Below are 56,208 nucleotides of genomic sequence, written 5' to 3' on the forward strand. Positions count from 1 at the left end.
GTCCCCGCACATGTGCCGGCTCGCGGTGACGAAGACCAGGTCGGCGTCGAGCAGTTCGGCCGCGTCCGCCACCGGCGCGGCGCCCTCGTCCGTAGCGGCCGGCGAGTCGATGGGCAGCCGGGCGGGCACGGGGACCCCGGACAGCACGTCACCCTCGCCCAGCACGCAGGCCCCGACCACCACATACCCGTGATCCGTACGCTCGGCGAGCTGCCCGACCACGGCGTCCACGGCCCCGGCCTCACCGAGGACGAGGACGCGTCGCAGCCCTTCGGCCCGCCGGCGTACGGCCAGGATGCGGCGATGGATCGCCTTGCGGCACAGCACGGTCACCGCCAACGACGGGCACAGCGCGGCAAGCTCCGTCGCGGGTGAGCCGCCGAGCCCGGAGACGGTGCGCAGTACGGCGAGCACGCCGAGCAGCACCAGCCAGTCCCGCACGACCGGTCCGGCGGGGGCACCCTCGTCCCAGGCGGAGGGCGCGTATCGCCGGGCGGCGAGGCCCACGAGCAGCCAGACGAGCGTGACGGCCAAGGCCTGGTACACGGGGCGGGCCGTACCGATCACCGAGAGAGCCACTGCGGTCGGCAGCGCCGTTCCCGCCGCGTCGGCGCCGACCGGTACGTACCACCCGTCCGCCGGGCTCGTACGCATGGCTGGCGGATGCGGCGTGAGGGGAACTGCCCGCCCTGACACCGTGCTGGTGGACTGCCGCATGGTTCTCCCTGTGACCCCGGCCCTCGGCGAAGACATGGGGCGCCGCCGCATCGGATGATCAGCGCACGCCCCGTGAGGGTTATATCAACCTTTTTTAAATGTATGTCCTATTTGCGTTACGCACCGTCAGGCGTGGCGGCACTCAGCCTTTCCGGTGCTCTACGCCCCGGACGGCCTAGGCCGAGCCAGCCCTGGGAGTGGCGTTCATCGGATTGTGCAATTGATCAGATGCCCGGCGGTGGATGCGTGTCAGTCCGGGCGAACTCCGGTACCTCCAGAGCAAGAAGGAGCAATCGTTGTGCGAGTAAGCACCCGAACAGCCACACGGTCGACCCGAGCGAGATGGACGGCCCGCGGCATCGGCCTCGGCCTGACCACGGCCCTGGCGGTCACCTTGGGCGCCGGCCCGGCGTCGGCCGCGGCGGTGAACCCCGTCTTCGTTCCGGGCAACCCGGCACTCTCGTGTCCCAACGGCGCGGAGGGGTTCAGGCTCCCTGAGAATGACGGCGACCCGGTTGTGGACACCACCGTGCCGGTCACCGTTGGCGCCGAGAGCGGCACGGTTATCGTCGACTTCAGCGACGACCTCAGGTTCGTCAGCTTCGACACGACTGGCAACCTCGCGATCCGCCAGGTCACCGTCAAGGGCGGGGACAACGCCAACCGGTACATCTACGACGCCAACTCCACGCCGAGCTTCCCTGACGGCATCGCTCAGGACAGCGACCTCGTCTCACCGCTCAACATGGGCGGCCAGATCCCCACGATCAGCCACGTCGACTTCTGCGTCATCGAGGGAGACGGCAGCTGACCTAGGCACCGGTGCTTCCGGCACCGAACGGCAAAGGGGCCCGTACGACCGAAGTCGTACGGGCCCCTTCAGGAGCTCAGCTCAGGCTGGAGCTACCAGGTCAGATCAACAAGCTCACTTGTTGATCTTGGTGACCTGGCCGGCGCCCACGGTCCGGCCACCCTCACGGATGGCGAACTTCAGGCCCTCTTCCATGGCGACGGGCTGGATGAGCTCCACCTTCATCTCGGTGTTGTCACCCGGCATGACCATCTCGGTGCCCTCGGGGAGGGTCACCACGCCGGTCACGTCCGTCGTACGGAAGTAGAACTGCGGACGGTAGTTGTTGAAGAACGGCGTGTGGCGGCCACCCTCGTCCTTGGACAGGATGTAGGCCTGCGCCTCGAACTCGGTGTGCGGGGTGACCGAGCCCGGCTTGATGATGACCTGGCCGCGCTCGACGTCCTCGCGCTTGATGCCACGGAGGAGCAGACCGACGTTCTCACCGGCCTGGCCCTCGTCGAGCAGCTTGCGGAACATCTCGATGCCGGTGACCGTGGTGGTGGTCTTCTCCTGCTTGATGCCCACGATGTCAACGGTCTCGTTGACCTTCAGGACACCACGCTCGATACGGCCGGTGACGACCGTACCGCGACCGGTGATCGTGAAGACGTCCTCGATCGGCATCAGGAACGGCTTGTCGACGTCACGCTCGGGCTGCGGGATGTTCTCGTCCACGGCCTTCATGAGCTCGAGGACGGTGTTGCCCCACTCCTTGTCGCCCTCAAGGGCCTTGAGCGCCGAGACCTTGACGACCGGCAGGTCGTCGCCCGGGAACTCGTACTCGGAGAGCAGCTCACGAACCTCGAGCTCGACGAGCTCCAGGATCTCCTCGTCGTCCACCATGTCGGCCTTGTTCAGGGCGACGACGATGTACGGAACGCCGACCTGGCGGGCCAGGAGCACGTGCTCCTTGGTCTGCGGCATCGGGCCGTCGGTGGCGGCGACCACGAGGATGGCGCCGTCCATCTGGGCAGCACCGGTGATCATGTTCTTGATGTAGTCCGCGTGACCGGGGCAGTCGACGTGGGCGTAGTGACGCGTCTCGGTCTGGTACTCGACGTGCGCGATGGAGATGGTGATACCGCGCTGACGCTCCTCAGGAGCCTTGTCGATCTGGTCGAAGGCCGAGGCCTCGTTCAGGTCCGGGTACGCGTCGTGCAGCACCTTGGTAATGGCGGCCGTGAGGGTCGTCTTACCGTGGTCGATGTGACCGATGGTGCCGATGTTGACGTGGGGCTTAGTCCGCTCGAACTTCGCCTTCGCCACGGGGTCCTCCTGTGGAGTGGTTCTGAACGCCTTGCTTCATCGGCGCCAGGTGATCTTTGCTGGAAAGCCCGGGCCCCGGGGCATTCCGACCGCTATTGCGGTGGAATGCCCCCTGAGGCTCCGGAGTCAAGCCTAAAGCGTGTGAACGCGGAGCGTTACTCGCCCTTGGCCTTCGCGATGATCTCCTCGGCGACGTTCCGCGGAACCTCGGCGTAGGAGTCGAACTGCATGGAGTAGCTGGCACGGCCGGACGTCTTGCTGCGCAGGTCGCCGACGTAACCGAACATCTCCGAGAGAGGCACGAGGCCCTTCACGACGCGGGCACCCGCCCGCTCCTCCATGGCCTGGATCTGGCCACGGCGGGAGTTGATGTCGCCGATGACCTCACCCATGTAGTCCTCGGGCGTGGTGACCTCGACGGCCATCATCGGCTCAAGGAGCACGGGGGACGCCTTGCGCGCGGCCTCCTTGAAGGCCTGCGAACCGGCGATCTTGAACGCGAGCTCGGAGGAGTCGACCTCGTGGTAGCCACCGTCGATGAGCGTGACGCGGACGCCCGTCATCTCGTAGCCCGCGAGGATGCCGAACTGCATGGCCTCCTGGGCACCGGCGTCGACCGAAGGGATGTACTCCTTCGGGATACGGCCACCGGTGACCTTGTTCACGAACTCGTACGAGGCGTCGCCGCCCTCGATCGGCTCGATCGCGATCTGCACCTTGGCGAACTGGCCGGTACCACCAGTCTGCTTCTTGTGCGTGTAGTCGACGCGCTCGACGGCCTTGCGGATCGTCTCGCGGTAGGCGACCTGCGGCTTGCCGACGTTGGCCTCGACCTTGAACTCACGGCGCATACGGTCGACCAGCACCTCGAGGTGCAGCTCGCCCATACCACCGATGATGGTCTGGCCGGTCTCCTCGTCCGAGTGAACCTGGAAGGAGGGGTCCTCCTCCGCGAGACGCTGGATGGCGACACCCAGCTTCTCCTGGTCACCCTTGGACTTGGGCTCGATGGCGACCTGAATGACCGGCGCCGGGAAGTCCATGGACTCCAGGATCACCGGGTTCTTGTCGTCGGACAGCGTCTCACCGGTGGTGGTCTGCTTCAGGCCCATGACGGCGATGATGTCGCCGGCGCCCACCGAGTCGATCTCCTCACGCTTGTTCGCGTGCATGCGGTAGATCTTGCCGATGCGCTCCTTCTTGCCCTTGACGGAGTTCAGCACGGCGGTGCCGGACTCCAGGCGGCCCGAGTAGACCCGGACGAAGGTGAGCTTGCCGAGGTGCGGGTCGCTCATGATCTTGAACGCCAGCGCGGACAGCGGCTCGTCGTCGGACGGCTTGCGCTTGACGACCAGCTCGGGGTCCTTCACGTCGTGGCCCTCGATGGCCTCGACGTCGAGCGGGGTCGGCAGGTAGCGCACGACCGCGTCGAGCAGGGGCTGGACGCCCTTGTTCTTGAACGCGGTGCCACAGAACACCGGGGTGACCGTGGTGTCGCTGGACTTGCCGGACGCGATGGTGATGCGACGGATCGCGGCGTACAGCTGCTCCTCGGTGGGCTCCTGGCCCTCCAGGTACAGCTCCATGATCTCTTCGTCGTTCTCGGCGACGCCCTCGATCAGCTTGCCGCGGTACTCCTCGGCAGCCTCGGTGTGCGTGGCCGGGATGTCGACGACGTCGTACATCTCGCCCTTGGCGGCCTCGGCGGACCACACGAGCGCCTTCATGCGGACCAGGTCCACGACGCCCTTGAAGTCGGCCTCGGCGCCGATCGGAAGCTGCATGACCAGCGGCTGGGCGCCCAGGCGGTCCGAGATCATGTCCACGCAGCGGTGGAACTCGGCGCCGGTACGGTCCAGCTTGTTGACGAAGCAGATACGCGGCACGCCGTAACGGTCGGCCTGACGCCACACCGTCTCGGACTGCGGCTCGACACCGGCGACACCGTCGAACACCGTCACGGCACCGTCGAGCACACGCAGGGAGCGCTCCACCTCGACGGTGAAGTCGACGTGCCCCGGGGTGTCGATGATGTTGATCGTGTAGTCGTTGTCCTCGAGCGGCCAGTGACAGGTGGTCGCAGCAGACGTGATCGTGATGCCACGCTCCTGCTCCTGCTCCATCCAGTCCATGGTGGCAGCGCCGTCGTGGACTTCACCGATCTTGTAGCTGACGCCGGTGTAGAAGAGGATCCGCTCGGTGGTGGTCGTCTTGCCCGCGTCGATGTGGGCCATGATCCCGATGTTGCGGACCTTGGCCAGGTCAAGTGAAGTGGTAGCCATAAGGCTTCAGTCTTCTCTCGGTCTCGATGTGGGTAGCGACTACCAGCGGTAGTGCGCGAAGGCCTTGTTGGACTCGGCCATCTTGTGCGTGTCCTCGCGCTTCTTCACAGCGGCACCGAGGCCGTTGGAGGCGTCGAGAAGCTCGTTGAGCAGACGCTCGGTCATGGTCTTCTCGCGACGGGCGCGGGAGTAACCGACCAGCCAGCGCAGCGCGAGCGTGTTGGCACGACCGGGCTTGACCTCGATCGGAACCTGGTACGTCGCACCACCGACACGGCGGGACTTGACCTCGAGGGTCGGCTTGATGTTCTCCAGCGCGCGCTTCAGCGTGATGATCGGGTCGTTGCCCGTCTTCTCACGCAGACCTTCCATGGCGCCGTAGACGATGCGCTCGGCGGTGGAGCGCTTGCCGTTCAGCAGCACCTTGTTGATGAGCGACGTCACCAGAGGAGAACCGTAGACCGGGTCGATGATGACCGGGCGCTTCGGGGCGGGGCCCTTACGAGGCATTCTTACTTCTCCTTCTTGGCGCCGTAGCGGGAACGGGCCTGCTTGCGGTTCTTGACACCCTGGGTGTCGAGGGAGCCACGGATGATCTTGTAGCGAACACCCGGCAGGTCCTTCACACGGCCGCCGCGCACGAGCACGATGGAGTGCTCCTGCAGGTTGTGTCCCTCACCCGGAATGTAAGCGGTGACCTCGATCCCGCTGGTCAGACGCACACGCGCGACCTTACGCAGGGCCGAGTTCGGCTTCTTCGGGGTGGTCGTGAACACACGCGTGCAGACGCCACGACGCTGAGGGGAACCCTCGAGTGCGGGCGTCTTGTTCTTCTCGACCTTGTCCTGCCGGCCCTTACGGACCAGCTGCTGGATCGTAGGCACTACTTCTCCGGTTTCTGTGTGCCGATGGGTACAGCTAACCTGGAACGTCGCCGACCCACGCGGTCGGGTGTGTCGAATCCGGCGGATTCCCGCCGCGAGGCGAAAAGAGCACAGATTACGGTGGCCGCTCACAGCTCGCTATGCGGTTGAAGGCACGCACGAGAGCCAGGGCACACCCCAGGCACAAGGTCTGAGCGTACCTACCTCAAACGCTACGGTCAAAACAAATGGGCTTCGCCCGCATCGCCATACGGCCGATGTCAAGACCACACGACGTGTTCGATCTTCGAATCGGCGATTCGAGCACATCGCAGCACCTCCCGGACCACCTCGCGCCGGCCTAGGCCGACACCGCGGCGGCCACGAGCATCAGCGTCAGCAACACCGCCCAGCCCGCGGTCGACAGCCACCCGAGCACCAGCCCGGTCAGGGCGAGCGCGTCACCGCCCTCCCCGCTGCGCCGTATCTCGGAACGGGCCGAGTGCCCCAGCACGACCGCCGGAATCCCGGTCAGCCCGAAACTCACCAGACACAGCACTCCGCAGACGGCGGACCCCACCGCCTTGCCGTTGACCTGCGGCCGGGCCACCGGCAGAAAGGCCCGCGGCACCGGCGTCACGGGCACCGGCAGCGGCATCGGCCCCTGGGGAAGGTCGGCGACCAGCAGAGCCAGCTCGCCCACCGTACGAGCCGCATAGGCCCGCTCGATCCGCTGATCGAACTCGCCCTTCTCCAGCCGCCCCTCACCGAACCCCGCCCTGAGCACATCCACGGCCCGCTCACGGTCGGCATGCGAGGCGAGCATCACCGATCCACCCCAGGCCGGCCACGCCTGCGGCCCAGGAGCGCCCTGCCACCTCAACGGCGCCTGACCCCCCTGCCACGGCTGCGGAGCACCGCTCCCCTGCCACGACGGATGTGTCATGGAGCACCTCCCCCGTACTGGTCGGAGTCCTTCCATGATGCGCCGGACGGGCGTTGTCGGCATCGGGGTGCTACCCGGAGATTCCCCGGAGGCGCCCCCGGGAGACGTCCGGGGACGCCGAAGGGCGGCCACCCCAAAGGTGACCGCCCTCGACCATGCCTGAGTCAGGCTGCTGCTCGCTTACTGGTTGTACGGACCGTAGTCGTAGTCCTCCAGCGGAACGGCCTGGCCGGAGCCCGTGCCGAACGGCGAGTAGTCGATGTCGTCGTAGCCGACGGCCGAGTACATCGCGGCCTTGGCCTCCTCGGTCGGCTCGACCCGGATGTTGCGGTAGCGGGACAGGCCCGTACCGGCCGGGATGAGCTTACCGATGATGACGTTCTCCTTGAGGCCGATCAGGGAGTCGGACTTGGCGTTGATCGCCGCGTCCGTGAGGACCCTGGTCGTCTCCTGGAAGGACGCCGCCGACAGCCAGGACTCCGTGGCCAGCGAGGCCTTGGTGATACCCATGAGCTGCGGACGACCGGAGGCCGGGTGACCGCCCTCCTGGACCACACGACGGTTCTCGGTCTCGAACTTCGAGCGCTCGACCAGCTCGCCGGGCAGCAGCTCGGCGTCGCCGGACTCGATGATCGTCACGCGGCGCAGCATCTGCCGGATGATGATCTCGATGTGCTTGTCGTGGATCGACACACCCTGCGAGTTGTAGACCTTCTGGACCTCGCCGACAAGGTGGACCTGGACGGCACGCTGGCCCAGGATGCGCAGCACGTCGTGCGGGTTGGTGGCACCCACGGTGAGCTTCTGACCCACCTCGACGTGCTCGCCCTCGCTGACCAGGAGTCGGGCACGCTTCGAGATCGGGTACGCCGTCTCGTCGCTGCCGTCGTCCGGGGTGACGACGATCTTCTTGGTCTTCTCGGTCTCCTCGATCCGCACGCGGCCGGTGGCCTCGGAGATCGGGGCGACACCCTTCGGGGTACGGGCCTCGAAGAGCTCGACGACACGCGGCAGACCCTGGGTGATGTCGTCACCGGCCACACCACCGGTGTGGAAGGTACGCATCGTCAGCTGGGTACCGGGCTCACCGATGGACTGGGCGGCGATGATGCCGACCGCCTCACCGATGTCGACCAGCTTGCCGGTGGCGAGCGAACGGCCGTAGCACATGGCGCAGGTGCCGACGGCGGACTCACAGGTCAGGACCGAGCGGGTCTTGACCTCCTCGACGCCCGCGCCGACGAGGACGTCGATGAGGACGTCACCGAGGTCGACGCCCGCCGGGGCGAGGACCTTGCCGTCCACGACGATGTCCTCGGCGAGGCAGCGCGCGTACACGGACGTCTCGGCGTTGTCCGCCTTGCGCAGGACGCCGTCGGCGCCACGCTCGGCGATGGCCAGCTTGAGGCCACGGTCGGTGCCGCAGTCCTCCTCGCGAATGATGACGTCCTGGGAGACGTCGACCAGACGACGGGTGAGGTAACCCGAGTCGGCGGTACGCAGAGCGGTGTCCGCCAGACCCTTACGGGCACCGTGCGTGGAGATGAAGTACTCCAGCACGGACAGACCCTCACGGAACGACGCCTTGATCGGACGCGGGATCGTCTCGTTCTTCGCGTTCGACACCAGACCACGCATACCGGCGATCTGACGCATCTGCATCATGTTGCCTCGTGCACCCGAGTTCACCATCATGAAGATCGGGTTGGTCTTCGGGAAGTTGTCGTTCATCGCCTCGGCGACCTCGTTGGTCGCCTTGGTCCAGATCGCGATGAGCTCCTGCGTGCGCTCGTCCTTGGTGATCAGACCGCGCTCGTACTGCTTCTGGACCTTCTCGTCCTGCGCCTCGTAGCCCTTGACGATCTCCTTCTTCGCCTCGGGAACGACGACGTCGGAGATGGCGACGGTGACACCGGAACGGGTGGCCCAGTAGAAGCCGGACGCCTTCAGGTTGTCGAGCGTCGCCGCCACGATGACCTTCGGGTAGCGCTCGGCGAGGTCGTTGACGATCTCGGAGAGCTGCTTCTTGCCGACCTCGTAGTCGACGAACGGGTAGTCCTCGGGCAGCAGCTCGTTGAAGAGCGCACGGCCGAGCGTGGTCTTCAGACGGAAGCTGTCACCCTGCTGCCACTCCGGCTCGCCCTCCTCCTGCGCCGGCGGGGTCCAGCCGCGCGGCGGGATGGTGCCGACCGGGAAGCGGATGTCGATCTTCGACTGGAGCGAGAGCTCGCCCGCGTCGAAGGCCATGATCGCCTCGGCCACGGACGAGAAGCCGCGGTCCTCACCCTTGATGTCCCGCATCTCACCGTCGGTGGTGAGGAAGAACAGACCGAGGACCATGTCCTGGGTCGGCATCGTCACCGGACGGCCGTCTGCGGGCTTGAGGATGTTGTTCGAGGACAGCATCAGGATGCGGGCCTCGGCCTGCGCCTCCGCGGACAGCGGCAGGTGCACGGCCATCTGGTCACCGTCGAAGTCCGCGTTGAACGCGGTGCAGACGAGCGGGTGGATCTGGATGGCCTTGCCCTCGACCAGCTGCGGCTCGAAGGCCTGGATGCCGAGGCGGTGCAGGGTGGGCGCACGGTTCAGCAGAACCGGGTGCTCGGCGATGACCTCTTCGAGGACGTCGTACACGACCGTGCGGCCGCGCTCCACCATGCGCTTGGCGCTCTTGATGTTCTGCGCGTGGTTCAGGTCGACCAGGCGCTTCATCACGAACGGCTTGAAGAGCTCCAGCGCCATCGCCTTGGGCAGACCGCACTGGTGCAGCTTCAGCTGCGGACCGACGACGATCACGGAACGCGCGGAGTAGTCCACACGCTTGCCGAGCAGGTTCTGACGGAATCGACCCTGCTTACCCTTCAGCATGTCGCTGAGGGACTTCAGCGGACGGTTACCGGGACCGGTGACCGGGCGACCACGACGGCCGTTGTCGAACAGCGCGTCGACGGCCTCCTGGAGCATGCGCTTCTCGTTGTTCACGATGATCTCGGGCGCACCGAGGTCGAGAAGGCGCTTCAGTCGGTTGTTGCGGTTGATCACACGGCGGTACAGGTCGTTCAGGTCGGAGGTCGCGAAGCGGCCACCGTCCAGCTGCACCATCGGGCGAAGGTCCGGCGGGATGACCGGCACGCAGTCGAGCACCATGCCCTTGGGGCTGTTGCTGGTCTGCAGGAAGGCGGAGACGACCTTGAGCCGCTTCAGGGCACGGGTCTTCTTCTGGCCCTTACCGGTGCGGATGATCTCGCGGAGCCTCTCGGCCTCCTCGTCGAGGTCGAAGGACTCCAGGCGCTTCTGCAGCGCCGCGGCACCCATCGAACCGTCGAAGTACGTGCCGAAGCGGTCACGCAGCTCGCGGTAGAGGAGCTCGTCGCCCTCCAGGTCCTGGACCTTGAGGTTCTTGAACCGGGTCCACACCTCGTCCAGGCGGTCGATCTCGCGCTGCGCACGGTCGCGCAGCTGCTTCATCTCACGCTCGGCACCCTCGCGCACCTTGCGGCGCACGTCGGCCTTGGCGCCCTCGGCCTCCAGCTCGGCCAGGTCGGTCTCGAGCTTCTTGGCGCGGGCCTCCAGGTCGGCGTCCCGGCGGTTCTCGATCTGCTGACGCTCGACGGAGACATGCGCCTCCAGCGAGGGCAGGTCACGCGTACGGCGCTCCTCGTCGACGTACGTGATCATGTACGCCGCGAAGTAGATGACCTTCTCCAGGTCCTTCGGGGCGAGGTCGAGCAGGTAGCCCAGCCGCGACGGAACGCCCTTGAAGTACCAGATGTGCGTGACGGGAGCGGCCAGCTCGATGTGGCCCATCCGCTCACGGCGCACCTTGGCGCGGGTCACCTCGACGCCGCAGCGCTCACAGATGATGCCCTTGAAGCGGACACGCTTGTACTTGCCGCAGTAGCACTCCCAGTCCCGGGTCGGACCGAAGATCTTCTCGCAGAAGAGTCCGTCCTTTTCGGGCTTGAGGGTGCGGTAGTTGATGGTCTCGGGCTTCTTGACCTCGCCGTGGCTCCACTGACGGATGTCGTCAGCGGTGGCCAGACCGATCCGGAGCTCATCGAAGAAGTTGACGTCGAGCACTATGCGTCAATCCCTCTCAGGGTTGTAAGTCTTGGGGTCTGAAACGGGGGCCTGGGGGTCGGCGGGGCCCTGTGGGTGAGGGCCCCGCCGGACTCCCGTCAGACCTCTTCGACGCTGCTCGGCTCGCGCCGGGACAGGTCGATGCCGAGCTCCTCCGCAGCGCGGAAGACGTCCTCGTCGGTGTCACGCATCTCGATGGACATACCGTCGCTGGACAGCACCTCCACGTTCAGGCAGAGCGACTGCATCTCCTTGATGAGTACCTTGAAGGACTCGGGGATGCCGGGCTCGGGGATGTTCTCGCCCTTGACGATGGCCTCGTAGACCTTCACGCGGCCGGTGACGTCGTCGGACTTGATGGTCAGCAGCTCCTGGAGGGCGTACGCGGCGCCGTATGCCTCCAGCGCCCACACCTCCATCTCACCGAATCGCTGGCCACCGAACTGGGCCTTACCACCCAGCGGCTGCTGGGTGATCATGCTGTACGGACCGGTCGAGCGGGCGTGCAGCTTGTCGTCGACCAGGTGGTGCAGCTTCAGGATGTACATGTAGCCGACCGAGATCGGCTCCGGGAACGGCTCACCGGAACGGCCGTCGAACAGCGGCGCCTTACCGGTCGGGAGCACCATGCGCTCGCCGTCGCGGTTCGGGATCGTGTGCTCCAGCAGACCGGCCAGCTCGTCCTCACGGGCACCGTCGAAGACCGGGGTCGCGACGTTGGTGCCCGGCTGGACCGCGTCGGCGCCGATCGCCTGGAGGCGCTGCGCCCACTCGTCCGCGAGGCCGGAGACGTCCCAGCCGCGGCTGGCGAGCCAGCCGAGGTGGATCTCCAGGACCTGTCCCGGGTTCATTCGGGACGGCACACCGAGCGGGTTGAGGATGATGTCGACCGGGGTGCCGTCCTCCAGGAACGGCATGTCCTCGATCGGCAGGATCTTCGAGATGACACCCTTGTTGCCGTGACGGCCGGCGAGCTTGTCACCGTCGGTGATCTTGCGCTTCTGCGCCACGTACACGCGCACCAGCTGGTTCACACCGGGGGGAAGCTCGTCGCCCTCCTCGCGGTCGAAGACACGGACGCCGATGACCTTGCCGGTCTCGCCGTGCGGCACCTTCAGCGAGGTGTCACGGACCTCACGGGCCTTCTCACCGAAGATGGCGCGCAGCAGGCGCTCCTCGGGCGTCAGCTCGGTCTCACCCTTGGGCGTGACCTTGCCGACGAGGATGTCACCGGCGATGACCTCGGCACCGATGCGGATGATGCCGCGCTCGTCGAGGTCGGCGAGGACCTCCTCGGAGACGTTCGGGATGTCCCGGGTGATCTCCTCGGGGCCGAGCTTGGTGTCACGGGCGTCGACCTCGTGCTCCTCGATGTGGATCGAGGAGAGGACGTCGTCCTGCACGAGGCGCTGCGACAGGATGATCGCGTCCTCGTAGTTGTGACCCTCCCACGGCATGAACGCCACGAGCAGGTTCTTGCCCAGCGCCATCTCGCCGTTCTGGGTGGCCGGACCGTCGGCCAGGACCTGGCCCTCGATGATCCGGTCGCCCTCGTTGACGATGACCTTCTGGTTGACCGAGGTGCCCTGGTTGGAGCGGGCGAACTTGGCCAGGCGGTACGTGATGTACGTGCCGTCGTCGTTGGCGGTGGTGATGTAGTCCGCGGAGACCTCCTGGACCACACCCGCCTTCTCGGCCTTGACCACGTCGCCGGCGTCGACGGCGGAGCGGTACTCCATGCCGGTGCCGACGAGCGGGGACTCGGACTTAATCAGCGGCACGGCCTGACGCATCATGTTCGCGCCCATGAGGGCACGGTTGGCGTCGTCGTGCTCGAGGAACGGGATCATGGCGGTCGCGACCGACACCATCTGGCGCGGCGAGACGTCCATGTAGTCGACGTCCTCGCCACCGACGTAGTCGACCTCGCCGCCACGGCGGCGGACCAGGACGCGGGCCTCGGCGAACCGCATGTCGTCGTTGAGCGTGGCGTTGGCCTGCGCGATGACGAAGCGGTCCTCCTCGTCGGCGGTCAGGTAGTCCACCTCGTCGGTGACCTGGCCGTCGACGACCTTGCGGTACGGCGTCTCGACGAAACCGAACGCGTTGACCCGGCCGTAGGAGGCGAGCGAACCGATCAGACCGATGTTCGGGCCTTCGGGCGTCTCGATCGGGCACATACGGCCGTAGTGGGACGGGTGCACGTCACGGACCTCGAAGCCGGCCCGCTCACGGGACAGACCACCGGGACCCAGCGCCGAGAGACGACGCTTGTGCGTCAGACCCGACAGCGGGTTGTTCTGGTCCATGAACTGCGACAGCTGGCTGGTGCCGAAGAACTCCTTGATGGAAGCGACGACCGGCCGGATGTTGATCAGGGTCTGCGGCGTGATCGCCTCGACGTCCTGGGTCGTCATGCGCTCACGGACGACGCGCTCCATACGAGCCAGACCGGTACGGACCTGGTTCTGGATGAGCTCGCCGACGCTGCGCAGACGACGGTTGCCGAAGTGGTCGATGTCGTCGGTCTCGACGACGATCGTCTGGCCGTTGTCCGCGGCCGTCTCGGTCTCGCCGGCGTGCAGCTTCACCAGGTACTTGATCGTCGAGATGACGTCCTCGACGGTCAGGACGCCCGCGTCGAGCGGAGCCTCCGCACCCAGCTTCTTGTTGACCTTGTAGCGGCCGACCTTGGCGAGGTCGTAGCGCTTCGGGTTGAAGTACAGGTTCTCAAGGAGCGTCTGCGCGGCCTCACGGGTGGGGGGCTCGCCCGGACGCAGCTTGCGGTAGATGTCGAGCAGCGCGTCGTCCTGGCCCTGGGTGTGGTCCTTCTCCAGGGTGGCGCGCATCGACTCGTACTCGCCGAACTCCTCCAGGATCTGCTCGGTCGTCCAACCGAGAGCCTTGAGCAGAACGGTCACGGACTGCTTGCGCTTACGGTCGATACGCACACCGACCATGTCGCGCTTGTCGATCTCCATCTCCAGCCAGGCACCCCGGGACGGGATGATCTTGGCGGAGAAGATGTCCTTGTCGGACGTCTTGTCGATCGAGCTGTCGAAGTAGACACCGGGCGAACGGACCAGCTGCGACACCACGACACGCTCGGTGCCGTTGATGACGAAGGTGCCCTTGTTCGTCATGAGCGGGAAGTCGCCCATGAAGACCGTCTGGGACTTGATCTCGCCGGTCTCGTTGTTGGTGAACTCAGCCGTCACGAAGAGCGGGGCGGCGTACGTGAAGTCGCGCTCCTTGCACTCGTCGATGCTGTTCTTCGGCGGCTCGAAACGGTGGTCGCGGAACGTCAGCGACATCGACCCGGAGAAGTCCTCGATCGGGGAGATCTCCTCGAAGATCTCCTCCAGACCGGACTTGGTGGGGACGTCCTGACCCGACTCCAGAGCCGCCTCGACCCGACTCTGCCAGGCGGTGTTGCCGAGCAGCCAGTCGAAGCTCTCGGTCTGCAGCGCGAGCAGGTTCGGAACCTCGAGGGGCTCCTTGATCTTTGCAAAAGAGATGCGCAGCGGGGCGGTGCTGGCGCCGTTGTTCGTATTCGCGGTCGAGGCAGTGCGCGAGGCGGCCAAGAGGGGGTCCTTCCGAGGGCTCGGACTCACTACGCGCGTACCGGCCCCTCACCGGGGCACAGAGACAGGCGTTTCCATCTCCGACCAAAGAATGGCCAGGTCAGGGACGGTCCGGTCATCGGTGCTTCAGCGAGGGCATGCCCCTGGTGACGGGCAGGGGACAGCTAACAGGCAGCGCAAAGGGTCAGTGTAGCCACTTGGCACACTGATGTCCAGTGCGGGTTTTTCGCGACCCTCGTTGTTCTCAACGCCCTCGGCATGCTCGCCCTCAATGCACGTTGATACTGCCCTCTTCGTCGCCGATCCATGCCTCGGATTCGGATCCTTGTGACGACGCGTCCTGAGAATTGCGCGCTGCGTGCGGTTCGTCAAGGCCCCCGCGCCCGAACCCAGGGGCTCCCGGAGACACGACGAAGATCACCATACCCCCCGCCGAAGCGGGCGCAAGGTAACCGTGGCCGCGCCCCCAGGAACGCCGAAGAGCGACCACCCGAATGGATGATCGCTCTTCGGTGCGACTGCGTTACAGCCTCAGGAGGCTGCTTTCAGCAAGCGCGGAGGTCGTACTCGACCCGCAAGACCGGGAAGGTCTTACTTGACCTCGACGGAGGCGCCGGCGCCCTTGAGGGACTCGGCGGCCTTCTCGGCGGCGTCCTTGGCGACCTTCTCGAGAACGGGCTTGGGGGCGCCGTCCACGAGGTCCTTGGCCTCCTTCAGACCCAGGGAGGTCAGCTCACGCACGACCTTGATGACCTGGATCTTCTTGTCGCCGGCGCCGGTGAGGATGACGTCGAACTCGTCCTTCTCCTCGACGGCCTCGGCGGCGGCGCCACCAGCGGCACCACCGGCGACGACGACCGGCGCGGCAGCGGCGGCGGTGACGTCGAACTTCTCCTCGAAGGCCTTCACGAACTCGGAGAGCTCGATGAGGGTCATCTCCTCGAACTGCGCGAGCAGGTCTTCCTGGCTGAGCTTCGCCATGATGGCGGTCCTTCCACTAAATCGGCAGGTGCCGGATGTACTGGGTGAGGCGGGCGTACGTCGGCCCGCTGTGGCCTCCGCGGTCAGGCCGCGACGGCCAGTGTGCGAGCCGAATTACTCGGCACCGCCCTGCTCGGCCTGCTTGGCGCGGAGCGCGTCCACGGTGCGGACGAGCTTCGACGGCAGCGCCTGGAAGACGGAGGCAGCCTGGGACTGCTTCGCCTTGAAGGCACCGGCCAGCTTGCTGAGCAGAACCTCGCGGGACTCGAGGTCCGCAAGCTTCTTGATCTCGTCGGCGGACAGCGCCTTGCCGTCAAGGACACCGCCCTTGATGACGAGATTCGGGTTCTCCTTGGCGAAGTCACGAAGACCCTTCGCCGACTCCACCGGGTCACCGGTGACGAAGGCGACGGCCGTCGGACCAGCGAAGAGCTGGTCGTCCAGCGTGATCCCGGCCTCGTTGGCCGCAATCTTGGTCAGCGTGTTCTTCACCACGGCGTACTGGGCGTTCTCACCGAGCGAACGACGCAGCGTCTTGAGCTGCGCCACGGTGAGACCGCGGTACTCGGTCAGCACGGCGGCGTTGGAGCTACGGAACTTGTCCGTCAGCTCGGCAACCGCGGCAGCCTTGTCGGGCCTCGCCATAGAGCCTCGGCCTCCTTCCGGGTGATTCGGACCGCGCGGACCCGAAGGAGGACTGGGGAAACGAAACGCCCCGGCGCAGGCGCACGGGGCGGACTCGACCGGCCGTACACGCGCTACGCGCGCACTCCGGGAGTTCTTCCACTGTCACCTGCGCGGGTCGTCCGCATTTACAGCGGATCCTTCGGCCACCGCACCCTCTTACGAGCGCACGGCAACGACCAGCGGTCTTTGGCTTCGATAGGAGAGTACGGGACTCGGTCACCGACAGGCAAATCGGCCCCTACGGACCTCAGCTCCCGCTCTTCTTCAGCGGCTTGCGCATGTCCGCCGTGTCGTCGGCGCGCGGGGCGCGGACGGTCACCGGCTTGTCCTGGTCGAGGAAGGTGAAGGTGAGGTCGAGCGCGCCGTGGCGGCCCAAGCCCTGGGTTCGGAGCTGCTTGACGTGGTCGTCGCGGTCGACCCACACGTCCAGGGTGAGTTCGTCCATGCCCGCCTTCTCGTACTGGTCGAGGCTGTTCGCCCGCCCCTCCCGGACGGCCTTGTCCTCGACCTTCTTGAGCGAGGCCCGGAGTTCGTCGACCGTGGCCGTGCCCACGTAGTGCGTCGTGTCGGCGCCCCCGACCTTCTCGGAGCCGACCCGCTCCACGTCCTCGGCGTCGGCGAGGAAGGCGGCCTCCCGCGCCGGGTTGCGGCCGACCTGGTCGCGCAGGCTGCCGACGTCCATGCGCAGGCCGCTGTCCGTGGTGAACTCCTCGTCCGGGCCGTAGCTGATCCAGTGCCGGCCGCCCAGCTCCTCGACCATGTCGTCGCTCGCGCTGCCGTACAGCACTCCGCCGACCAGGCGCAGCTCCGTCTCGCCCTTCTGATCGCCGCTCAGGTTGGCCGTCGTGAGCCGCGCCTCCAGGGGCTTTCGCCGGACGCTCCCCTCGTCCGCTATCCGTCCCCGCTCCGGAAACCGGCCGGTCACGCGATAGTGCAGGGCCGTGAGTCCTTCGGTCCGCGCCGCGGCCCGCGCGACGGCGTCGGCGGCCGCTGAACCCGCGGACTCCTCCGCACCGGCTCCCGCCCCGCAGCCGGCCAGCAGCAGCACGGCGGCCGGCAGAGCGACGGCAGGCAGTACGGCACGTACGGCGATGCTCACTGATTCCCCCCAAAGGAACACCTGGCTGATGCGAACAGATGGCTGATGCGTGGTCGGCGCACAGCAAGATCGGGAGCGTATCCCAGGCGGCCTGAAGGCTCCTGCGAATTCAGCGACCCTCCGAACCCTTCAGCAGCTCCTTGAGGTCCGCCGTGTCCCCCGCCGGAGGCGTCTCGACCCCGGCCTTGACTCCGTAGTCGCTGTAGTAGGCGGTCTGGGTCAGCCGCCCCGTGGCCGTCCGGCCCTTCTCGACCTTCTTGACCAGCAGGTTCCGGCCGTCGACCCATATGTCGACGGTCTGTTCGGTGGTGCCGCCGTCCGCCCGCACCGTCCCGGAGTAGTGCGTGGTGCGCTCGCCTTCGACCGTCTCCTCGCCCACCTTCCGTACGTCCGTGGAGGACAGCAGCCGCTTCACGGACGCGTGCGGGGCCGTACCGCGCATCTGTGCCGCGAGATCCGCCCCGGAACTGCCGGCGAGGTCGTCCAGGTCGTCATAGGCGTACTTGATCCAGTGCTTGCCGTCGGTCTTCGCGGAGAACGCCTCACCTATACGCGCGTAGTAGGCGTCGGGGAGGTACCGGGCCTCCATCGACGTGGTTCCGAGGCGGCGCATCGCCTCGGCCGTCGTGCCGCCGGTGTAGGTGATCGTCAGCGTGCCGGTGAGGTCGTCGGCCCAGGCGAGGGTGCCGGCGGCCTTCATGGACAGCGTCGAGCCGATGGTGGTGGTGGATCTGACGCGAGCGGATTCGGCCCGGTCGGTGGACCGCTCGACGGTACGCAGGGCGGCAGTCACGGCCCGGGCCGGCCCGGTGCGCTCCGCCTCGTCGGGGCGGTCGGAGGTGCAGGCGGCCAGGGCCGTCAGCGCGGTCAGCAGCGCGATCCAGAACGCCGACCGGCGCACCCTCGTGCTCGTCATTCGTCCCCCCTGTGCGAATCCCGTGAATGCACGTTAACCCAGAGCGCTGACAAAAGGCCTGGGAACGGGGACGGGCCCCACACCCGGGAAGGGTGTGGGGCCCGCTTTCGAGCCTGGTGAGCCGGTGGCTCAGACCGCGGCCGGGTCCTCCTCGACGAGGAGGTTGCGGGTGCGGTTCGGGTCGATCGGAACGCCGGGGCCGATCGTGGTGCTGATCGCGGCCTTCTTGATGTAGCGACCCTTGGCGGCCGACGGCTTCAGACGGAGGATCTCCTCCAGCGCGGCGCCGTAGTTCTCCACCAGCTTGGTGTCGTCGAAGGACACCTTGCCGATGATGAAGTGCAGGTTCGAGTGCTTGTCGACACGGAACTCGATCTTGCCGCCCTTGATGTCGGTGACGGCCTTGGCCACGTCGGGGGTGACGGTGCCGGTCTTCGGGTTCGGCATCAGACCACGCGGACCGAGCACGCGGCCGAGGCGGCCGACCTTGCCCATGAGGTCCGGGGTGGCGACGACGGCGTCGAAGTCCAGACGACCCTTCGAGACCTCGTCGATCAGTTCGTCGGAGCCGACGATGTCGGCGCCCGCAGCCTCCGCGGCCGCAGCACGGTCACCGGTCGCGAAGACCAGGACCCGGGCGGTCTTACCGGTGCCGTGCGGAAGGTTCACGGTGCCACGGACCATCTGGTCGGCCTTACGCGGGTCGACACCCAGACGGAAGGCGACCTCGACGGTGCCGTCGAACTTGGACGTGGACGTCTCCTTGGCGAGACGGACGGCCTCGAGCGGGGCGTACAGCTTCTCCCGGTCGATCTTGGCGTCCGCAGCGCGGAGAGTCTTGCTGCGCTTGCTCACTACTGCTCCTGTGATTTCTTAGGAGTTGTGGTCCGGGCCGAGCAGGCCCCGCCACTCACTTCTGCTTGGGGGGTTGGGGTCAGCCCTCGACCGTGATGCCCATGGAACGGGCGGTGCCGGCGATGATCTTCGCGGCGGCGTCCAGGTCGTTGGCGTTGAGGTCGGGCATCTTGGTGGTGGCGATCTCGCGGACCTGCGCCTCGGTGATCTTGGCGACCTTGGTCTTGTGCGGCTCGCCGGAGCCCTTCTCCACGCCCGCGGCCTTGAGGATCATCTTGGCGGCCGGCGGCGTCTTGGTGATGAAGGTGAAGGAACGGTCCTCGTAGACCGTGATCTCCACCGGGATGACCCAACCGCGCTGCGACTCGGTCGCGGCGTTGTAGGCCTTGCAGAACTCCATGATGTTCACGCCGTGCTGACCCAGCGCGGGGCCGACCGGCGGGGCCGGGTTGGCGGCACCGGCCTGGATCTGGAGCTTGATGAGCCCCGTGACCTTCTTCTTCTTGGGAGGCATTACTCTCCGGGTCCTTTCGATTGAAGTGTGCCCTCGCCCGGGTCGCGTCCCAGATGAAGGCATACCGCACAACGATAACGGGTATAGATGCGCGGTCAAAAACGAAGCAGGTCAGGGGGCTACTTTGCAGCCCACCTGACCTGACCGACCTAAGGGCGCGGGGACTGTGCGACCAGCCCCCCACTCACCCGCAGCCGAAGAACTACCGACTCAGTTCTTCTGAATCTGATCGAACGAGAGCTCGACCGGCGTCTCACGCCCGAAGATCTCCACCAGACCCTTGACCTTCTTCGAGTCGGCGTTGATCTCGTTGATCGTGGCCTGCAGCGTGGCGAACGGGCCGTCGGTGACGGTGACCGAGTCGCCGACCTCGAAGTCCAGCACCTGAACCTCGACCTTACGCTGCGGAGCGGGCTTGCCCTCGGCCTCGGCGGCCTCACGGGCGGCCTTCTCCTCGGCCTCCGGGGCGAGCATCTTGACGATCTCGTCCAGGGTCAGCGGGTACGGGTCGTAGGCGTTGCCCACGAAGCCGGTGACGCCGGGAGTGTTGCGGACGACACCCCAGGACTCGTTGGTCAGGTCCATGCGGACGAGGACGTAACCAGGCAGCTTGTTCTGCTTGATCGTCTTGCGGTCGCCGTTCTTGATCTGGACGACCTCTTCCTGCGGCACCTCGGCCTGGAAGATGTAGTCCTCGACGTTCAGCGAGACGGCGCGCTGCTCCAGGTTGGTCTTCACGCGGTTCTCGTAACCGGCGTAGGTGTGGATGACGTACCACTCACCGGGGAGCGTGCGGAGCTCATCGCGCAGTGCGGCGACGGGGTCGACGGGCTCGGCCTCCTCCTCGGCGGCCTCTTCCTCGTCCTCCACGTCCTCGACGTGGAGCGCGGCCTCCTCGGCGGGCTCGCCCGCCTCGGCGTCGGCAGCCTCGACCTCGTCCAGGCCCTCGTCCGCGCCTTCGACGATCTCGAGCTCGTCTTCCACGGACTCGACACCCTGCCCGTGTGGCTCGATGGCGTCGTTCACGTTCTGGTCAGACACGGTGGCTGCTTCTTCCTGGATACATAGGGGTGGAACATGCGAAAGGGGCGCCGGTAACCGCGGCGCCCTTCGCTCTTGGCTCAGCCGAAGACGTACTTGGCGGCGTTGTCGAGCCCATAGTCAATCACGGTCACCAGGCCGATCATGATGACGACGAAGATGATCACCACGGTGGTGTACGTCGTCAGCTGGTTGCGCGTCGGCCAGACGACCTTGCGGAGTTCCGCGATGATCTGGCGGTAGAAGAGCGCGAGTCGCTTCAGCGGGCCCTTCTTGGCGCGCTTGCCACCCTTACGGGTCTTCTTCGACTCCGGCGCCTCGTCCTGGGCATCAGGCATGTCGATGGAGCCCACGGCGTCCGTCACTCGTCCTCACCTGATTCCGGGTCGTGGCCGTGCCGCGCCCGGTCTGAGCCGCACGGCGGTGCATTGCTGTACGTACATGCGCACACATCCTGGCGAAGGTGTGTGTAGCAGGGCCGGAGGGACTTGAACCCCCAACCGCTGGTTTTGGAGACCAGTGCTCTACCAATTGAGCTACGACCCTTTGTGTGCCCCCAACGTACCGCATCCGGTCGGGTGCTCGGTGTGCACCTTGCGACTGCGGACCGCTGATGGCCAACGAGGTGAGAGTGTACGTGGTCCTGGGCGCGCCGTCGAACAGAAAGTGCCCGTGGGAGCGTTGGGCGGCGAAAGATCGGCCGAAGATCACCGGTCCTCGGGCACAAGATCCGCTGGCCGTGGCCCGGATCCGCACGGTTGTTCAGCTGATGTTCAGTCTGTGAAACCCCCGTGCCGGGCGCGTTTCCTGTCTGAAACGATGGGCCCCATGAGCGCTGCAACCCCTCCCACCGAGCGCCGGGTCTCCGCCCGAGTCGGCGCGATCTCCGAGTCCGCCACCCTCGCCGTGGACGCCAAGGCCAAGGCCCTCAAGGCCGCCGGGCGTCCGGTGATCGGCTTCGGCGCCGGTGAGCCCGACTTCCCGACCCCGGACTACATCGTCGAGGCCGCCATCGAGGCCTGCAAGAACCCGAAGTTCCACCGCTACACCCCGGCCGGCGGTCTGCCCGAGCTGAAGGCCGCCATCGCCGCGAAGACGCTGCGCGACTCCGGCTACGAGCCCGACGTCTCACAGATCCTGATCACCAACGGCGGCAAGCAGGCCATCTACGAGGCCTTCGCCGCGATCCTCGACCCGGGCGACGAGGTCATCGTGCCCGCCCCGTACTGGACTACCTACCCGGAGTCGATCCGCCTCGCGGGTGGTGTCCCGGTCGAGGTCGTCGCCGACGAGACGACCGGCTACCGCGTCTCCGTGGAGCAGCTGGAGGCGGCCCGTACGGAGAAGACGAAGGTCGTCCTCTTCGTGTCGCCGTCCAACCCGACCGGCGCCGTCTACAGCGAGGCCGAGACCGAGGCGATCGGCCGTTGGGCCGTCGAGCACGGCCTGTGGGTGATGACCGACGAGATCTACGAGCACCTGGTCTACGGCGACGCGGTGTCCGTGTCGCTGCCCGCCGTCCTGCCCGAGCTGCGCGACAAGTGCATCGTCGTCAACGGTGTCGCCAAGACGTACGCCATGACGGGCTGGCGGGTCGGCTGGATCATCGGCCCGAAGGACGTGGTGAAGGCCGCGACCAACCTCCAGTCCCACGCGACGTCGAACGTCTCGAACGTGGCGCAGGTGGCCGCCCTCGCCGCCGTCTCCGGCGACCTGGACGCCGTCGCGAAGATGCGCGAGGCCTTCGACCGCCGCCGCAAGACGATCGTGCGGATGCTCAACGAGATCGACGGCGTGGTCTGCCCGGAGCCCGAGGGCGCCTTCTACGCGTACCCGTCGGTGAAGGCCCTCATCGGCAAGGAGATCCGCGGCAAGCGCCCGCAGGACTCGGTCGAGCTGGCCGCGCTCATCCTGGAGGAGGCCGAGGTCGCGGTCGTTCCGGGTGAGGCCTTCGGCACGCCGGGCTATCTGCGGCTGTCGTACGCGCTCGGTGACGAGGACCTCGTCGAGGGCGTGAGCCGGATCCAGAAGCTGCTGGCCGAGGCCAGGGACTGACCATCTACTCACGCGAGTAGATGGTGAGCGGGCCGTTCCCTCGTGGAGCGGCCCGCTTTGTCGTGTGCGCGTGCGAGCAAGACCACGTTCGGGGAAAGCGCTACCGGGACGGGCTGGGCGTGCGGCAGGATCCTGGAATGGAGCGTGTACGTGATGTCTCTGAACTGCCGAAAGCCCATCTGCACCTGCACTTCACCGGCTCGATGCGGCCGACGACCCTGCTGGAACTGGCCGACAAGTACGCCGTGCGCCTGCCCGAGGCGCTGACGGACGCGCTGACCAGCGGGGAGCCGCCGAGGCTACGGGCGACGGACGAGCGGGGCTGGTTCCGCTTCCAGCGTCTGTACGACGCGGCGCGGTCGTGCCTACGGCAGCCGGAGGACATCCAGCGCCTGGTCAGGGAGGCCGCGGAGGAGGACCTGAAGGACGGCTCGGGGTGGCTGGAGATCCAGGTGGATCCCACCTCGTACGCACCCCGGCTGGGCGGTCTGATCCCGGCTCTGGAGATCATCCTGGACGCGGTGGAGAGGGCGTCGCGGGACACGGGGCTCGGGATGCGTGTCCTGGTCGCCGCGAACCGTATGAAGCACCCTCTGGACGCCCGCACGCTGGCGCGCTTGGCGGTGCGGTACGCCGACCGGGGTGTGGTCGGCTTCGGGTTGTCGAACGACGAACGCCGGGGCATGGCACGCGACTTCGACCGCGCCTTCCACATCGCCGGTGAGGGCGGCCTGCTGTCGGCCCCGCACGGTGGCGAGCTGACCGGTCCGTCCTCGGTCCGTGACTGTCTGGACGACCTGCACGCGAACCGGATCGGCCACGGGGTGCGGGCGGCCGAGGACCCGCGGCTGCTGAAGCGCCTCGCGGACAGGGGCGTGACGTGCGAGGTGTGCCCCGCCTCGAACGTCGCCCTCGGTGTCTACGAGAAGCCGGAGGACGTCCCGCTGCGGACTCTGTACGAGGCCGGCGTACCGATGGCTCTCGGCGCCGACGACCCCCTGCTCTTCGGCTCGCGGCTGGCCGCCCAGTACGACATCGCGCGCCGCCATCACGCCTTCACGGACGAGGAGCTGGCGGAGCTGGCCCGGCAGTCCGTGCGGGGGTCGGCGGCGCCGGAGGAGATGAAGGCGAAGCTGTTGGCGGGGGTGGACGACTGGCTCGCCCAGCCCCAGTGACGCGTTCCTAGAGGCTGACGCCGACCGTCACCGGCTCGTTGACCAGCGTGATGCCGAAGGTCTCGCGGACGCCCTCGACGACCTCGCGGGCGAGGCCGAGGAGGTCCTCGGTGGTCGCGCCGCCGCGGTTGGTGAGGGCGAGGGTGTGCTTGGTGGAGATGCGAGCGGGGCCACTGCCGTATCCCTTGGTGAAGCCGGCCTTGTCGATGAGCCAGGCCGCTGAGGTCTTGGTGTGCCCCTCCCCCGCCGGGTACGCGGGGGGCTCCACGCCGTCGCCGAGGTGCGCGCGCACGCGCGCGTGGAATGCGGCGAACTGCTCGTCGGTGAGGATCGGGTTGGTGAAGAAGGAGCCGGCCGACCAGGTGTCGTGGTCCTCGGGGTCCAGGACCATGCCCTTCCCGGTACGCAGTTTCAGCACGGTCTCGCGCGCGGCGGCCAGGGGGACGCGGTCGCCGGGTTCGACGCCGAGGGCGCGTGCGGTCTCGGCGTACTTGATCGGGGCGGAGAGGCCTTGGGCGTCCTCCAGCCGGAAGCGGACGCGCAGGACGACGTAGCGCTCGGGGTCGGACTTGAAGCGGCTGTGGCGGTAGGAGAAGGCGCAGTCGGCGTTCGGGATGACGACGGTCTCGCCCTCCTGTCGGTCGTACGCGATCACCTCGGTGATCGTCGAGGAGACCTCCTGGCCGTACGCGCCGACGTTCTGGATCGGCGTGGCGCCCGCGGAGCCGGGGATTCCGGCGAGGCACTCGATCCCGGCGAGACCGGCTTCCACGGTCCGGGCGACGGCGTCGGTCCACACCTCGCCGGCGGCCAGTTCAAGCGCGGTGCCGTCCAGTTCGAAGCCCTTGGTGGCGACGACGAGCGCGGTGCCGGCGAAGCCCTTGTCCCCGATGAGCAGGTTCGATCCCCCGCCGATGACCAACAGCGGCGTCCCGTCGGCGTCCGCCTCGCGCACGACGTCGATGACCTCGGCGTCGGTGGTGGCGGTGACCAGCCGGGTGGCCGGGCCGCCCAGACGGAAGGTGGTCAGGGGGGCGAGGGGGGCGTCGTGGAGTTCCTGCACGGGCTCAAGAGTACGAGACGGCACCGACAGCCCCGGCACCCATGGGGAGCGCCGGGGCCGACGCGCGCACCACGCGCGCGTGCCGTTCACGTCAGCCGCCGGAACGCCTCCGTCCAGTCGAGCGGGAGCTCGTCGCCCGGCACCTGCCAGGTGGCGAACTTCGCGTCCCGCATCTGGGCCGACAGGCCTTGCGAGGCCGGGGCATGGGTGCCCGAGCGGGCGAAGTCCTTCAGCGCCGTGGGCGACTCCCAGGCGGACAACGTCCAGAACGTCCGCTTGAACGGCTCGGCCTTCAGAGAGGCCCCGTACGCTCCGGGCGCCCGGCTCACCTGCCGCCACACACCCGGCGTACGGACGAGGAAACGGAGCGCTCCCCAAAGGGTGCGGGTCTCGAAGCGGGAGGCGAAGACGTGCACCTCGGCGCCCCGCGGTGCGGGGTTCGGCACGGTCCAGGGAAGGGTGGGCATGACTGCTCCTCGTGGTCCGGGGTGGTGCGGTCGGCAGGGCGCGTGCGAACGGTCGGGTCAGCGGGCTTCAGGGGCGGCCGTCTCCAGCACGCGCTCCGGTGGCTGCTCGGTCGGGGTCAGGGTCGTGTCGCCACGCCGCCGGCCAGGGATGAGCAGGGCGGCGACGCCGGCCAGAGCAACCACCCCCGCGCCCGTGACCAGCGCCGGACGCAGACCGTCCACGAAGGTCTGGCCGGTCTCGTAGCCACCCTGCGCCGAGAAGATCGACGCCATCACGGCGATACCGAGCGCACCGCCGACCTCGCGCAGCGCGTTGTTGGCGCCGGAGGCAATGCCCTGCTCAAAGGCTCGGACGCTGGACATGACCAGGTTGGCCGCCGGCGCGAAGAACAGGGCCATGCCGATGCCGCTGATGATCAGGCCCGGCAGCTGCGCGGCGTAGGAGGCGTCGACGGTGACCACGGAGGCCAGATAGGCGAGGCCGGCCGCCTGGAAGAACAGGCCGGTGGCGACGACAGGGCGCCCGCCGATGCGGTCGGAGAGGATGCCGGCGATCGGCGCGACGAGCATCGGCATACCGGTCCACGGCAGCATCCGCAGCCCCGCCTCGGTCGGCGAGTAGCCGAGCACGCCCTGCATGTACTGGCTGAGCAGGAAGATCGACCCGAACATGCCGAGGAACATCAGCATGCTCGCGGCGTTGATCCCGGAGAACGCCCGGGAGCGGAACAGTCGCATCGGGAGCATGGGGCTCTTGGCACGGGTGCTGTAGAGGACGAACCCGACGAGCAGCGCGCCTCCGGCGAACAGGCCGGTCAGGACCAGCCGGCCGGTCCAGCCGTCGGCGGGGCCGCGCACCAGGCCGTACACGATCCCGAACAGGCCACCGCTGGCGAGCAGGGTGCCGGGGATGTCGAGCCGGGAGCCGGTGCCGTACGACTCGGCCAGGCGCAGGCGGGCCAGCGGCAGCAGGGCGAGGCCCAGCGGAACGTTCAGCCAGAAGATCCACTGCCAGGAGATGTGCTCGGTGAGGCTGCCGCCGATGAGCGGCCCGGACGCGACCGCGAGCCCGTTGACGGCACCCCATATGCCGTATGCCATCCCGCGCTTGGCTGCGGGCACTGCCGCCGTCAGCAGGGTCAGCGTCAGCGGCATCATGATCGCCGCGCCGACGCCCTGTAGCGCACGGGCGGCGATGAGGGAGTCGAGTCCGGGCGCGAGGGCCGCGGCGGCGGAGGCGCCGGTGAAGATCGCGATGCCGGCGAGGAAGAGCCGACGGCGGCCGAACCGGTCACCGAGCGCCGCGCCGAACATCAGCAGGACGGCGAAGGTGAGGGTGTACGCGCTCACCGTCCACTCCAGGTCGGGCAAGGAGCCGCCCAGGTCCTCGCGGATGGACGGCAGCGCGGTGGTGACGACGAGGTTGTCGAGCGCCGCCATGAATCCGGCGACGCTGGTGATGACGAGGGCCCATACGGCCCCTGCGAGGCCTGCGGCCCGTGCGTTCTGTTCGGTCTGGTGTGACATCGCTCCCCCAGGGGTGATGCGTTCCGGTTCCTGTTGACGGACTCTTCACTCTTGGTAGTTATTGATCACTAACTTTCGCGATCATGGAGAGACGAGGCGATCCACGCCACCCCCACCCCCTAAGGCTGCCCGACAGTCCCCTCCGGCGGTTCCATCCCGGCCCAGACGCGGTGCTCGGGAGGGAATCCCATGGCCACCAGGCAGTTGATGAGCATTCCGTACGCCATGAAGGTCGTCGTCTCGCCGACGTCCGCCCCCAACGGCAGAAGGAGGGTGTCCCACAGCCGCTCCCAGCCGGCCCGCACGACCTCGCCGAACTCGTGGTCGCCCTCCTGCTCGGCGGCCGCCACGGCGAGGTACATCTGCATCTGCATCATCAGCCGCTCGGGCTGCTCCGAGACGACCTTCCGGTACGCGACCCCCATGGCATGCAGGGCCTCTTCGCCCTCCAGCCCCTCGGAAGCCTCCGCGAACATCCGGATGGTGTCCTCCACGCAACGCTCCGCCGCCGCCAGGAAGATCGCCTTCTTGCCCGGGAAGAGCCGGAAGAGATACGGCTGCGAGACGCCGACGCGCCGGGCGATCGCCTCGGTCGACGTGCCGTAATAGCCACCGCGGGCGAACTCGGTCGTCGCCGCGCGGATGACGCTCTCGCGCCTCTCTTCTGCGCTCATCCTGACCATGTGAAGAAAGTTAGTACTCAATCACTAACTGGGTCAAGGGGTGGCGCCGGAAATGTGCCGCGACCGAAACACGTAAGGGGCATCCCTCCGTGGAGGGCGCCCCTTACCGCACGGCACGCGCGTGCCGCTATGCCAGCTGTACGACCGCCCGCGACATGCCGAGCACCTTCTGCCCGGCACTCTTCACGAGCAGGTCCACCCGGACCTTGTTGTCGTCCAGCTTGGCCGCGACCTTGCCACTGACCTCGATCGTGGCGCCCTGGTCGTCGTTCGGCACGACGACGGGCTTGGTGAAGCGGACGCCGTACTCGACCACCGCGGCCGGGTCGCCGGTCCAGTCGGTGACCACCCGGATCGCCTCGGCCATGGTGAACATGCCGTGCGCGATGACGTCCGGCAGCCCGACCTCCTTGGCGAACTTCTCGTTCCAGTGAATCGGGTTGAAGTCACCGGAGGCGCCCGCGTACTGGACGAGGGTGGCACGAGTCACAGGAAAATTCTGGGCAGGCAGCTCGGTGCCGACCTCGACGTCACCGTAGGCAATCTTCGCCGTCATCGGCCTCAGACCTCCCCTTCTTCGGCGTCCAGGCCACGGGCCACGAGCTTCGTCCAGGCGGTCACCACATGGTCCCCCGCCTCGTCGTGCACCTCGCCGCGAACGTCCAGGATGTCGTTGCCCGCCATGGTCTTGACCGCCTCGATGGTCGAGGTGACGGTCAGCCGGTCGCCGGCGCGCACCGGGCGGGTGTAGGCGAACTTCTGGTCGCCGTGCACGACGCGGCTGTAGTCCAGGCCGAGCTGCGGGTCCTGGACGACCTGACCGGCGGCCTTGAAGGTGATCGAGAAGACAAAGGTCGGCGGGGCGATCACATCGGAGTGACCGAGCGCCTTGGCGGCCTCCGGGTCCGTGTACGCCGGGTTGGTGTCCCCCACCGCTTCCGCGAACTCACGGATCTTCTCCCGGCCCACCTCGTAGGGCTCGGTGGGCGGGTAGCTCCGCCCCACGAAGGACTGGTCGAGCGCCATGGCTCGGCACCTCCTGCTGTCTGCTGCCGTTGACCTGCTGGTTCACCTGGGTCGGCCTCAACCGGCCGGTAACCGGGGCGAAAACGACGCGAGGCCGCCCCCCGACTGAGGGGGCGGCCTCGCGTACGAGCCTGATTTATCGCGTTTCGCGGTGCGCGGTGTGCGCGTTGCAACGCGGGCAGTGCTTCTTCATCTCAAGACGGTCCGGGTTGTTGCGCCGGTTCTTCTTGGTGATGTAGTTCCGCTCCTTGCACTCCACGCAGGCCAGCGTGATCTTCGGGCGGACGTCGGTGGCAGCCACGTGAGTGCTCCTTGACGAACGGATAGGACTGAATTAACGCATAAAAGAGTAGCCGATCGAAGGACCGACCCCACAATCGGCTACTGTCAGTAGCGGTGACCGGACTTGAACCGGTGACACAGCGATTATGAGCCGCTTGCTCTACCGACTGAGCTACACCGCTGTGATGCGATCGGTCCCCGCCTCGCGACGGGAACCTCCCACACCAGAGCCCCAATACGGAATCGAACCGTAGACCTTCTCCTTACCATGGAGACGCTCTACCGACTGAGCTATTGGGGCGAGCGATGAAGACATTACACGCTCGGCAGCCGTTCACCCAAATCCGTTTCGCGGCCCCTGCCGAGGGCCGATCAGCGGAGCGCACAGACGCCTCGCAGGCCACTGCGGTACCGCGGGGCGCGGCTCCGTTCGGCGGACCACACCGGTACGACTATTGCGCTCCTGCACGCCAGGGCGGTATCGCCACCCTAGGCTCGACTCACTCTGCGTGATCTTGCGTGCCCGGCGTATCCCCCGGCACCGTCCCCGCAGCCCGATGCGCAGCCCCGAACCTCTGGAGCGCGATGCCCGACAGCCATCCCCAGCCGCCCCACTCGTCGTCCTCGTCGGGTTCGTCCGGGCCGGCCGACCCGGGCGCACTGCTGCTGTGCGGGGCGCGGCTCACCGACGGCCGGACCGTGGACGTACGGCTGGGCGGCGGACGCATCGAGGCGGTCGGCACCGCCGGGAGCCTGGCGGGGGACGGCACGCGTGCGTGCGCGCGCGTGGACCTCGGTGGCTATCTGCTCCTGCCGGCCCCGGCCGAACCGCACGCCCACGGCGACACCGCCCTCTCCGCCGACGAGGGCGGCCCTGTCTCGTACGAGCCCCAGGACGTCCAGCGCCGAGCCACCGAAGCCGCCCTGCTCCAGCTCGGGCACGGGGCGACCGCGTTGCGGGCACACGTACGCGTGGGCGACGTCCAAGGTCTGGGCGCGCTGACCGCCGTACTGCAGGCACGGCGGTCCCTGCGCGGACTCACGGAGTTGACGACAGTGGCGATGCCCAGGCTGCTGACCGGCGTGGCCGGCGCCGACGGGCTGGCGATGCTGCGGGACGCGCTGAAGATGGGTGCCTCCGTGGTCGGCGGCTGCCCGGATCTGGACCCGGATCCGACGGGCTATGTGGAGGCGGTCCTGGAGGTCGCCTCAGAGCACGGCTGCCCCGTCGACCTGCACACCGACGCCACGGACCCGGCGCGCCTGGCCCGGGTCGCCGCGATGGCCGGGGGGCTGCGCCCGGGCGTGACCCTCGGCCCGTGCGGCGGCCTGGGCCGTCTGCCCGCCCAGACGGCCTCCCGCACCGCGGATCAGCTGGCCGCTGCCGGGGTGACGGTGGCGTGCCTGCCTCAGGGTGGCTGCGGGGGCGCGGAACGGCGGAGTACGGCGCCCGTGCGACTGCTGCGCGCCGCCGGCGTACGCGTCGCCGCCGGAAGCGGCGCCCTCAGGGACGTGGCCAACCCGGTGGGACGCGGAGACCCGCTGGAGGCCGCCTATCTGCTGGCCTCCCGGCACGGACTGCGCCCCGAGGACGCGTACGACGCCGTGAGCGCGTCGGCGCGCGCGGTGCTGGGGCTGCCCGAGGTGCGGGTAGAGGCGGGCTTCCCTGCCGAGCTGCTGGCGGTGCGCGGCGACCGGCTCGCGGGGGCGCTGTCGCTGGCGTACAGCCGCATCGTGGTGCACCGGGGGCGCGTGGTGGCGCGGACCAGCGCGGTGCGGGAGTACTGCAACTCGGCCGTGGCGGCGGAGTTGGGGCTGCCACGGCAGGGGCGGGGAGAGCTGTCCTGAGGGGATGCGCGGCGGCGGCCCTGTGCTGGGCGGGCACTCCGAGGGTGTGACAGGGGGCGGATTGGGGCGCACAGGGGGTGCGAGGGCAGCTCGCGCGCTCGGCGTGTACCCATGCGACGCGACCCCTGTGAGCTGTGATGCCTGCGCCTCGGGAGACGTGAGGCGTGGCTGAAGTCGTGCGGCGGATGCGGCCGTCCGGGCGTACGGTCGAAGACATGCGCATTGTCATCGCTGGTGGTCATGGTCAGATCGCGCTGCGGCTGGAGACGCTGCTCGCGGCGCGTGGGGACGAGGTCGCGGGGGTCATCCGCAAGGCCGAACAGGCCGACGATCTGCGGGAAGCCGGTGCCGAACCGATCCTGCTGGACCTGGAGTCGGCTTCGGTCGAGGACGTCGCAGCCCAACTCCAGGGAGCGGACGCGGCCGTCTTCGCCGCCGGTGCGGGCCCTGGCAGCGGAACGGACCGCAAGGACTCGGTGGACAAGGGCGCGGCGGTCCTGTTCGCGGACGCGGCCGTCCAGGCGGGCGTACGGCGCTTCCTGGTCGTGTCCTCCATGGGCGCGGACCCGAAGCACGAGGGCAGCGAGGTCTTCGACGTCTACCTGCGGGCCAAGGGTGGAGCCGACGAGTACGTCCGCGGCCTGGCTGCGCTGGACTGGACGATCCTGCGCCCCGGCATGCTGACGAACGACGCCGGAACCGGCCTGGTGCGCCTGGAGGCACACACCGGCCGTGGCCCGATCCCGCGCGACGATGTGGCCGCCGTCCTCGCCGAGTTGCTCGACACGCCGGCCACGGCCGGCCTGACGCTCGAACTCATCAGCGGCTCGGCCCCGGTGTCGGTGGCGGTGAAGTCCGTAGCGGGGAACTGAGGATGGACCAGGAGGGGGTCCCCGCCACGCAGGAAGCGCTGTTGCGCCGCATGTACGAGGTTTTCTCGACGGACGAGCGAGAGCCCTTCATGGAGCGGTGCCTCGCCCCCGACGTGGACTGGCCGAACGTCCTGGACGGAGTCCGTCTGCGCGGCCGAGAGGCGGTACGCGCGTACTGGGCACGGCAGTTCGCCGCCGGGCACCCCCTTGTCCGCCTGGAAGGCCTACGATCGGACGCCGACGGCGAGGCCGTGGTCGCGTCCGTACGGCTCGGGATGCGCGACGCGTCGGGCGACGACCGGTGGGCGGAGGAGACGGTCGAGCACGTGTATCGGTTCGACGGGGACGGGCTGGTGACACGGATGGACGTCCGGCCCCATTCCTCGGGCGGCGGCTCGGCCTCTTCGGGGTGAGGCGCCTGGATTCGGCGCGTGAGGACGAGGTTGAGAGGGGCGACTCGGCGCGTGAGGACGAGGTTGGGAGGGCCGACTCGGCGCGTGAATACGGGGCCCGGCGGCCCTGCGCGTGAGGCGCTGCGTCCGGATCGGGGCGGCGGGTTCTCAGAACAGCGGCAGCTGCCCGGGGAATTCGGGCACGACGTACCCGTCCAACGCGGGCTGCGCGGCCCCGAGTTGCGCCTGTCGCCTCGACCCGGGACACGACACGAGTTCCCCGTGCTCCCTCGCGCCGGGCGGATCGTGCCGTGCGAAACGACCGGCGACGACGGCGATCTCACGACGGCACTCGGGGCAGCTTCTACGGCGCGTGGACATGGCATCAGTGTGCCCCGAGCCCGGCCCCGGAACGCGAAAACCCCTCCGCTCTACGTTTCCGCAGATCGGAGGGGTTTCCCCAGTGTGGCGGCGCCAGGATTCGAACCTGGGAAGGCTGAGCCGGCAGATTTACAGTCTGCTCCCTTTGGCCGCTCGGGCACACCGCCAGGGTTGCTGCCGTTCGAACCGCTTTTCGGCGGTGCTCCGTGGCAACGACGTAAACAATACCCGATGTGGAGGGGTGCTTCGCCACCCGATTGATCGCCTCCCGGGGGACCCGGGGTGGCTAGGCTTGTCCGAATGCGGCCCGGGTTCCGCCCCGGGCTCGGCGGCCACCCCCACGCCCGCCGAGACGCACCCCATACGCACCCCGATACAAGGAGCCACAGGACATGGCCGACTCCAGTTTCGACATCGTCTCGAAGGTCGAGCGGCAGGAGGTCGACAACGCCCTCAACCAGGCCGCCAAGGAGATCTCACAGCGCTACGACTTCAAGGGCGTGGGTGCCTCGATCTCGTGGTCCGGTGACAAGATCCTCATGGAGGCGAACTCCGAGGACCGGGTGAAGGCTGTCCTCGACGTCTTCCAGTCCAAGCTGATCAAGCGCGGGATCTCACTGAAGGCCCTGGACGCGGGCGAGCCCCAGCTCTCGGGCAAGGAATACAAGATCTTCGCGTCGATCGAGGAGGGCATCTCCCAGGAGAACGCGAAGAAGGTGGCGAAGATCATTCGCGACGAGGGCCCCAAGGGCGTGAAGGCCCAGGTGCAGGGCGACGAGCTGCGGGTCAGCTCCAAGAGCCGGGACGACCTCCAGGCCGTGATCGCCCTGCTGAAGGGCAAGGACTTCGACTTCGCGTTGCAGTTCGTGAACTACCGGTGAGCTGCTGATCCGGCCGCGGCACCAGCGGCTTCGGCTTCGGCGCGATGCTTTACGAGGAAGGGTGGGCACCCCCGGGTGCCCACCCTTCTCGCCTGCTGGCTGCGGTTCGGGACCGTGCTCGTCTCACTCAGTTGCGCGAGTGGCCGAACAGGAGGCGGTAGGCGATCAGGAGCACGAGGGAGCCTCCGATCGCGGCGGCCCAGGTGGCGCCGTCGTAGAAGTCCTTGGTGATGGGGTGGTCCAGCCAGCGGGCCGAGATCCAGCCGCCGATGAACGCGCCGGCGACACCGATGACAGTGGTGCCGATGAAGCCGCCCGGGTCGCGCCCCGGCAGCAAGAACTTGGCGATGGCCCCGGCCAGCAGCCCCAGAATGATCCAGCTGATGATCGTCATGCCGTGAACCCTGCCCCTCTGCGCTGTGCCCGCACTCTTCGGGCACTGTGATCTTGGGCGCGCTTGTTCGTGCTCTGTTGATGAACAGGACGTCACCGTGGCATCCCCCGGTTGCGGAGATCAGTAGGGTTCCCGCCATGGAAAGGTCCAGCTCCGCCTCCTCCGAACTGCGGCGCACCCTCGGCCTCGGGGACGCCGTGGTCATCGGACTCGGCTCGATGGTCGGAGCCGGAATCTTCGCCGCTCTGGGCCCAGCCGCCCGCGCGGCCGGTTCCGGACTGCTTCTCGGGCTCGCGGTCGCGGCCGTGGTCGCCTATTGCAACGCCACGTCGTCGGCACGGCTGGCCGCCCTGTATCCGGCCTCGGGCGGCACATATGTGTACGGACGAGAGCGGCTCGGGGAGTTCTGGGGGTATCTCGCGGGCTGGGCGTTCGTGGTCGGTAAGACGGCCTCCTGCGCGGCGATGGCACTCACGGTGGGCGCGTACGTCTGGCCGGGGCAGGCGCACGCGGTGGCGGTCGCGGCCGTGGTGGCGCTGACCGCGGTGAACTACGGCGGCGTCCAGAAGTCCGCCTGGCTGACACGGGCGATCGTGGCTGTGGTCCTGGCTGTCCTCGCTTGTGTGGTGGCCGTCTGTCTGGGGTCCGGGCAGTCCGATGCCGGGCGCCTGGACGTCGGGGTCTCGGGCGGTGTGGACGGCGTGCTTCAGGCGGCGGGGCTGCTGTTCTTCGCGTTCGCCGGGTACGCGCGGATCGCGACGCTCGGCGAGGAGGTGCGGGACCCGGCGCGCACCATCCCGCGGGCGATTCCGCTGGCCCTTGGCATCGCGCTGGCGGTGTACGTGTGTGTGGCGGTGGCTGTCCTTTCCGTGCTGGGGTCGGAGGGGCTCGGGCGCGCTGGGGCCCCGCTGGCCGACGCGGTGCGGGCGGCCGGGGTCCCTGGGCTGACGCCGGTGGTACGGGTGGGGGCGGCTGTCGCCGCGCTGGGCTCGCTGCTCGCCCTGATCCTGGGCGTCTCGCGGACGACGCTGGCCATGGCGCGCGACCGGCATCTGCCCGGCGTCCTGGCCGCCGTGCATCCCCGCTTCCAGGTGCCGCACCGGGCAGAACTGGCCGTGGGAGTGGCGGTCGCGGTCCTGGCCGCCACGGTGGACCTGCGCGGCGCGATCGGGTTCTCCTCCTTCGGGGTGCTGGCGTACTACGCGGTGGCCAATGCCTCGGCGTGGACTCTCGACGCGGCGGCGACCAGGCGGTTCGTGCCGGCGGTGGGGCTTGTCGGGTGCGTCGTCCTGGCGTTCTCGCTTCCGGAGGTCTCGGTGGTCGCGGGTGCGGGGGTGCTGGCGGTGGGTGTGATCGCGTACGGCGTGCGGCGGTGGGTGGTGGGCCGTGGAGCGGTCGGGTGACCGTGAGTGCGGGCGCCGACGGCTGGGGGCATGCCGCCGATGTACGCGGGTGCGTCGCTGTTGAGGGCTTGCGGGGGCAGGCAAGGGAGAGCAGGCCGAGCGGGGCCGGGGTTGTGCTTGAGCCTTGCGAGATGACCGGTTCGCTCAGAAGTGTGGGCAGGGGGCAGGCGGGGCCGACTCGGGTGGTCGTCGCGGTCCGCTCAGTGGCCGTTGATCCACTCAACCGGCCGTCGGTCCATCGCCGCCCATCGTCGAATCATGCCTGCCTCAGGACGTTTGTGCCGTGGCCGTGCGTATGTGGAAGTCGGCCCAAGGAGTCGGCTCCACATCCCCGCTCGTCTCCTCGTACCAACCTGTGCCGTCGATCCAGGCACGCAGCCACTCCGTGAGGCTGGGGGCGTCCACGTACCACGCCTGGTCGGCGTCGTCGGCGTTCGGTTCGAAGAGCAGGACGGTGGCCTGAGGGCTGCGGCAGTCCACGCAGGCGTACATCGCGCAGCCCCAGTGGGATATCGGCAGGACTCCTTCGGGCCAGGGCCAGTCGGGGTCCTCGCGGCCGCTCTCGCGGTTGGCGAGGTACTGCGTGACGGCGGCGGGCTCGCCGGCCGGTGGGCTGTCGAGCAGGGGCAACAGGCCGTACTCCGGACCGAATCCGCCGTCTCCTATACGCAGGTAGAGGTCGGCGAGCAGTGGGGGCAGGGGGAAGCCGAGCGCGGCCTCGGCGCGGGCCAGGGTGGCCGCGTCCACGGGCTCGGGCAGGGAAGGCCAGCCCCACGGGCGGACGTTGCGGGCCTTGTCCGCCACGCTTGTCAGCAACTGCTCGTTCTCGGTCATGCGTTCATGATGCAAGCCGCCACTGACAATCGATCCGGCCTGTGGACAACTGTGGGGCTGTGGAAAAGCTTGGCTTCCGTCCGGGGACTTCGGACGGAAGCCGGTGCGCCGCGAAGGTGCCTACCAGGTCGATGCGAACGGCTGGTTCGTCGACACGATCTCGCGGCCCAGCGGGAACAACGAGACCGGGATCAGCTTGAAGTTGGCGATGCCGAACGGGATGCCGATGATCGTGACGCACAGGGCGAGACCGGTGACGATGTGGCCGATGGCCAGCCACCAGCCGGCGAGGACCAGCCACAGGACGTTGCCTATGCAGGACGGCGCTCCGGCGTCTCGACGCTCGACCGTGGTGTACCCGAACGGCCACAGGGCGTAGATGCCGATGCGGAAGGCCGCGATGCCGAACGGGATGCCGATGATGGTGATACAGAGCAGGAGGCCCGCGAGCATGTAGCCGAGGAACAGCCAGAAGCCGCTAAGGACGAGCCAGATGACGTTGAGGATGGTCTTCACTGTGGGGGGCCTGCCATCTTTTCGAGCCGGGCGATACGGTCCGCCATCGGCGGGTGGGTGGAGAACATTCTGGAGAAGCCCTGGCCTGGGCGAAAGGGGTTCGCGATCATCATGTGGCTGGCGGTCTCGATGCGGGGCTCGGGGGGCAGCGGGAGCTGCTTGGTGCCGAGTTCGAGCTTGCGCAGGGCGCTGGCGAGGGCGAGCGGGTCGCCGGTGAGCTGGGCACCGGAGGCGTCGGCCTCGTACTCCCGGGAGCGGCTGATGGCCAGCTGGATGAGCGAGGCGGCGAGCGGGCCGAGAATCATGATCAGCAGCATGCCGAGGATGCCTGGGCCGTCGTCGTCATCGGAACGGCCGATCGGGATCAGCCAGGCGAAGTTGACCAGGAACATGATCACGGAGGCGAGTGCGCCGGCGACCGACGAGATCAGGATGTCGCGGTTGTAGACATGGCTGAGCTCGTGGCCGATGACGCCGCGCAGTTCACGTTCGTCGAGGATGCGCAGGATGCCTTCGGTGCAGCACACCGCGGCGTTGCGCGGGTTGCGCCCCGTCGCGAAGGCGTTCGGCGCCTCGGTCGGGGAGATGTACAGGCGGGGCATGGGCTGGCGAGCCTGAGTGGAGAGCTCGCGGACCATGCGGTAGAGGGCTGGGGCCTCGAACTCGCTGACCGGGCGGGCGCGCATCGCACGCAGCGCCAGCTTGTCGCTGTTCCAGTACGCGTACGCGTTCGTACCCAGCGCGATCAGGACCGCGACGACGAGCCCCACACGGCCGAAGAGGCTGCCGATGACGATGATGAGTGCGGACAGTCCCCCCAGGAGGACTGCGGTCCTGAGCCCGTTGTGCCGGCGGTGCACGGTACGCCCTCCAAGTGGTGCGGCAGGGGAACCCTTTGCTGGTCGATCTCCGATGCCACTGGTGCCGTGGTCTCACATCCAGTGGACCCTTCTGTACTGGTCAACGCCAGGCGAGGGCCACGGGTTCCCTGGTGTGCGCGGCGGCGGGCGTGGGCCGTCCGGGTGAGGGCGCCGGCGCGCGTGCGAGGCGGGTCGTCCCACGCGCGCGTACGGAACGCTCCCCCAGGGCTTCGCCCCGGAGCTCAGAAGAGTCCGGTGTCGGCGAAGCGCAGGATCAGCTGGGGGGCTCCGGACAGGGCGATGCCGACAACTCCCGTGAGGGCCAGCGTGGCCGTCAGCGGCGCGGGGACTAGGTGCCTGACGGCCTCGCCTTCGGGGGCGCGGAACAGCAGCGCCGTCCACTGGAGGTAGTAGAACAGCGCGATCACGACGTTGACGGCCATGACCACGGCCAGCCAGCCGAGACCCGCGTCGACTGCAGCGGAGAAGACGGTGACCTTGGCGAAGAGGCCGATGATGCCCGGCGGGAGTCCGGCGAGGCAGAGCAGGAAGAAGGCCAGGATCAGGGCGGACAGGGGGTTTCGCGCGTACAGGCCGCGGTAGTCGCTGATGCGGTTGAAGGGCTTCGTACGACCGACGAGTGCGGCCACCGCGAAAGCGCCCAGGTTCACGGCGGCGTACATGAGCGCGTAGGCGACGGTGGAGCCGATGGACCGCTCGGCGTCGTCGGAGTACGCGGCGGCGGCGATCGGCACCAGGAGGTAGCCGGCCTGGCCGACGGAGGACCAGGCGAGCAGGCGGACGGCGCTGTACGCGCGCGTGGCCTGCTGGCGCAATGCGCCGACGTTGCCGACGGTCATGGTGAGCGCGGCCAGCGCAGCGAGCGCGGGGCCCCAGACGTCTGCGTACGACGGCAGGGCGATGACCGTGATGAGGATCAGGCCCGTGAAGCCGACCGCCTTGCCGACGACCGACAAGTAGGCGGCGACCGGCAGAGGCGCCCCCACGTAGGTGTCCGGTACCCAGAAGTGGAAGGGGACGGCGGCCGTCTTGAAGGCGAAGCCGATCAGAGTGAGGACCACTCCGGTCTGGGTGAGGGTCTGGAGCTGTCCGTCGACATGCTGGATCCGGTCGGCGACCTGGGTGAGGTACAGGGTGCCCGTGGAGGCGTACACGAAGCTGATGCCCATGAGGCTGACCGCGGTCGCGGTGACCGAGGACAGGAAGAACTTCAGGGCGGCCTCGGAGGACTTGCGGTCGCCATGCCGTAGGCCGACCAACGCGAAGGCCGGTAGGGAGGCGACTTCGAGCGCGACGATGAGGGTCGCCAGGTCCCGGGAGGCGGGCAGCAGGGCGGCTCCGGCGGCGGAGGAGAGCAGCAGGAACCAGAACTCCCCTTCGGGGAGTTCCTTGTTGGCGTCCTTGAGCGCGGTGACCGACAGGAGAGCTGCGAGGAGTGCGCCGCCCAGGACCAGGAACTGGATGACCAGGGTGAACCGGTCGGCCGTATAGCTGCACACGTCGGCGTCGCCGGTCAGGCAGAACGTGGAGCGGTCGCCGTCGAGGAGCGGCAGGAGCAGGAGCAGAGAGGCGGCCAGGCCGACCACGGACGTCCAGCCGAGCACGGCCTTCTTGTGCTCCGCGACGAACAGGTCGGCGACGAGGACCGCGAGTGCGACGACGGCGGCGACGGCGGGCGGCGCGACGGCGAGCCAGTCGACGGACTGGACCACCGACTCGGCCAGGGGTTGGGCCAGGCTCTGGGCCAGGGAGCTCATCGGGTGCCTCCTGCGAGGAGCTGCTGCACGGCCGGGTCGGTGAGGCCGAGGAGGGTCTTCGGCCACAGTCCGGCGACGACGGTGAGGGCGACGAGCGGGGTCCAGGCCGCGAACTCGTACGTCTGGACGTCGGCGAGCTTCGGCGCGTCCTGCGGTGCGGCGCCCATGCAGACGCGGCGGACCACGACAAGCAGGTAGGCGGCGGTGAGCAGGGTGCCGAAGGCGCCGATCGCCATGAAGGTGAGGAAGGCCGGGCGGCTGAGCTCGGGGGCGGGGTCGAACGCGCCGAACAGGGCGAGCATCTCGCCCCAGAACCCGGCGAGGCCCGGTAGTCCGAGGGAGGCGACAGCGGCGAACGCGAGCAGGCCCGCGAGGCGCGGTGCCTTGCCGTAGAGCGCGGCGCCGGTCTGCTCGGCGAGGGCGTCGAGGTCGGTCGTGCCCGTACGGTCCTTCAGAGCGCCGACCAGGAAGAACAGCAGGCCGGTGATGAGGCCGTGGGCGATGTTGGCGAACAGTGCGCCGTTCACGCCGGTCGGGGTCATCGTCGCGATGCCGAGCAGGACGAAGCCCATGTGGCCGACGGAGGAGTAGGCGATGAGGCGCTTGAGGTCGCCCTTCGCGCCCTGCTTGGCGAGGGCCAGGCAGGCCAGGGAGCCGTAGATGATGCCGACGACGGCGAAGGCTGCGAGATACGGCGCGAAGTCGGCGAAGCCGTCGGGCGTGATCGGCAGGAGGATCCGGACGAACCCGTACGTACCCATCTTCAGCAGGACGCCGGCCAGCAGGACCGAGCCGACGGTCGGGGCGGCGGTGTGGGCGTCGGGCAGCCAGCTGTGCAGCGGCCACATCGGTGTCTTGACCGCGAGCCCGACACCGATCGCCAAAACGGCGATGACCTGCACGGATGTGGTCAGTGACCGGCCGTTGTCAGTGGCGAGTGCCACCATGTCGAATGTGCCCGCCTTGATTCCGATCAGGAGCAGGCCGAGCAGCATGACCACGGAGCCGAGCAGTGTGAAGAGGATGAACTTCCAGGCGGCCTCCGCCCGGCCCTCGCCGCCCCAGCGGGCGATGAGGAAGTACATCGGGATGAGGACCATCTCGAAGGCGAGGAAGAAGAGGAGCAGGTCGAGGACGGCGAAGGTGGCAAGGGTGCCGGACTCCAGCACTAGCAGCAGTGCGACGAAGGCCTTCGGGGTCGGGCCCGAAGGCATCTTGAAGTAGGAGTAGAGCGCGCAGAGGAAGGTCAGCAGCGCGGTCAGGACGACAAGGGGGAGGGAGATGCCGTCGATGCCGAGGTGGACGCGCACGTCGAGTGCGGGGATCCAGCTGATGTCCGTGCTGGCCTGCATCTTCGACGGCTGGTCGTGGTCGAAGCCGAGCGCGAGGACGATCGCCGCGATGAGCACGGCTCCGGTGACGGTGACGCCGTGCCGGAGCACGGCCTGCTCGGGCGACTTCCCCTTCAGCCCGGGCGGGGCCGGCAGGAGAGCGGCGGCCGCGCCGAGAAGCGGGCCGACGACGACGAACGCCAGAAGGAACTGCATCACGGACTCGTTGATATCGATCACGCCTGCTCACGCTCCCGTGGCGACGAGGACGGCGGCGACCGCGAGGACGACGGTGCCGGCGAGCAGCGCGCTCACATAGGTCTGCACATTGCCGGTCTGGGCGCGCCGTACGGCGATGCCGAGCCAGCGGGGTAGAGCACCCGCACCCCGCACATAGGTGTCGACGACCTCGCGGTCGAGGAACCGGACGAGACTCGCGCCGGCCTGGACCGGGCGGACGAACAGCGCCTGGTACACGGTGTCGAGGTGGAAGCCGACCGCGGCATGGCGGTGCAACGGGCCGAGCAGCAGCCGTCCCGGGTCCGCCGGGTCCGGTGCGTAGGCCACTCCCCCGTACACGGGCGCGTGGCTGGCGATGGCCTCGGCTTCGACCTGGGCGGCGTCGCCCTCCGGGTGAGCCGCGACCGCACCCAGCGGGACACGGGCTGCCATGGCCGTGGTGTGCCGCCAGGCCGCGTAGGTGACGATGCCGCCGACCAGGGCCACACCCGTGCCGAGGACGGAGGTGGTGAGGGTCGGGGCGAGGTCGCGGTCGTCGAACCAGTCGGGAAGCACGCGGTAGGCGAAGGCGCCGACGGCGAGGGACGGGGCGGCGAGGACCCACAGCACCACGGTCATCGTCAGCGGCTGCCTGCCGTGGTCAGGGGCCTCGGCGCCCCGGCCGCGGAAAGCCAGGAGCCACAGCCGCATGGCGTAGGCGGCGGTGAGCACGGCCGTGAGCAGGCCGGCGATCAGGACGGTCCAGCCCGCGGCGCCCGGGATGTTCTCGGCATGGCCGGTGGCGACGTGCTCGGCGGCGCCGAGGACCGACTCCTTGGAGAAGAAGCCACTGAACGGCGGGATCGCGGCGAGCGCGAGGAGCGCCACGGTCATCGTCCAGAAGGCGTCCGGCACACGGTCGCGCAGGTGGCTCATACGGGACATGGCGGCCAGCGAGTTGGTGCCGGAGGCGTGGATGATCACGCCGGCCGCAAGGAACAGCAGCGCCTTGAAGGCGCCGTGCGACAGGAGGTGGAAGACGGCGGCGCCACGGTCGGCAACCGCGAGGGCGCCGGTCATGTAACCGAGCTGACCGATCGTCGAGTAGGCGAGGACGCGCTTGATGTCGTCCTGGGCGAGCGCGGCGAGGCCGGAACCGATCATCGTGACGGCGGCCATCACGGCGAGGACGATCATCGCGGCCTGGGAGGCCTCGAAGACGGGGAGGAGACGGGCGATGAAGTAGACACCGGCGGCGACCATCGTCGCGGCGTGGATCAGCGCGGAGACCGGCGTCGGGCCGGCCATCGCGTCGGGGAGCCAGGTGTGCAGCGGGAACTGCGCCGACTTGCCCGCCACGCCGGCCAGGAGCAGCAGCGCGATCAGCGTCGGATGGTCGAGCCCGCCGCTCGCGACGGTGCCGAGGATCTTGGTGATGCGGAAGGACCCGGCGTCGTTGGCCAGCGCGAACAGGCCGATGAGGAACGGGACGTCACCGAGCTTGGTCACCAGGAAGGCCTTGATGGAGGCGGCGCGGGCCTCCGGGGTCTCCCAGTAGTGGCCGACCAGGAAGTACGAGCAGATGCCCATGATCTCCCAGCCGACCAGGAGCACCATCAGGTCGCCGGAGTAGACGACGAGCAGCATCGCGGAGGTGAACAGGGAGACGAGCGCGACGTACGAGGGGTAGCGCGGGTCCTCGCGCAGGTAGCCCGTCGAATAGACCTGCACGCAGGTGGCGACGACGCCGACGAGTACGGCGACGAGGGCGGCGAAGCCGTCGATGTGCAGGGCGAGTTCGACCGGTACCGAACCGGTCGGCGTGAGCTCGGTGGCGGCGTCGATCGCGCGGTCGCCGCCTTGGCGTACGGCGACCACCGCGGCGAGCACGAGGGAGGCGAGCGACGGCAGGACGGCGAGCGGGCGGACGAAACCGGGGGCCGTGCGGCCCAGGAGCAGGCCGGCCGCGGCGCCCAGGAAAGGAAGGAGGGGGACGAGTACGGCGAGGGTGGTCGTGGTCACGCGGTGGCCTCAGCCTTCTCGGCCTGCCCGGCGGTGAGGGCGTCGTGGTCGGGGCCGTCGGTCTCGTGGCCTTCGGCGGTGTCGCGGAGCTTGTCGATGTCCGAGGTGCCGCGGTTGCGGTGGACGGCGAGGACGATCGCCAGGCCGATGCCGATCTCGGCGGCGGCGATGGTGATGGTGAACAAGGTCAGCGCCTGACCGGAGTGCAGGGTCTCCTCGGCGGCCCTGCTGAGCCAGACGTCGAAGGCGACCAGGTTGAGGTTGACGGCGTTGAGCATCAGCTCGACCGACATCAGGACCAGGATCGCGTTGCGGCGGGCGAGGACGCCGTACAGGCCGGTGCAGAAGAGGAGGGCGGAGAGTACGGCGGGGTAGGCGAGGTGCATCAGCGGGCGCCTTCCTGCTCGGCCGGCTCAGTTCCCTCGGACGACCCGTTTCGCCCGATCGGGTGATTGCGGGAATCGGGGGCGGATGAGGAACTCCCGGTCTCGGCCGGGGAGTTCACAGAGGGAGAGCTCGACTCCGCCTTCGCCTTGCGGGACAGGACGATCGCGCCGACCAGCGCCGCGAGGAGGAGGACGGAGAGGGCCTCGAAGGGGAGCACCCAGTTCTGGAAGAGGCTCTCGCCGGTGGCCTTGGTGGAGCCGGCGGCGGGGCCGTCGAGGTCGATCCAGGTGGTGCGGAAGGCGTCGACGACCACCCAGACCAGAGTGGCCGCCGAGGCGAGGGCCACGGTGAGTGCGGCCCAGCGGTTGCCGGAGTCGGCCTCCGGGGAGCGGCCGATGGGAGCCCTCGTGAGCATCAGACCGAACAAAAGGAGGACGACCACGGATCCGACGTAGATGAGGACCTGCACCCAGGCGATGAACTCGGCGGTGAGCAGGAGGTACTCGACGGCGAGGCCGCCGAGGGTGACCACCAGCCACAGGGCGGCGTGCACCAGCTGACGGGTGGTGACGGTGACCACCGCGGCGCCGAAGGTGACCAGGCCGACAAGGAGGAAGACGATCTCGACTCCGGTCGGGGACAGAAAGCCGTGTGTGTCGGCGGCCGTCGTCAGCGTGGCGTAGGTGGGGCTCACGACTCGCCCTCCCGCGGCTCGGTCGGCTCTTTCGGCTCGGCCTGGGCGGCTGCCAGCTTCTCGGCGGTCTTGCGGGCGGCGGCGATCTCCTTTGGCTCCTCCGCGCCGGAGTCCAGGGCGGGCGGGGCCGGGACGGTCCACATCCACTCGCGGAGCTTGTCGCGCTCGTGGGTGAGGTCACGGATGTCGGTCTCGGCGTACTCGAACTCCGGGGACCAGAACAGGGCGTCGAAAGGACAGACCTCAATGCAGATACCGCAGTACATGCACAGGGAGAAGTCGATGGCGAAGCGGTCGAGGACATTGCGACTGCGTTCGCGGCCGCCGGGGGCCGCCGCCGGGACCGTCTCCTTGTGGGAGTCGATGTAGATGCACCAGTCGGGGCACTCGCGGGCGCACAGCATGCAGACCGTGCAGTTCTCCTCGAACAGGCCGATCACACCGCGGGTGCGGGGCGGGAGGTCGGGCTGGGTGTCGGGGTACTGCGCGGTGACGGACTTCTTCGTCATCGTGCGGAGGGTGACGGCCAGGCCCTTGGCCAGGCCACTGCCAGGAATGGGGGCCATGGTTACTGGATCACCACCTTGACGACGCCGGTGAGGGCGATCTGGGCGAGGGAGAGAGGGACGAGGAGAGTCCAGGACAGCTTCTGGAGCTGGTCCTCGCGCAGACGCGGATAGGTGACGCGGAGCCAGATCACGATGAAGGCGAGGACGGCCGTCTTCAGCAGGGTCCAGACCCAGCCGAGGCCGTCGGCGCCCCAGGGGCCGTGCCAGCCGCCCAGGAAGAGGACGGTGGTCAGGCCGCACAGGACGACGATTCCGGCGTATTCGGCGAGAAGGAAGAGGGCGAAGCGCAGGCCGGTGTACTCGGTGTAGGCGCCGAAAATGATCTCCGAGTCGGCGACCGGCATGTCGAAGGGCGGGCGCTGGAGTTCGGCGAGTCCGGCGACGAAGAACACGATCGCGCCGACGATCTGCCAGGGCAGCCACCACCACTCGAAGGCGTCGAGGATGCCGGGGAGAGAGACGGTGCCGGCCGCCATCGCCACGGAGGCGGCGGTGAGCAGCATCGGGAGTTCGTAGGCCAGGAGCTGAGCGGCGGTGCGGAGGCCGCCGAGGAGGGAGAACTTGTTGGCGGAGGCCCAGCCGGCCATGAGCGAGCCGAGGACGCCGACGCCCATGACGGCCAGGACGAAGAAGATGCCCGCGTCGATGACCTCACCGACCGCGCCCTCTCCGGGGCCGATCGGGATGGCGAGGAGAACGAGCAGATAGGGGAGGAGGGCCACTGCGGGGGCGAGCTGGAAGATACGGCGGTCCGCTCCCGCCGGGACGACGTCTTCCTTCTGCGCGAACTTCACACCGTCGGCGACGAGTTGGGCCCAGCCGTGGAAGCCACCCGCGTACATCGGGCCGAGGCGACCCTGCATATGGGCCATGACCTTGTGTTCGGTCTGGCCGATGAGCAGGGGGAAGGTGAGGAAGACGACGAAGACGATCAGGAGTCGCAGGGCGACGTCCAGCGCGTCGTTCACTGCGGGCCTCCTGCGGGGTCGGTGCGGTCGTCGGCGGGGTCGTCCGTGCGGTCTGCGGGGGCTTCGTTCCCGGCGGCGGCCTTGGTCTCGTCGGGCCCGGGATGGGCGGGCTGGTCGGACACATCGGGCTGGTCGGACCGGTCGGGCTGCTCAGGGGTCTGCGCGGGTTGCGCAGTGGCCGACGCGGGCCGCTGCGGCTCGGGCTCGTCGAAGGCGGGGCGCGCGTGGTGCCAGGGGGCGTCCGGGCTTCGGGGGGCCTTGAGGGTCGGAGGGGCCGAGGGCGCCGCGTCGGGTGACGCCGCGTCGGGAGCGGGCCTCTGGCTCGCGGAGCCGTCCGAGGCGCCGCGGGATCGGCGGGGGCCGGACGGAGCGGTGCCCGTTCCCGGGCGCTGCGATGCCGAGCCTTCGCCGGCGCTGCGCGCACGCCCGGTCGGCGGGGCGGTGGGCGCGGTCGACTTCAGCTCGTCCCCCGTTCCCTCGGTCGTCACGTCCGCGGATGTCTCGGCCCGCTGACTCGCTGAGCCCTCGTTGGAGGTCCGCGAACGTCGAGGCGAAGTCGGCGTACTCGTGCCCGCCGAAGGCGCGGTCGTCTCCGGTGAAGGCGCGGTCGTCTCCGGTGAGGGCGCGGTCGTCTCCGGTGAGGGCTCGGCCGCTCCTGCGGCGGACGTCCGGCGGGGGGAGCCGTCTGCGGCCGGAACCGCGGCCTGCTGGCTGGCCGAGCCTTCCGCCGCCGTGCGCGTTCGTCGCGGGGTCCCCGCGGCGGCGCCTGTCGTCGGAGCCTCGCCCGTGGTCGAGGGCTCCGTCTGACTCGCCGAGCCCGCTGCGGCGGTGCGGGTCCGTCGTACCGGGCGGTCTCCCGCCGCGCGTCCCGCGCCTCTGGCCGGGCGGGCCGGGGCAGGGGGGAGCTGGCCTTTGAGGGGGCCCCATTCGTTGGGGTCGGGGACGCCGGGGGGCAGCATCTGGCGGCGCTTCGGGCCGCCGTGTTCGGACTCGCCGGGTTCCTTGGCGCCGGGCCAGGCCTTGGCGACGCGGGCTGCCAGGACGAAGTCCTTGCGGAGGGGGTGGCCCTCGAAGTTGTCGGGGAGGAGGAGGTGGTCGAGGGCGGGGTGGTCGGCGAACAGGACGCCGAACATCTCGTGGGTCTCGCGTTCGTGCCAGGCGGCGCCCGCGTAGACGCCGACCGCCGTGGGCAGCGTCGGTGCCTCGTGCGGGACGGTCGTGCGGACCAGTAGGCGTCGTACCGGAGACAGGGCCGCGACGTGGGCGGCGACGCGGAAGCCGGTGCCGGGTTCGTCGACCGCGCTCAGCCAGTCGAAGTAGGTGCAGCCCAGTTCGTCGCGGGCCGTCTTCAGGGCCGCGATCCAGGACGCCGGGGGCACGTCGACCGTAAGGACGTCGTACGACTCCTCGGCGGTGGCCTGCGGGCCGAAGAGGTCCTCGACGGGGGCGGGCAGCCAGCCGGTCGTCGTCATCGGTCGGCCTCCCCCGTGTCCGTGTCACCGGTACCGGCCGCACCGCTGGTGCTGCCGGGGCCGGGCGGCTTCACCAGGCCGCTCTGCAGCGCCGCTGTGGACGGGCGGGGCGGCTCGGCGCCGTAGCGTTCGCCGAGGGACTCCCGGGCGATCTTTTCCTGGAGTTTCAGGATTCCCTGGAGCAGCGCCTCGGGGCGGGGCGGGCAGCCGGGGACGTACACGTCCACCGGGATGATCTGGTCGACGCCTTTGGTGACGGAGTAGGAGTCCCAGTAAGGGCCGCCGCAGTTGGAGCAGGCGCCGAAGGAGATGACGTACTTCGGCTCGGGCATCTGTTCGTACAGGCGCTTCACGGCTGGGGCCATCTTGTCCGTGACCGTGCCGGAGACGACCATCAGGTCGGCCTGGCGCGGGCCCGGGGCGAACGGGATCACGCCGAGGCGGATGAAGTCGTGGCGGGCCATCGACGCGGCGATGAACTCGATGGCGCAGCAGGCGAGGCCGAAGTTGAAGACCCAGAGCGAGTAGCGGCGGCCCCAGTTCAGGATCACCTTCATCGGCTCGGGAGCGAGGCGGGCCAGTGCGCCCAGCCGTTTCGGCTCCGGGAGCAGAACGGGCTGCTCGTTGGTGTCTGGCGTCACGTCCATGCCAGGACGCCCTTCTTGTATGCGTAGAGCAGGCCCACGGCCAGGAAGCCGAGGAAGATGAACATCTCGACGAGCGTGGTCGCGCCGTAGCCCGGGTCGGCGAAGACCGTGGCCCAGGGGAACAGGAAGATCGAGTCGATGGCGAAGATCACGTACAGGAAGGCGTAGACGTAGTAGCGGACCTGGGTGTGGGCCCAGCCCTCGCCGACGGGGTCGACGCCGCACTCGTACGTCAGGAGCTTCTCGGGTGTGGGGACCACGGGCCGCAGCAGGCGGCCCGCTCCGAAGGCGACGGCGACGAACAGCACGCCGACGACAGCCAGCAGTCCGACGACCGAGTAGGACTGGAAGTAGTCCGCCGCCACGACGACGGTCTGTTCCGACACGTCCGCCCCTCGCTCCCTGACCTCGTCACCGATGTCTCAGGACCAGTGTCCTGCGACCGGTGAGCCCGTGAACACTGCTGTTTCCGGTGAGCACTGCCGTTTCCGGTGAACACCGCTGTTCGACGATCTGTACGCACGGGAGTCTAGGCCCTGCTAAAGAGACCGTAAGCAGCCCGTCACACGTTGAGATCCCGTCGAGATACGAGGCTCCGGCGCCCGGGCGGGCCGGGGGTGGGGATTTCCCCCGTGGACGAGGGCAGTCCGCCTCATGGCGCGGCGGCGCACCGCGCGGCACGCTAGCCCATATGACCGAACCCCCCAGCCCTTCGCGGGACGCCTCCGGGCCGTCCGACGGCGACCAGCCGCCGCTGCCGCCCGCCCGTTTCGCCTACGACCGGCACACCTGGAAGGAGATCGCGTATCTCCTGGCGAACCTTCCGTTGTCGTTGCTCGGCTTCACCTATGTCGCCGTGGTGCTGTTCACCGGGGCCTTCCTGACCTTGACGGTGATCGGGTTCCCGCTGCTCGCGGCTGGCCTGATGGGCGCGCGGCAGCTGGGGAAGCTGGAGCGGGCACGCGCGCGTGCGCTGCTCGGGGTGCGGGTGGACGAACCGAGTCCGCTGCCGTTGCGCGGCGGGAAGGACGGGTTCTTCCCGCAGTTGTGGCTGGCGCTGAAGGACCCGGTGGGCTGGCGCACGATCCTGTACGACTTCATCCGGCTGCCCTGGGGCGTCCTCACCTTCGCCATCACACTGACCTCGTTGTTCGTGCTGTGGCCGGTGCTGCCGTTCATCGCGCGGGGCCTGACGAACGCGGACCGGGCGATGGTGCGCGGCCTGCTGTCGCCCTCCGACGAGCTGGAGCGCCGGATCGCCGAACTGGAGTCGGACCGGGGGGTCGTCGTGGACACGGCGGCCGCGGACCTGCGGCGTATCGAGCGGGACCTGCACGACGGCGCGCAGGCCCGCCTGGTCAATCTGGCCATGGGGCTGGGCCTGGCCAAGGAGAAGCTGCTGGAGGATCCCGACACGGCGGCGGCGATGGTCGCTGAGGCGCACGGCGAGGTGAAGCTGGCGCTCCAGGAGCTGCGGGATCTCGCCCGGGGCATTCATCCGGCCGTGTTGACCGACCGCGGCCTGGACGCCGCGCTGTCGGCGGTGGCCTCACGTTGCACGGTGCCGGTGAAGGTGACCGTCGACCTGCTGTCCAGACCGGCGGCGGCCATCGAGGGCATCGCCTACTTCACCGTCTCCGAATTGCTGCAGAACATCAGTAAGCACAGTGGGGCGAAGTCGGCATCGGTCGACGTGTGGCGGGCGGACGACCGGCTGCTCATCCAGGTGTGGGACGACGGGCGCGGAGGTGCGCGCCTGGACGGCGGTACGGGCATGCGTGGACTCGCCGACCGGCTGGACGCCGTGGACGGCCTGTTCGCCATCGAGTCCCCGCAGGGTGGCCCGACGACCGTGACGGCGGAGCTGCCGTGGCGGGACCGCGTCCCCGGTCAGGGGTAGCCGGGCGGGGCAGGGCCCGGCCAGGGGTAGCCAAGGCGGGACAGGGACCGGCCAGGGGTGGGGAAAACCCCCCGTTCGAGACGCCGACGGCCTCCATGGTCCGCGGACCCGCGGTGGATCAGGGTGGAGATACGACGGCACAGCCCCGGCGGCGGGGCTGACGGGACGAGGAGAACGGACGACGCCGATGGCCACGGAGTACGGACAGGGCTACGGGCACGGGCTCGGTTACGCCGAGCGCGGCCTTCCCGAGCACGGCGGCGAGCGACGGCACCGGCTGCCGGCCGGGCTGCGGGCGCCGTTCGAGGCACGCAGCTGGCGGGAGTTCTTGTATGTGCTGCTGAGTCTGCCGATCAGCATCCTGCTGTTCGTGTACGTCATCACGATGGTGTCGCTGGGCGCGGGCCTGCTGGTGACGTTCCTCGGCATCCCGGTACTGGCGGCGGGGCTGGCCGGCTGCCGGGGCCTCGGGGCGCTGGAGCGGGCACGCGCGCGTGGTCTGCTGGGCCTGGAGGTGGCCGACCCGGAGCCGCTGCGGATGCGCCGGCGAGGCTTCATGGCGTGGATGGGCGCCGTACTGAAGAGCGGGACGTCCTGGCGGAGTGCGCTGTACGCGGTGCTGCACTTCCCCTGGGCGGTGTTCTCCTTCGTCGTCGCCGTGAACGTCTGGGCCTACGGCTGGGCGCTGCTGACGTATCCGCTGTGGTTCTGGGTGTTCCCGCTGTGGGCCGGTCAGGACGGTCTTCAGGTGTTCGGCGACGAGACCCACAGCATCTACCTCGACAACCCCTTCGAGATCGCGGTCACCGCGGTGGTCGGGCTGCTGTTCACGCTGGCCACGCCCTGGATCGTGCGGGCGCTGACGACGGTGGACCGGCTGATGGTGCACGGCCTGCTCGGCCCCTCACGGCTGGCCACGCGCGTGGTGGAGCTGGAGTCGGACCGGGGGGTCGTCGTCGACACGGCGGCTGCCGACCTGCGGCGCATCGAGCGGGATCTGCACGACGGCGCCCAGGCCCGCCTGGTGGCCCTGGCCATGGATCTCGGCCTCGCGAAGGAGAAGCTGGCGGAGGACCCCGGCGCGGCTGCGCGGATGGTCGACGAGGCGCACGGCGAGGTGAAGACGGCGCTGCAGGAGCTGCGGGACCTGGCGCGCGGCATCCATCCGGCGGTCCTGACCGACCGAGGGCTGGACGCGGCCCTGTCGGCGGTGGCGTCGCGGTGCACGGTGCCGGTGGAGGTCGAGGTGGATCTGGAGGAGCGGCCGGTGCCGGCGATCGAGGGGATCGCCTACTTCACGGTCTCGGAGCTGCTGCAGAACATCAGCAAGCACTCGCGCGCGACGTGGGCGGCCGTGGACGTGTGGCGGGTGGAGAACCGCCTGATGTTGCAGGTCACTGACAACGGGGTCGGTGGTGCGGGCACCTCCGACGGTTCGGGACTGGCGGGGCTGGCCGAACGGCTGGACGCGGTGGACGGGATCCTGGTGGTCGATTCACCGGTCGGCGGGCCCACCCGGGTGACGGCGGAGCTCCCCTGGCGGACCGTGTAGACCGGCGTGCCGTTCGGGACCGCCCTTCGGCGTCCCTCTGAGATGAGGATCCGGCTCCGGTTGGTTCGGGGCCGGATTTTCGTCCGGCGGCAAAGCACGCCTCGGCCGCGAACACGCCATCGCCGCGAGCGCTCCCCGGCCACGAGCGCTCCCCGGCCACGAGCACGCCGTCGCCGCGACTACGCCATCCCCGCGAGCGCTCCTCGACCGCAAGCACTCCTTGGCGGGAAGCACTCCTCGGCGGCAAGCACTCCTTGGCGGCAAGCAGGCCACCGACGCAGGCGCACCCTGAGCACGTCACGTCGTTCGGACGCAGGTTATCCACAGGCCCGGTGCGGAAGAGCCGATCGCGGGATACTGAAGGCGCGAAGGACGACGGGGCCGGGACACGCTCGGCCGAATGCCAAGGCACACGGGGGGCCAGGGGACGTGGAGGACAGGGTGCGGGTGGTCATCGCCGAGGACTCGGTGCTGCTCAGGGAGGGGCTGACCCGGCTGTTGACCGACCGTGGGCACGAGGTCGTGGCGGGCGTCGGAGACGGCGACGCGCTGATCAAGACCATCACCGAGCTGGACGGACAGGGCGAGCTGCCGGATGTGGTGGTGGCGGACGTGAGAATGCCGCCGACGCACACCGACGAAGGGGTACGGGCCGCCGTACAGCTGCGCAAGTCGCACCCCGGGCTGGGGGTACTCGTACTGTCGCAGTACGTGGAGGAGCGGTACGCCACGGAACTGCTGGCCGGGTCCAGCCGCGGGGTCGGCTATCTGCTCAAGGACCGCGTGGCGGAGGTTCGGGAGTTCGTGGACGCGGTCGTGCGGGTGGCCAGAGGGGGTACCGCGCTCGATCCGGAGGTCGTGGCCCAGCTGCTGGGGCGCAGCCGTAAGCAGGACGTGCTCGCGGGGCTCACGCCGCGTGAGCGGGAGGTCCTAGGACTGATGGCCGAGGGCCGGACCAACTCGGCGATCGCCCGGCAGCTCGTGGTGAGCGACGGCGCGGTCGAGAAGCACGTCAGCAACATCTTTCTGAAGCTCGGGTTGTCGCAGAGCGACGGGGACCACCGGCGGGTTCTGGCGGTTCTCACCTATCTCAACTCCTGACTATCTGACACCGTGTCAGAAAGCTGGGATCTGCCGAGCCGGAGGCCCAGAACCAAAGAACGAGCGGGGAGCGTCTTCAAAGAAGCGCCGGGGGGCGTGTAAATCATGACAAGTCCGGGTGGTGCACCACCTCAAATCCACGTCCGTCATGCGAATGGCCCAGGGAGAGCGACCTTTGCGGACGTAGGGTTGATCCTGGGAAGGCTTGCGGGAAGGCCGTGCCCAGATGCCGCCTCGAGGGAGGTCCAGTTCAGTGACCAGCCAGGTCAGTAGCCCAGCGGAGCAGGCCGACGAAGCCGTCGTGGGAGAGCAGCGCAAACCGGCAGGGACGAAGGACGTCCGCCGGCTGGACCGGGTGATCATTCGTTTCGCGGGGGACTCCGGCGACGGTATGCAGCTCACCGGCGACCGTTTCACCTCGGAAACAGCGACCTTCGGCAACGATCTGTCGACGTTGCCGAACTTCCCGGCCGAGATCCGCGCCCCCGCAGGCACCCTGCCGGGCGTGTCCTCCTTCCAGCTGCACTTCGCCGACCACGACATCCTCACTCCGGGCGACGCGCCGAACGTGCTGGTCGCGATGAACCCGGCGGCTCTGAAGGCCAACATCGCCGATCTGCCGCGCGGCGCGGAGATCATCGTCAACACGGACGAGTTCACCAAACGGGCGATGCAGAAGGTGGGCTACGACTCCTCACCGCTGGAGGACGGCTCGCTGGACGGGTACAGCCTCCATCCGGTGCCACTGACGACCCTGACGGTCGAGGCGCTGAAGGAGTTCGACCTCACCCGCAAGGAGGCCGAGCGCAGCAAGAACATGTTCGCGCTGGGCCTGCTGAGCTGGATGTACCACCGACCGACCGAGGGCACGGAGAAGTTCCTGACCTCCAAGTTCGCCAAGAAACCGGATATCGCGGCCGCCAACATCGCCGCCTTCCGCGCGGGCTGGAACTTCGGCGAGACGACCGAGGACTTCGCCGTCTCCTACGAGATCGCCCCGGCGACGACGGCCTTCCCGGTCGGCACCTACCGCAACATCTCCGGGAACCTCGCCCTGTCCTACGGGCTGGTCGCCGCGTCCCGTCAGGCGGACCTGCCGCTGTATCTGGGCTCGTACCCGATCACCCCGGCCTCGGACATCCTGCACGAGCTGAGCAAGCACAAGAACTTCGGCGTACGGACCTTCCAGGCCGAGGACGAGATCGCCGGCATCGGCGCGGCACTGGGGGCGGCCTTCGGCGGCTCGCTGGCGGTGACCACGACCTCCGGCCCCGGTGTGGCGCTGAAGTCGGAGACCATCGGGCTGGCCGTGTCGCTGGAGCTGCCGCTGCTGGTGATCGACATCCAGCGCGGCGGGCCGTCGACGGGGCTGCCGACCAAGACCGAGCAGGCGGACCTGTTGCAGGCCATGTTCGGCCGCAACGGCGAGGCGCCGGTGCCGATCGTCGCCCCGTGCACCCCGGCGGACTGCTTCGACGCGGCTCTGGAGGCGGCGCGGATCGCGCTCACGTACCGCACTCCGGTGATGCTGTTGTCGGACGGCTATCTGGCCAACGGCTCGGAGCCCTGGCGGATCCCGGAGCTGGACGAGCTGCCGGACCTGACGGTGCAGTTCGCGCAGGGTCCGAACCACACCCTGGAAGACGGCAGCGAGGTCTTCTGGCCGTACAAGCGCGACCCGCAGACCCTCGCCCGGCCGTGGGCGATCCCGGGCACCCCGGGCCTGGAGCACCGGATCGGCGGCATCGAGAAGGAGGACGGCACGGGCAATATCTCGTACGCCCCGGCCAACCACGACTTCATGGTCCGCACCCGCCAGGCCAAGATCGACGGCATCGAGGTGCCGGACCTGGAGGTCGACGACCCGCACGAGGCGACGACGCTGGTGCTGGGCTGGGGATCGACGTACGGCCCGATCACGGCCGCGGTCCGCCGGCTGCGCAACGCCGGCGAGTCGATCGCGCAGGCGCATCTGCGCCATCTGAACCCGTTCCCACGCAACCTGGGCGTGGTACTCGGACGCTACGAGAAGGTGGTGATCCCCGAGATGAACCTCGGCCAACTCGCCACCCTGATCCGGGCGAAGTACCTGGTGGACGCGCACTCGTACAACCAGGTCAACGGCATGCCGTTCAAGGCGGAACAGCTCGCCAAGGCGCTCAAGGAGGCCATCGATGGCTGAGACGTCCACGGAAGGCACGGGCACGATCGAGGCACTCTCGCTCGTCCCCAAGGCCGAGGCCCGCCAGTCCATGAAGGACTTCAAGTCCGATCAGGAAGTGCGCTGGTGCCCCGGCTGCGGTGACTACGCGATCCTGGCCGCGGTCCAGGGCTTCATGCCGGAGCTGGGCCTGGCCAAGGAGAACATCGTCTTCGTCTCGGGCATCGGCTGCTCGTCCCGCTTCCCCTACTACATGAACACGTACGGGATGCACTCCATCCACGGCCGCGCCCCCGCCATCGCGACGGGCCTGGCCACCTCGCGGCGGGACCTGAGCGTGTGGGTGGTGACCGGTGACGGCGACGCGCTGTCGATCGGCGGCAACCACCTGATCCACGCCCTGCGGCGCAACGTCAACCTCAAGATCCTGCTGTTCAACAACCGGATCTACGGTCTGACGAAGGGCCAGTACTCGCCCACCTCCGAGGTCGGCAAGATCACCAAGTCGACGCCGATGGGGTCGCTGGACGCGCCCTTCAACCCGGTGTCCCTCGCCCTCGGCGCGGAAGCGTCCTTCGTGGCGCGCACGGTGGACTCCGACCGCAAGCACCTCACCCAGGTGCTGCGCGAGGCGGCGGCCCACAAAGGCACGGCCCTGATCGAGATCTACCAGAACTGCAACATCTTCAACGACGGCGCCTTCGAGGTCCTCAAGGACAGGCAGCAGGCCGAGGAGGCGGTGATCCGGCTGGAGCACGGGCAGCCGATCCGCTTCGGCGCGGACGGGGCGCGGGGCGTCGTACGCGACGCACGGACCGGCGACCTGAAGGTCGTCACCGTGACACCGGAGAACGAGTCGCAGGTCCTGATCCACGACGCGCACTCGGCGTCCTCGACCACGGCGTTCGCCCTGTCCCGCCTGGCCGACCCGGACACCCTGCACCACACGCCGATCGGTGTGTTCCGCTCGGCGGAGCGTCCGGTGTACGACACCCAGATGGCCGACCAGCTGGACACGGCGATCGAGCAGAATGGCAAGGGGGATCTGGCCGCGCTGCTGGCGGGTGGGGACACCTGGACGGTGGTGGGCTGACCGGCCCGTTCGAACCCGGTTGAGGGGCCCGGTGCCGTACGGCACCGGGCCCCTCGCCGTTCAGCCGTTCAGCCGTTCAGCCGTTCAGCCGTTCGACCAGTCAGCCGTGCGAGTCGGCCTTGCGTGCGTCGTACGACTCCCGCGCCTTCTCGACGTCTGCCATCCGCTCGCTGGTCCACAGCGCCAGCCCGCGCACCTGTTCGGCCGCCTCGCGGCCCAGATCGGTCAGGGAGTAGTCGACCCTCGGGGGGATCACGGGTTTCGCGTCCCGGTGGACCAGACCGTCGCGTTCCAGGGTCTGGAGAGTCTGCGTGAGCATCTTCTCGCTGACGCGGCCGATCGTGCGGCGCAGTTCGCTGAAGCGGTAGGGCCGCTCCAGCAGCTCGATCAGGACGAGGACACCCCAGCGGCTGGTGACGTGCTCCAGGACCAGCCGGTAGGGGCACATCGCCTCGCCGATGTCGTACTTGCTCGTCGCTCCGTCTGCCACGGGACTTACTGCCATGACAGTACCTTACTTCAAAGTGGGTACTTTCGAAGAGTTAGCGCTCTCCCTAGGGTTAGCGACAGCACCGAACGCATCCCCACAAGGAGTTCTGATCATGAGCATCGTCGTCACCGGAGCCACCGGGCACCTGGGCCGCCACGTCGTGGAGCAGCTGCTGGAGAAGGTTCCGGCCGACCAGGTCACCGCCGTCGTCCGCACCCCCGAGAAGGTCGCCGATCTCGCCGAGCGCGGCGTACGGATCGCCACCGCCGACTACAACGCCCCCGAGACCTTCGACGGGCTGTTCGCGGCCGGCGACAAGGTGCTGCTCATATCCGGCAACGAGTTCGACAAGGGACGCGTCGGCCAGCACCAGGTCGTCATCAACGCCGCCAAGGCCGCCGACGTCGCGCTGCTCGCCTACACCAGCGCCCCCGGCACCCTCACGGCCGCCCTCGCCGACGACCACCGGGGCACCGAGAAG

General features: G+C 68.7%; 53 protein-coding genes and 4 tRNA genes (2 of these 57 cut by a window edge). 14 read left to right on the plus strand and 43 right to left on the minus strand.

What is annotated here, in order from left to right; all coding sequences use genetic code 11:
- Positions 1 to 654 carry the start of a sugar transferase gene (locus ACZ4UU_RS20980; RefSeq protein WP_471904887.1) on the minus strand. Its footprint begins 750 nt before the window's first position, so 654 of the gene's 1,404 nt are visible here — the first part of the coding sequence; it begins with the start codon at positions 652 to 654; its stop codon lies beyond the left edge, outside the window.
- Positions 655 to 1,246: 592 nt separating this feature from the next.
- Here ACZ4UU_RS20980 and ACZ4UU_RS20985 point away from each other — a divergent pair.
- Positions 1,247 to 1,528 (plus strand): hypothetical protein, encoded by a 282-nt coding sequence (locus ACZ4UU_RS20985; RefSeq protein ID WP_471904888.1) that lies wholly within the window; start codon positions 1,247 to 1,249, stop codon positions 1,526 to 1,528.
- Between the two features lie 114 nt (positions 1,529 to 1,642).
- Here the strand turns inward: ACZ4UU_RS20985 and tuf are convergent, their stop codons facing one another.
- The 16 genes from tuf to ACZ4UU_RS21065 all read right to left on the minus strand — a co-directional run bounded on the left by tuf (position 1,643) and on the right by ACZ4UU_RS21065 (position 21,230).
- Positions 1,643 to 2,836: an elongation factor Tu gene (gene tuf / locus ACZ4UU_RS20990; RefSeq protein ID WP_030046358.1), complete on the minus strand. Its 1,194-nt coding sequence runs from the start codon at positions 2,834 to 2,836 to the stop codon at positions 1,643 to 1,645.
- 155 nt (positions 2,837 to 2,991) lie between these two features.
- The gene (gene fusA, locus ACZ4UU_RS20995; protein WP_190073629.1) at positions 2,992 to 5,118 is read right to left on the minus strand and encodes an elongation factor G; all 2,127 of its coding nucleotides are present in this window, start codon (positions 5,116 to 5,118) and stop codon (positions 2,992 to 2,994) included.
- 39 nt (positions 5,119 to 5,157) lie between these two features.
- On the minus strand, positions 5,158 to 5,628 hold the full coding sequence (gene rpsG / locus ACZ4UU_RS21000; protein ID WP_003992340.1) for a 30S ribosomal protein S7: 471 nt from the start codon (positions 5,626 to 5,628) through the stop codon (positions 5,158 to 5,160).
- 2 nt (positions 5,629 to 5,630) lie between these two features.
- The gene (gene rpsL / locus ACZ4UU_RS21005; protein WP_003948652.1) at positions 5,631 to 6,002 is read right to left on the minus strand and encodes a 30S ribosomal protein S12; all 372 of its coding nucleotides are present in this window, start codon (positions 6,000 to 6,002) and stop codon (positions 5,631 to 5,633) included.
- A gap of 340 nt (positions 6,003 to 6,342) precedes the next feature.
- Positions 6,343 to 6,807 (minus strand): DUF1707 and DUF4190 domain-containing protein, encoded by a 465-nt coding sequence (locus tag ACZ4UU_RS21010; protein ID WP_471904889.1) that lies wholly within the window; start codon positions 6,805 to 6,807, stop codon positions 6,343 to 6,345.
- Between the two features lie 300 nt (positions 6,808 to 7,107).
- Positions 7,108 to 11,007 carry a DNA-directed RNA polymerase subunit beta' gene (locus tag ACZ4UU_RS21015; RefSeq protein WP_471904890.1) on the minus strand — a complete coding sequence of 1,300 codons (3,900 nt, stop codon included), beginning with the start codon at positions 11,005 to 11,007 and terminating at the stop codon, positions 7,108 to 7,110.
- Positions 11,008 to 11,105: 98 nt separating this feature from the next.
- Positions 11,106 to 14,591, minus strand: a complete 3,486-nt coding sequence (gene rpoB, locus ACZ4UU_RS21020; RefSeq protein ID WP_471904891.1) for a DNA-directed RNA polymerase subunit beta — start codon at positions 14,589 to 14,591, stop codon at positions 11,106 to 11,108.
- Positions 14,592 to 15,182: 591 nt separating this feature from the next.
- Positions 15,183 to 15,572, minus strand: a complete 390-nt coding sequence (rplL, locus tag ACZ4UU_RS21025; RefSeq protein ID WP_062706819.1) for a 50S ribosomal protein L7/L12 — start codon at positions 15,570 to 15,572, stop codon at positions 15,183 to 15,185.
- A gap of 114 nt (positions 15,573 to 15,686) precedes the next feature.
- The gene (gene rplJ / locus ACZ4UU_RS21030; protein ID WP_167991102.1) at positions 15,687 to 16,217 is read right to left on the minus strand and encodes a 50S ribosomal protein L10; all 531 of its coding nucleotides are present in this window, start codon (positions 16,215 to 16,217) and stop codon (positions 15,687 to 15,689) included.
- 289 nt (positions 16,218 to 16,506) lie between these two features.
- The gene (locus tag ACZ4UU_RS21035; protein ID WP_471904892.1) at positions 16,507 to 17,358 is read right to left on the minus strand and encodes an SCO4651 family lipoprotein; all 852 of its coding nucleotides are present in this window, start codon (positions 17,356 to 17,358) and stop codon (positions 16,507 to 16,509) included.
- A gap of 109 nt (positions 17,359 to 17,467) precedes the next feature.
- Positions 17,468 to 18,274 carry an SCO4651 family lipoprotein gene (locus ACZ4UU_RS21040; RefSeq protein WP_471904893.1) on the minus strand — a complete coding sequence of 269 codons (807 nt, stop codon included), beginning with the start codon at positions 18,272 to 18,274 and terminating at the stop codon, positions 17,468 to 17,470.
- Positions 18,275 to 18,403: 129 nt separating this feature from the next.
- Positions 18,404 to 19,129 (minus strand): 50S ribosomal protein L1, encoded by a 726-nt coding sequence (rplA, locus tag ACZ4UU_RS21045; RefSeq protein WP_471904894.1) that lies wholly within the window; start codon positions 19,127 to 19,129, stop codon positions 18,404 to 18,406.
- Positions 19,130 to 19,208: 79 nt separating this feature from the next.
- Positions 19,209 to 19,643: a 50S ribosomal protein L11 gene (gene rplK, locus ACZ4UU_RS21050; RefSeq protein WP_028805116.1), complete on the minus strand. Its 435-nt coding sequence runs from the start codon at positions 19,641 to 19,643 to the stop codon at positions 19,209 to 19,211.
- 210 nt (positions 19,644 to 19,853) lie between these two features.
- Positions 19,854 to 20,684 (minus strand): transcription termination/antitermination protein NusG, encoded by an 831-nt coding sequence (nusG, locus tag ACZ4UU_RS21055; RefSeq protein WP_471904895.1) that lies wholly within the window; start codon positions 20,682 to 20,684, stop codon positions 19,854 to 19,856.
- An 80-nt stretch (positions 20,685 to 20,764) separates the two neighbouring features.
- Positions 20,765 to 21,049 carry a preprotein translocase subunit SecE gene (secE, locus tag ACZ4UU_RS21060; RefSeq protein ID WP_030046346.1) on the minus strand — a complete coding sequence of 95 codons (285 nt, stop codon included), beginning with the start codon at positions 21,047 to 21,049 and terminating at the stop codon, positions 20,765 to 20,767.
- Positions 21,050 to 21,157: 108 nt separating this feature from the next.
- Positions 21,158 to 21,230, minus strand: a tRNA-Trp gene (locus tag ACZ4UU_RS21065).
- A 282-nt stretch (positions 21,231 to 21,512) separates the two neighbouring features.
- Here ACZ4UU_RS21065 and ACZ4UU_RS21070 point away from each other — a divergent pair.
- Both ACZ4UU_RS21070 and ACZ4UU_RS21075 read left to right on the plus strand, forming a co-directional pair.
- Entirely contained in the window at positions 21,513 to 22,739 is a 1,227-nt protein-coding gene (locus ACZ4UU_RS21070; RefSeq protein ID WP_471904896.1) for a pyridoxal phosphate-dependent aminotransferase, read from the plus strand.
- Positions 22,740 to 22,876: 137 nt separating this feature from the next.
- Positions 22,877 to 23,914, plus strand: coding sequence for an adenosine deaminase (locus ACZ4UU_RS21075; protein ID WP_471904897.1), 1,038 nt, complete (start codon positions 22,877 to 22,879; stop codon positions 23,912 to 23,914).
- A gap of 7 nt (positions 23,915 to 23,921) precedes the next feature.
- Here the strand turns inward: ACZ4UU_RS21075 and ACZ4UU_RS21080 are convergent, their stop codons facing one another.
- The 9 genes from ACZ4UU_RS21080 to ACZ4UU_RS21120 form a co-directional block, all read right to left on the minus strand.
- Positions 23,922 to 24,977 carry a UDP-N-acetylmuramate dehydrogenase gene (locus ACZ4UU_RS21080; protein WP_471904898.1) on the minus strand — a complete coding sequence of 352 codons (1,056 nt, stop codon included), beginning with the start codon at positions 24,975 to 24,977 and terminating at the stop codon, positions 23,922 to 23,924.
- A gap of 86 nt (positions 24,978 to 25,063) precedes the next feature.
- On the minus strand, positions 25,064 to 25,444 hold the full coding sequence (locus ACZ4UU_RS21085; RefSeq protein ID WP_471904899.1) for a DUF3291 domain-containing protein: 381 nt from the start codon (positions 25,442 to 25,444) through the stop codon (positions 25,064 to 25,066).
- A 57-nt stretch (positions 25,445 to 25,501) separates the two neighbouring features.
- The gene (locus ACZ4UU_RS21090) at positions 25,502 to 26,971 is read right to left on the minus strand and encodes an MFS transporter (protein WP_471904900.1); all 1,470 of its coding nucleotides are present in this window, start codon (positions 26,969 to 26,971) and stop codon (positions 25,502 to 25,504) included.
- A 119-nt stretch (positions 26,972 to 27,090) separates the two neighbouring features.
- Positions 27,091 to 27,654: a TetR/AcrR family transcriptional regulator gene (locus ACZ4UU_RS21095; protein ID WP_471904901.1), complete on the minus strand. Its 564-nt coding sequence runs from the start codon at positions 27,652 to 27,654 to the stop codon at positions 27,091 to 27,093.
- Positions 27,655 to 27,781: 127 nt separating this feature from the next.
- Complete coding sequence (locus ACZ4UU_RS21100) at positions 27,782 to 28,210, minus strand: MaoC family dehydratase (protein ID WP_217205708.1); 429 nt, start codon at positions 28,208 to 28,210, stop codon at positions 27,782 to 27,784.
- Between the two features lie 5 nt (positions 28,211 to 28,215).
- Positions 28,216 to 28,680 (minus strand): FAS1-like dehydratase domain-containing protein, encoded by a 465-nt coding sequence (locus tag ACZ4UU_RS21105; RefSeq protein ID WP_471904902.1) that lies wholly within the window; start codon positions 28,678 to 28,680, stop codon positions 28,216 to 28,218.
- Between the two features lie 136 nt (positions 28,681 to 28,816).
- Entirely contained in the window at positions 28,817 to 28,981 is a 165-nt protein-coding gene (gene rpmG, locus ACZ4UU_RS21110) for a 50S ribosomal protein L33 (RefSeq protein ID WP_003948671.1), read from the minus strand.
- A 90-nt stretch (positions 28,982 to 29,071) separates the two neighbouring features.
- Positions 29,072 to 29,144: transfer RNA gene (locus tag ACZ4UU_RS21115), tRNA-Met, on the minus strand.
- 46 nt (positions 29,145 to 29,190) lie between these two features.
- Positions 29,191 to 29,263, minus strand: a tRNA-Thr gene (locus ACZ4UU_RS21120).
- A gap of 284 nt (positions 29,264 to 29,547) precedes the next feature.
- On the opposite strand from ACZ4UU_RS21120, the gene ACZ4UU_RS21125 reads away from it, so the two are divergent.
- The 3 genes from ACZ4UU_RS21125 to ACZ4UU_RS21135 all read left to right on the plus strand — a co-directional run bounded on the left by ACZ4UU_RS21125 (position 29,548) and on the right by ACZ4UU_RS21135 (position 32,095).
- On the plus strand, positions 29,548 to 30,810 hold the full coding sequence (locus tag ACZ4UU_RS21125; RefSeq protein WP_471904903.1) for an amidohydrolase family protein: 1,263 nt from the start codon (positions 29,548 to 29,550) through the stop codon (positions 30,808 to 30,810).
- A gap of 215 nt (positions 30,811 to 31,025) precedes the next feature.
- Positions 31,026 to 31,682 (plus strand): SDR family oxidoreductase, encoded by a 657-nt coding sequence (locus ACZ4UU_RS21130; RefSeq protein WP_471904904.1) that lies wholly within the window; start codon positions 31,026 to 31,028, stop codon positions 31,680 to 31,682.
- A 2-nt stretch (positions 31,683 to 31,684) separates the two neighbouring features.
- A complete protein-coding gene (locus ACZ4UU_RS21135; protein ID WP_471904905.1) occupies positions 31,685 to 32,095 on the plus strand; it encodes a nuclear transport factor 2 family protein in 411 nt (136 codons plus the stop codon).
- A gap of 147 nt (positions 32,096 to 32,242) precedes the next feature.
- Here ACZ4UU_RS21135 and ACZ4UU_RS21140 read toward each other — a convergent pair whose 3' ends face one another.
- Entirely contained in the window at positions 32,243 to 32,455 is a 213-nt protein-coding gene (locus tag ACZ4UU_RS21140) for a hypothetical protein (protein ID WP_234766817.1), read from the minus strand.
- Between the two features lie 85 nt (positions 32,456 to 32,540).
- Positions 32,541 to 32,622 (minus strand) — tRNA-Tyr (locus ACZ4UU_RS21145).
- 225 nt (positions 32,623 to 32,847) lie between these two features.
- Here ACZ4UU_RS21145 and ACZ4UU_RS21150 point away from each other — a divergent pair.
- Positions 32,848 to 33,336 (plus strand): YajQ family cyclic di-GMP-binding protein, encoded by a 489-nt coding sequence (locus ACZ4UU_RS21150; RefSeq protein WP_019756392.1) that lies wholly within the window; start codon positions 32,848 to 32,850, stop codon positions 33,334 to 33,336.
- 127 nt (positions 33,337 to 33,463) lie between these two features.
- Here the strand turns inward: ACZ4UU_RS21150 and ACZ4UU_RS21155 are convergent, their stop codons facing one another.
- Complete coding sequence (locus ACZ4UU_RS21155; RefSeq protein ID WP_062721657.1) at positions 33,464 to 33,730, minus strand: GlsB/YeaQ/YmgE family stress response membrane protein; 267 nt, start codon at positions 33,728 to 33,730, stop codon at positions 33,464 to 33,466.
- Positions 33,731 to 33,867: 137 nt separating this feature from the next.
- On the opposite strand from ACZ4UU_RS21155, the gene ACZ4UU_RS21160 reads away from it, so the two are divergent.
- On the plus strand, positions 33,868 to 35,133 hold the full coding sequence (locus ACZ4UU_RS21160) for an APC family permease (RefSeq protein WP_471904906.1): 1,266 nt from the start codon (positions 33,868 to 33,870) through the stop codon (positions 35,131 to 35,133).
- A 267-nt stretch (positions 35,134 to 35,400) separates the two neighbouring features.
- Here ACZ4UU_RS21160 and ACZ4UU_RS21165 read toward each other — a convergent pair whose 3' ends face one another.
- The 13 genes from ACZ4UU_RS21165 to ACZ4UU_RS21225 all read right to left on the minus strand — a co-directional run bounded on the left by ACZ4UU_RS21165 (position 35,401) and on the right by ACZ4UU_RS21225 (position 47,816).
- A complete protein-coding gene (locus ACZ4UU_RS21165; protein WP_471904907.1) occupies positions 35,401 to 35,967 on the minus strand; it encodes an SMI1/KNR4 family protein in 567 nt (188 codons plus the stop codon).
- A gap of 120 nt (positions 35,968 to 36,087) precedes the next feature.
- Complete coding sequence (locus tag ACZ4UU_RS21170) at positions 36,088 to 36,483, minus strand: YccF domain-containing protein (RefSeq protein WP_471904908.1); 396 nt, start codon at positions 36,481 to 36,483, stop codon at positions 36,088 to 36,090.
- Positions 36,480 to 37,343 carry a zinc metalloprotease HtpX gene (gene htpX, locus ACZ4UU_RS21175; protein WP_471904909.1) on the minus strand — a complete coding sequence of 288 codons (864 nt, stop codon included), beginning with the start codon at positions 37,341 to 37,343 and terminating at the stop codon, positions 36,480 to 36,482. The genes ACZ4UU_RS21170 and htpX overlap by 4 nt, the downstream gene beginning before the upstream one ends.
- A gap of 242 nt (positions 37,344 to 37,585) precedes the next feature.
- Entirely contained in the window at positions 37,586 to 39,121 is a 1,536-nt protein-coding gene (locus tag ACZ4UU_RS21180) for an NADH-quinone oxidoreductase subunit N (RefSeq protein ID WP_471904910.1), read from the minus strand.
- Positions 39,118 to 40,692: a complex I subunit 4 family protein gene (locus ACZ4UU_RS21185; RefSeq protein ID WP_471904911.1), complete on the minus strand. Its 1,575-nt coding sequence runs from the start codon at positions 40,690 to 40,692 to the stop codon at positions 39,118 to 39,120. Before ACZ4UU_RS21185 ends, ACZ4UU_RS21180 begins: the two co-directional genes overlap by 4 nt.
- A gap of 6 nt (positions 40,693 to 40,698) precedes the next feature.
- Positions 40,699 to 42,693, minus strand: coding sequence for an NADH-quinone oxidoreductase subunit 5 family protein (locus tag ACZ4UU_RS21190; RefSeq protein ID WP_471904912.1), 1,995 nt, complete (start codon positions 42,691 to 42,693; stop codon positions 40,699 to 40,701).
- Entirely contained in the window at positions 42,690 to 43,079 is a 390-nt protein-coding gene (gene nuoK / locus ACZ4UU_RS21195; RefSeq protein ID WP_217205729.1) for an NADH-quinone oxidoreductase subunit NuoK, read from the minus strand. Before nuoK ends, ACZ4UU_RS21190 begins: the two co-directional genes overlap by 4 nt.
- Positions 43,079 to 43,774, minus strand: a complete 696-nt coding sequence (locus tag ACZ4UU_RS21200; RefSeq protein WP_471904913.1) for an NADH-quinone oxidoreductase subunit J family protein — start codon at positions 43,772 to 43,774, stop codon at positions 43,079 to 43,081. The genes nuoK and ACZ4UU_RS21200 overlap by 1 nt, the downstream gene beginning before the upstream one ends.
- Positions 43,771 to 44,340 (minus strand): NuoI/complex I 23 kDa subunit family protein, encoded by a 570-nt coding sequence (locus ACZ4UU_RS21205; protein WP_471904914.1) that lies wholly within the window; start codon positions 44,338 to 44,340, stop codon positions 43,771 to 43,773. Before ACZ4UU_RS21205 ends, ACZ4UU_RS21200 begins: the two co-directional genes overlap by 4 nt.
- A 2-nt stretch (positions 44,341 to 44,342) precedes the next feature.
- Positions 44,343 to 45,311: a complex I subunit 1/NuoH family protein gene (locus ACZ4UU_RS21210; protein WP_471904915.1), complete on the minus strand. Its 969-nt coding sequence runs from the start codon at positions 45,309 to 45,311 to the stop codon at positions 44,343 to 44,345.
- Positions 45,308 to 46,783: an NADH-quinone oxidoreductase subunit C gene (locus ACZ4UU_RS21215; protein WP_471904916.1), complete on the minus strand. Its 1,476-nt coding sequence runs from the start codon at positions 46,781 to 46,783 to the stop codon at positions 45,308 to 45,310. Before ACZ4UU_RS21215 ends, ACZ4UU_RS21210 begins: the two co-directional genes overlap by 4 nt.
- Positions 46,780 to 47,430 carry an NADH-quinone oxidoreductase subunit B gene (locus tag ACZ4UU_RS21220; RefSeq protein ID WP_471904917.1) on the minus strand — a complete coding sequence of 217 codons (651 nt, stop codon included), beginning with the start codon at positions 47,428 to 47,430 and terminating at the stop codon, positions 46,780 to 46,782. Before ACZ4UU_RS21220 ends, ACZ4UU_RS21215 begins: the two co-directional genes overlap by 4 nt.
- Complete coding sequence (locus ACZ4UU_RS21225; RefSeq protein WP_062724076.1) at positions 47,421 to 47,816, minus strand: NADH-quinone oxidoreductase subunit A; 396 nt, start codon at positions 47,814 to 47,816, stop codon at positions 47,421 to 47,423. Before ACZ4UU_RS21225 ends, ACZ4UU_RS21220 begins: the two co-directional genes overlap by 10 nt.
- 305 nt (positions 47,817 to 48,121) lie before the next feature.
- Here ACZ4UU_RS21225 and ACZ4UU_RS21230 point away from each other — a divergent pair, with 305 nt between their 5' ends.
- From ACZ4UU_RS21230 to ACZ4UU_RS21250, 5 genes are all read left to right on the plus strand, one after another.
- Positions 48,122 to 49,330, plus strand: coding sequence for a sensor histidine kinase (locus tag ACZ4UU_RS21230; protein WP_471904918.1), 1,209 nt, complete (start codon positions 48,122 to 48,124; stop codon positions 49,328 to 49,330).
- A 187-nt stretch (positions 49,331 to 49,517) separates the two neighbouring features.
- Positions 49,518 to 50,882, plus strand: coding sequence for a sensor histidine kinase (locus tag ACZ4UU_RS21235; RefSeq protein ID WP_471904919.1), 1,365 nt, complete (start codon positions 49,518 to 49,520; stop codon positions 50,880 to 50,882).
- 441 nt (positions 50,883 to 51,323) lie between these two features.
- Entirely contained in the window at positions 51,324 to 51,983 is a 660-nt protein-coding gene (locus ACZ4UU_RS21240) for a response regulator transcription factor (protein WP_279616921.1), read from the plus strand.
- A 253-nt stretch (positions 51,984 to 52,236) separates the two neighbouring features.
- Complete coding sequence (locus ACZ4UU_RS21245; protein ID WP_471904920.1) at positions 52,237 to 54,165, plus strand: 2-oxoacid:acceptor oxidoreductase subunit alpha; 1,929 nt, start codon at positions 52,237 to 52,239, stop codon at positions 54,163 to 54,165.
- On the plus strand, positions 54,158 to 55,237 hold the full coding sequence (locus ACZ4UU_RS21250; RefSeq protein ID WP_471904921.1) for a 2-oxoacid:ferredoxin oxidoreductase subunit beta: 1,080 nt from the start codon (positions 54,158 to 54,160) through the stop codon (positions 55,235 to 55,237). The genes ACZ4UU_RS21245 and ACZ4UU_RS21250 overlap by 8 nt, the downstream gene beginning before the upstream one ends.
- Positions 55,238 to 55,337: 100 nt before the next feature.
- Here ACZ4UU_RS21250 and ACZ4UU_RS21255 read toward each other — a convergent pair whose 3' ends face one another.
- Positions 55,338 to 55,742 (minus strand): winged helix-turn-helix transcriptional regulator, encoded by a 405-nt coding sequence (locus tag ACZ4UU_RS21255; protein ID WP_471904922.1) that lies wholly within the window; start codon positions 55,740 to 55,742, stop codon positions 55,338 to 55,340.
- A 97-nt stretch (positions 55,743 to 55,839) separates the two neighbouring features.
- On the opposite strand from ACZ4UU_RS21255, the gene ACZ4UU_RS21260 reads away from it, so the two are divergent.
- On the plus strand, positions 55,840 to 56,208 hold the beginning of the coding sequence (locus tag ACZ4UU_RS21260; RefSeq protein ID WP_471904923.1) for an SDR family oxidoreductase. Its footprint extends 486 nt past the window's final position; the window shows 369 of its 855 coding nt (coding positions 1-369); it begins with the start codon at positions 55,840 to 55,842; the stop codon falls past the right edge of the window.

It is taken from the genome of Streptomyces sp. NPDC028907 (genome assembly GCF_055564995.1).

Excerpts from the sequence above, each read along its gene's own strand:
- ACZ4UU_RS21040 (WP_471904893.1), bottom strand. The coding sequence starts at position 18,274 with ATGACGAGCACGAGGGTGCGCCGGTCGGCGTTCTGGATCGCGCTGCTG.
- ACZ4UU_RS21105 (WP_471904902.1), bottom strand. The coding sequence starts at position 28,680 with ATGGCGCTCGACCAGTCCTTCGTGGGGCGGAGCTACCCGCCCACCGAG.
- ACZ4UU_RS21235 (WP_471904919.1), top strand. The coding sequence starts at position 49,518 with ATGGCCACGGAGTACGGACAGGGCTACGGGCACGGGCTCGGTTACGCC.
- ACZ4UU_RS21100 (WP_217205708.1), bottom strand. The coding sequence starts at position 28,210 with ATGACGGCGAAGATTGCCTACGGTGACGTCGAGGTCGGCACCGAGCTG.
- ACZ4UU_RS21090 (WP_471904900.1), bottom strand. The coding sequence starts at position 26,971 with ATGTCACACCAGACCGAACAGAACGCACGGGCCGCAGGCCTCGCAGGG.
- ACZ4UU_RS21180 (WP_471904910.1), bottom strand. The coding sequence starts at position 39,121 with ATGAGCTCCCTGGCCCAGAGCCTGGCCCAACCCCTGGCCGAGTCGGTG.
- ACZ4UU_RS21205 (WP_471904914.1), bottom strand. The coding sequence starts at position 44,340 with ATGGCCCCCATTCCTGGCAGTGGCCTGGCCAAGGGCCTGGCCGTCACC.
- rplK (WP_028805116.1), bottom strand. The coding sequence starts at position 19,643 with ATGCCTCCCAAGAAGAAGAAGGTCACGGGGCTCATCAAGCTCCAGATC.
- ACZ4UU_RS21070 (WP_471904896.1), top strand. The coding sequence starts at position 21,513 with ATGAGCGCTGCAACCCCTCCCACCGAGCGCCGGGTCTCCGCCCGAGTC.
- ACZ4UU_RS21085 (WP_471904899.1), bottom strand. The coding sequence starts at position 25,444 with ATGCCCACCCTTCCCTGGACCGTGCCGAACCCCGCACCGCGGGGCGCC.
- nuoK (WP_217205729.1), bottom strand. The coding sequence starts at position 43,079 with ATGCACCTCGCCTACCCCGCCGTACTCTCCGCCCTCCTCTTCTGCACC.
- rpsG (WP_003992340.1), bottom strand. The coding sequence starts at position 5,628 with ATGCCTCGTAAGGGCCCCGCCCCGAAGCGCCCGGTCATCATCGACCCG.
- ACZ4UU_RS21165 (WP_471904907.1), bottom strand. The coding sequence starts at position 35,967 with ATGACCGAGAACGAGCAGTTGCTGACAAGCGTGGCGGACAAGGCCCGC.
- ACZ4UU_RS21250 (WP_471904921.1), top strand. The coding sequence starts at position 54,158 with ATGGCTGAGACGTCCACGGAAGGCACGGGCACGATCGAGGCACTCTCG.
- ACZ4UU_RS21130 (WP_471904904.1), top strand. The coding sequence starts at position 31,026 with ATGCGCATTGTCATCGCTGGTGGTCATGGTCAGATCGCGCTGCGGCTG.
- ACZ4UU_RS21150 (WP_019756392.1), top strand. The coding sequence starts at position 32,848 with ATGGCCGACTCCAGTTTCGACATCGTCTCGAAGGTCGAGCGGCAGGAG.
- ACZ4UU_RS21095 (WP_471904901.1), bottom strand. The coding sequence starts at position 27,654 with ATGGTCAGGATGAGCGCAGAAGAGAGGCGCGAGAGCGTCATCCGCGCG.
- ACZ4UU_RS21075 (WP_471904897.1), top strand. The coding sequence starts at position 22,877 with ATGGAGCGTGTACGTGATGTCTCTGAACTGCCGAAAGCCCATCTGCAC.
- ACZ4UU_RS21155 (WP_062721657.1), bottom strand. The coding sequence starts at position 33,730 with ATGACGATCATCAGCTGGATCATTCTGGGGCTGCTGGCCGGGGCCATC.
- fusA (WP_190073629.1), bottom strand. The coding sequence starts at position 5,118 with ATGGCTACCACTTCACTTGACCTGGCCAAGGTCCGCAACATCGGGATC.
- rplJ (WP_167991102.1), bottom strand. The coding sequence starts at position 16,217 with ATGGCGAGGCCCGACAAGGCTGCCGCGGTTGCCGAGCTGACGGACAAG.
- ACZ4UU_RS21135 (WP_471904905.1), top strand. The coding sequence starts at position 31,685 with ATGGACCAGGAGGGGGTCCCCGCCACGCAGGAAGCGCTGTTGCGCCGC.
- ACZ4UU_RS21255 (WP_471904922.1), bottom strand. The coding sequence starts at position 55,742 with ATGGCAGTAAGTCCCGTGGCAGACGGAGCGACGAGCAAGTACGACATC.
- ACZ4UU_RS21010 (WP_471904889.1), bottom strand. The coding sequence starts at position 6,807 with ATGCTCGCCTCGCATGCCGACCGTGAGCGGGCCGTGGATGTGCTCAGG.
- ACZ4UU_RS21160 (WP_471904906.1), top strand. The coding sequence starts at position 33,868 with ATGGAAAGGTCCAGCTCCGCCTCCTCCGAACTGCGGCGCACCCTCGGC.
- ACZ4UU_RS21125 (WP_471904903.1), top strand. The coding sequence starts at position 29,548 with ATGCCCGACAGCCATCCCCAGCCGCCCCACTCGTCGTCCTCGTCGGGT.
- rplL (WP_062706819.1), bottom strand. The coding sequence starts at position 15,572 with ATGGCGAAGCTCAGCCAGGAAGACCTGCTCGCGCAGTTCGAGGAGATG.
- ACZ4UU_RS21140 (WP_234766817.1), bottom strand. The coding sequence starts at position 32,455 with ATGTCCACGCGCCGTAGAAGCTGCCCCGAGTGCCGTCGTGAGATCGCC.
- ACZ4UU_RS21220 (WP_471904917.1), bottom strand. The coding sequence starts at position 47,430 with ATGGACGTGACGCCAGACACCAACGAGCAGCCCGTTCTGCTCCCGGAG.
- ACZ4UU_RS21215 (WP_471904916.1), bottom strand. The coding sequence starts at position 46,783 with ATGACGACGACCGGCTGGCTGCCCGCCCCCGTCGAGGACCTCTTCGGC.
- ACZ4UU_RS21230 (WP_471904918.1), top strand. The coding sequence starts at position 48,122 with ATGACCGAACCCCCCAGCCCTTCGCGGGACGCCTCCGGGCCGTCCGAC.